At 72.6% G+C, this 57,011-nt stretch carries 46 protein-coding genes; 26 read left to right on the plus strand and 20 right to left on the minus strand.

Translation table 11 applies throughout. The features are described from left to right. Positions 1-567 (plus strand): hypothetical protein (locus ACWEJ6_RS42420; protein WP_452431216.1); only part of this gene is annotated, 567 nt, incomplete at its 5' end. Positions 568-622: 55 nt separating this feature from the next. Here the strand turns inward: ACWEJ6_RS42420 and ACWEJ6_RS42425 are convergent. Both ACWEJ6_RS42425 and rraA read right to left on the minus strand, forming a co-directional pair. After that, positions 623-934 carry an EthD family reductase gene (locus ACWEJ6_RS42425; RefSeq protein ID WP_358302368.1) on the minus strand — a complete coding sequence of 104 codons (312 nt, stop codon included), beginning with the start codon at positions 932-934 and terminating at the stop codon, positions 623-625. Between the two features lie 77 nt (positions 935-1,011). Then, the gene (rraA, locus tag ACWEJ6_RS42430; RefSeq protein WP_358302365.1) at positions 1,012-1,482 is read right to left on the minus strand and encodes a ribonuclease E activity regulator RraA; all 471 of its coding nucleotides are present in this window, start codon (positions 1,480-1,482) and stop codon (positions 1,012-1,014) included. A gap of 190 nt (positions 1,483-1,672) precedes the next feature. On the opposite strand from rraA, the gene ACWEJ6_RS42435 reads away from it, so the two are divergent. The 6 genes from ACWEJ6_RS42435 (at position 1,673) to ACWEJ6_RS42460 (ending at position 19,131) form a co-directional block, all read left to right on the plus strand. Further along, on the plus strand, positions 1,673-6,103 hold the full coding sequence (locus tag ACWEJ6_RS42435; protein WP_452431217.1) for a LamG-like jellyroll fold domain-containing protein: 4,431 nt from the start codon (positions 1,673-1,675) through the stop codon (positions 6,101-6,103). A gap of 77 nt (positions 6,104-6,180) precedes the next feature. Continuing rightward, a complete protein-coding gene (locus tag ACWEJ6_RS42440) occupies positions 6,181-12,972 on the plus strand; it encodes a polymorphic toxin-type HINT domain-containing protein (RefSeq protein WP_452431218.1) in 6,792 nt (2,263 codons plus the stop codon). Between the two features lie 30 nt (positions 12,973-13,002). Further along, the gene (locus ACWEJ6_RS42445) at positions 13,003-13,281 is read left to right on the plus strand and encodes a hypothetical protein (protein WP_452431219.1); all 279 of its coding nucleotides are present in this window, start codon (positions 13,003-13,005) and stop codon (positions 13,279-13,281) included. 458 nt (positions 13,282-13,739) lie between these two features. Continuing rightward, entirely contained in the window at positions 13,740-15,413 is a 1,674-nt protein-coding gene (locus tag ACWEJ6_RS42450; RefSeq protein WP_452431220.1) for a BTAD domain-containing putative transcriptional regulator, read from the plus strand. 77 nt (positions 15,414-15,490) lie between these two features. Further along, the gene (locus tag ACWEJ6_RS42455; RefSeq protein WP_452431221.1) at positions 15,491-17,926 is read left to right on the plus strand and encodes a S8 family peptidase; all 2,436 of its coding nucleotides are present in this window, start codon (positions 15,491-15,493) and stop codon (positions 17,924-17,926) included. 56 nt (positions 17,927-17,982) lie between these two features. Further along, positions 17,983-19,131: a helix-turn-helix domain-containing protein gene (locus ACWEJ6_RS42460; protein WP_452431222.1), complete on the plus strand. Its 1,149-nt coding sequence runs from the start codon at positions 17,983-17,985 to the stop codon at positions 19,129-19,131. Positions 19,132-19,173: 42 nt separating this feature from the next. On the opposite strand, the gene ACWEJ6_RS42465 is transcribed toward ACWEJ6_RS42460, so the two are convergent. After that, a complete protein-coding gene (locus ACWEJ6_RS42465; protein ID WP_452431223.1) occupies positions 19,174-20,142 on the minus strand; it encodes an NAD-dependent epimerase/dehydratase family protein in 969 nt (322 codons plus the stop codon). 200 nt (positions 20,143-20,342) lie between these two features. Between ACWEJ6_RS42465 and ACWEJ6_RS42470 the strand changes: the two genes are divergently transcribed. Beyond that, entirely contained in the window at positions 20,343-22,025 is a 1,683-nt protein-coding gene (locus ACWEJ6_RS42470) for a protein kinase domain-containing protein (protein ID WP_452431224.1), read from the plus strand. 60 nt (positions 22,026-22,085) lie between these two features. Here ACWEJ6_RS42470 and ACWEJ6_RS42475 read toward each other — a convergent pair whose 3' ends face one another. Beyond that, positions 22,086-22,748, minus strand: a complete 663-nt coding sequence (locus tag ACWEJ6_RS42475) for a hypothetical protein (protein WP_452431225.1) — start codon at positions 22,746-22,748, stop codon at positions 22,086-22,088. Between the two features lie 236 nt (positions 22,749-22,984). Between ACWEJ6_RS42475 and ACWEJ6_RS42480 the strand changes: the two genes are divergently transcribed. After that, positions 22,985-24,574 (plus strand): glycoside hydrolase family 27 protein, encoded by a 1,590-nt coding sequence (locus tag ACWEJ6_RS42480; protein ID WP_452431226.1) that lies wholly within the window; start codon positions 22,985-22,987, stop codon positions 24,572-24,574. Between the two features lie 41 nt (positions 24,575-24,615). Here the strand turns inward: ACWEJ6_RS42480 and ACWEJ6_RS42485 are convergent, their stop codons facing one another. Further along, positions 24,616-25,578: an NADP-dependent oxidoreductase gene (locus ACWEJ6_RS42485; protein WP_452431227.1), complete on the minus strand. Its 963-nt coding sequence runs from the start codon at positions 25,576-25,578 to the stop codon at positions 24,616-24,618. 99 nt (positions 25,579-25,677) lie between these two features. Between ACWEJ6_RS42485 and ACWEJ6_RS42490 the strand changes: the two genes are divergently transcribed. Beyond that, positions 25,678-26,289, plus strand: coding sequence for a TetR/AcrR family transcriptional regulator (locus tag ACWEJ6_RS42490; RefSeq protein ID WP_397158803.1), 612 nt, complete (start codon positions 25,678-25,680; stop codon positions 26,287-26,289). Here the strand turns inward: ACWEJ6_RS42490 and ACWEJ6_RS42495 are convergent. The 4 genes from ACWEJ6_RS42495 to ACWEJ6_RS42510 form a co-directional block, all read right to left on the minus strand. Further along, entirely contained in the window at positions 26,252-27,106 is an 855-nt protein-coding gene (locus tag ACWEJ6_RS42495; protein WP_452431228.1) for a dioxygenase family protein, read from the minus strand. The genes ACWEJ6_RS42490 and ACWEJ6_RS42495 overlap by 38 nt on opposite strands. A 66-nt stretch (positions 27,107-27,172) precedes the next feature. Continuing rightward, positions 27,173-28,186 (minus strand): NAD(P)/FAD-dependent oxidoreductase, encoded by a 1,014-nt coding sequence (locus ACWEJ6_RS42500; protein ID WP_358302325.1) that lies wholly within the window; start codon positions 28,184-28,186, stop codon positions 27,173-27,175. A 127-nt stretch (positions 28,187-28,313) separates the two neighbouring features. Then, positions 28,314-28,835: an isoprenylcysteine carboxyl methyltransferase family protein gene (locus tag ACWEJ6_RS42505; RefSeq protein ID WP_452431229.1), complete on the minus strand. Its 522-nt coding sequence runs from the start codon at positions 28,833-28,835 to the stop codon at positions 28,314-28,316. Between the two features lie 34 nt (positions 28,836-28,869). Further along, positions 28,870-29,934, minus strand: a complete 1,065-nt coding sequence (locus ACWEJ6_RS42510; protein WP_452431230.1) for a type III polyketide synthase — start codon at positions 29,932-29,934, stop codon at positions 28,870-28,872. Positions 29,935-30,060: 126 nt separating this feature from the next. Here ACWEJ6_RS42510 and ACWEJ6_RS42515 point away from each other — a divergent pair, with 126 nt between their 5' ends. Continuing rightward, positions 30,061-30,933 carry a UbiA family prenyltransferase gene (locus ACWEJ6_RS42515; RefSeq protein ID WP_452431231.1) on the plus strand — a complete coding sequence of 291 codons (873 nt, stop codon included), beginning with the start codon at positions 30,061-30,063 and terminating at the stop codon, positions 30,931-30,933. 61 nt (positions 30,934-30,994) lie between these two features. On the opposite strand, the gene ACWEJ6_RS42520 is transcribed toward ACWEJ6_RS42515, so the two are convergent. The 3 genes from ACWEJ6_RS42520 to yczE form a co-directional block, all read right to left on the minus strand. Then, positions 30,995-32,176, minus strand: a complete 1,182-nt coding sequence (locus ACWEJ6_RS42520) for an NAD(P)/FAD-dependent oxidoreductase (RefSeq protein WP_452431232.1) — start codon at positions 32,174-32,176, stop codon at positions 30,995-30,997. A gap of 90 nt (positions 32,177-32,266) precedes the next feature. Further along, a complete protein-coding gene (locus tag ACWEJ6_RS42525; protein ID WP_452431233.1) occupies positions 32,267-34,027 on the minus strand; it encodes a glycoside hydrolase family 15 protein in 1,761 nt (586 codons plus the stop codon). Between the two features lie 76 nt (positions 34,028-34,103). Then, positions 34,104-34,706, minus strand: coding sequence for a membrane protein YczE (gene yczE, locus ACWEJ6_RS42530; protein ID WP_358302308.1), 603 nt, complete (start codon positions 34,704-34,706; stop codon positions 34,104-34,106). A 63-nt stretch (positions 34,707-34,769) separates the two neighbouring features. Here yczE and yczR point away from each other — a divergent pair, with 63 nt between their 5' ends. Next, positions 34,770-36,200 carry a MocR-like transcription factor YczR gene (gene yczR, locus ACWEJ6_RS42535; protein ID WP_452431234.1) on the plus strand — a complete coding sequence of 477 codons (1,431 nt, stop codon included), beginning with the start codon at positions 34,770-34,772 and terminating at the stop codon, positions 36,198-36,200. 49 nt (positions 36,201-36,249) lie between these two features. Here the strand turns inward: yczR and ACWEJ6_RS42540 are convergent, their stop codons facing one another. Together ACWEJ6_RS42540 and ACWEJ6_RS42545 are read right to left on the minus strand one after the other, a co-directional pair. Further along, the gene (locus ACWEJ6_RS42540) at positions 36,250-36,864 is read right to left on the minus strand and encodes a trimeric intracellular cation channel family protein (protein WP_352363435.1); all 615 of its coding nucleotides are present in this window, start codon (positions 36,862-36,864) and stop codon (positions 36,250-36,252) included. A gap of 11 nt (positions 36,865-36,875) precedes the next feature. Then, positions 36,876-38,366, minus strand: coding sequence for a peptide MFS transporter (locus ACWEJ6_RS42545; protein WP_452431235.1), 1,491 nt, complete (start codon positions 38,364-38,366; stop codon positions 36,876-36,878). A 148-nt stretch (positions 38,367-38,514) separates the two neighbouring features. Here ACWEJ6_RS42545 and ACWEJ6_RS42550 point away from each other — a divergent pair, with 148 nt between their 5' ends. The 3 genes from ACWEJ6_RS42550 to ACWEJ6_RS42560 all read left to right on the plus strand — a co-directional run bounded on the left by ACWEJ6_RS42550 (position 38,515) and on the right by ACWEJ6_RS42560 (position 42,288). Continuing rightward, positions 38,515-40,359, plus strand: a complete 1,845-nt coding sequence (locus tag ACWEJ6_RS42550; protein WP_452431236.1) for an AMP-dependent synthetase/ligase — start codon at positions 38,515-38,517, stop codon at positions 40,357-40,359. Positions 40,360-40,440: 81 nt separating this feature from the next. Then, on the plus strand, positions 40,441-41,634 hold the full coding sequence (locus ACWEJ6_RS42555) for a hypothetical protein (protein ID WP_452431237.1): 1,194 nt from the start codon (positions 40,441-40,443) through the stop codon (positions 41,632-41,634). 153 nt (positions 41,635-41,787) lie between these two features. Next, positions 41,788-42,288, plus strand: coding sequence for a hypothetical protein (locus ACWEJ6_RS42560; protein WP_387680155.1), 501 nt, complete (start codon positions 41,788-41,790; stop codon positions 42,286-42,288). Between the two features lie 75 nt (positions 42,289-42,363). Here ACWEJ6_RS42560 and ACWEJ6_RS42565 read toward each other — a convergent pair whose 3' ends face one another. After that, positions 42,364-43,017, minus strand: coding sequence for an NAD(P)-dependent oxidoreductase (locus ACWEJ6_RS42565; protein ID WP_452431238.1), 654 nt, complete (start codon positions 43,015-43,017; stop codon positions 42,364-42,366). Between the two features lie 112 nt (positions 43,018-43,129). Between ACWEJ6_RS42565 and ACWEJ6_RS42570 the strand changes: the two genes are divergently transcribed. The 3 genes from ACWEJ6_RS42570 (at position 43,130) to ACWEJ6_RS42580 (ending at position 45,418) form a co-directional block, all read left to right on the plus strand. Beyond that, positions 43,130-43,495: a winged helix-turn-helix transcriptional regulator gene (locus ACWEJ6_RS42570; RefSeq protein WP_452431239.1), complete on the plus strand. Its 366-nt coding sequence runs from the start codon at positions 43,130-43,132 to the stop codon at positions 43,493-43,495. A gap of 139 nt (positions 43,496-43,634) precedes the next feature. Continuing rightward, positions 43,635-44,624: a GTP 3',8-cyclase MoaA gene (moaA, locus tag ACWEJ6_RS42575; protein ID WP_358302285.1), complete on the plus strand. Its 990-nt coding sequence runs from the start codon at positions 43,635-43,637 to the stop codon at positions 44,622-44,624. Between the two features lie 2 nt (positions 44,625-44,626). Beyond that, positions 44,627-45,418, plus strand: a complete 792-nt coding sequence (locus tag ACWEJ6_RS42580) for an NTP transferase domain-containing protein (protein WP_449919068.1) — start codon at positions 44,627-44,629, stop codon at positions 45,416-45,418. A gap of 313 nt (positions 45,419-45,731) precedes the next feature. Here the strand turns inward: ACWEJ6_RS42580 and ACWEJ6_RS42585 are convergent, their stop codons facing one another. Next, positions 45,732-46,046: a DUF3099 domain-containing protein gene (locus ACWEJ6_RS42585; protein WP_357977208.1), complete on the minus strand. Its 315-nt coding sequence runs from the start codon at positions 46,044-46,046 to the stop codon at positions 45,732-45,734. Positions 46,047-46,145: 99 nt separating this feature from the next. Here ACWEJ6_RS42585 and ACWEJ6_RS42590 point away from each other — a divergent pair, with 99 nt between their 5' ends. Then, complete coding sequence (locus ACWEJ6_RS42590) at positions 46,146-46,358, plus strand: dodecin (RefSeq protein ID WP_125642491.1); 213 nt, start codon at positions 46,146-46,148, stop codon at positions 46,356-46,358. 180 nt (positions 46,359-46,538) lie between these two features. Here the strand turns inward: ACWEJ6_RS42590 and ACWEJ6_RS42595 are convergent, their stop codons facing one another. Beyond that, on the minus strand, positions 46,539-47,897 hold the full coding sequence (locus ACWEJ6_RS42595; RefSeq protein WP_452431241.1) for a metallopeptidase TldD-related protein: 1,359 nt from the start codon (positions 47,895-47,897) through the stop codon (positions 46,539-46,541). Positions 47,898-47,911: 14 nt separating this feature from the next. Then, positions 47,912-49,405 (minus strand): TldD/PmbA family protein, encoded by a 1,494-nt coding sequence (locus ACWEJ6_RS42600; RefSeq protein ID WP_352327883.1) that lies wholly within the window; start codon positions 49,403-49,405, stop codon positions 47,912-47,914. A 77-nt stretch (positions 49,406-49,482) separates the two neighbouring features. Here ACWEJ6_RS42600 and ACWEJ6_RS42605 point away from each other — a divergent pair, with 77 nt between their 5' ends. Both ACWEJ6_RS42605 and fabI read left to right on the plus strand, forming a co-directional pair. Next, on the plus strand, positions 49,483-50,178 hold the full coding sequence (locus ACWEJ6_RS42605) for a beta-ketoacyl-ACP reductase (protein ID WP_358008091.1): 696 nt from the start codon (positions 49,483-49,485) through the stop codon (positions 50,176-50,178). Position 50,179: 1 nt separating this feature from the next. Next, positions 50,180-50,944: an enoyl-ACP reductase FabI gene (gene fabI / locus ACWEJ6_RS42610; protein WP_352327881.1), complete on the plus strand. Its 765-nt coding sequence runs from the start codon at positions 50,180-50,182 to the stop codon at positions 50,942-50,944. A gap of 5 nt (positions 50,945-50,949) precedes the next feature. Here fabI and ACWEJ6_RS42615 read toward each other — a convergent pair whose 3' ends face one another. Continuing rightward, positions 50,950-51,825: a hypothetical protein gene (locus ACWEJ6_RS42615; protein WP_452431240.1), complete on the minus strand. Its 876-nt coding sequence runs from the start codon at positions 51,823-51,825 to the stop codon at positions 50,950-50,952. Positions 51,826-51,952: 127 nt separating this feature from the next. Next, entirely contained in the window at positions 51,953-52,900 is a 948-nt protein-coding gene (locus tag ACWEJ6_RS42620) for an aldo/keto reductase (RefSeq protein WP_352363413.1), read from the minus strand. Between the two features lie 146 nt (positions 52,901-53,046). On the opposite strand from ACWEJ6_RS42620, the gene ACWEJ6_RS42625 reads away from it, so the two are divergent. From ACWEJ6_RS42625 to mshC, 5 genes are read left to right on the plus strand one after another with little or no spacing between them, the layout of a single operon-like run. Further along, positions 53,047-53,733 (plus strand): MSMEG_4193 family putative phosphomutase, encoded by a 687-nt coding sequence (locus tag ACWEJ6_RS42625; protein WP_397218058.1) that lies wholly within the window; start codon positions 53,047-53,049, stop codon positions 53,731-53,733. Between the two features lie 9 nt (positions 53,734-53,742). Next, positions 53,743-54,291 carry a DUF3090 domain-containing protein gene (locus tag ACWEJ6_RS42630; RefSeq protein ID WP_352363409.1) on the plus strand — a complete coding sequence of 183 codons (549 nt, stop codon included), beginning with the start codon at positions 53,743-53,745 and terminating at the stop codon, positions 54,289-54,291. Beyond that, positions 54,288-55,052 (plus strand): SCO1664 family protein, encoded by a 765-nt coding sequence (locus ACWEJ6_RS42635; RefSeq protein WP_352327876.1) that lies wholly within the window; start codon positions 54,288-54,290, stop codon positions 55,050-55,052. The genes ACWEJ6_RS42630 and ACWEJ6_RS42635 overlap by 4 nt, the downstream gene beginning before the upstream one ends. 31 nt (positions 55,053-55,083) lie before the next feature. Continuing rightward, positions 55,084-55,740 carry an NRDE family protein gene (locus ACWEJ6_RS42640; protein ID WP_397158768.1) on the plus strand — a complete coding sequence of 219 codons (657 nt, stop codon included), beginning with the start codon at positions 55,084-55,086 and terminating at the stop codon, positions 55,738-55,740. Further along, positions 55,737-56,954 carry a cysteine--1-D-myo-inosityl 2-amino-2-deoxy-alpha-D-glucopyranoside ligase gene (gene mshC, locus ACWEJ6_RS42645; protein WP_387680181.1) on the plus strand — a complete coding sequence of 406 codons (1,218 nt, stop codon included), beginning with the start codon at positions 55,737-55,739 and terminating at the stop codon, positions 56,952-56,954. The genes ACWEJ6_RS42640 and mshC overlap by 4 nt, the downstream gene beginning before the upstream one ends. Positions 56,955-57,011 lie beyond the last annotated feature (57 nt).

Consider the following 57,011-nt stretch of genomic DNA (forward strand, 5'->3'; position numbering starts at 1 on the left):
AGACTGCTGATGACTGCTCGCCTGCGTTCTTTCGCCATGCTTTCCGCCGCTGCTCTGTCGGCGCTGACGATCGGTGCCGCCGCTCATCCCGCGAGCGCTGATGCGGATGTGAACGGCCGGGGTGTGCTGGCCGGTTCGACGACGGCGTCCTACTTCTGGGACGACTCCTCGGGTCGCGCCGGTGACACGGGTCTGCCGGCGGCCGGCAAGCCGATGCAGAAGGGCCTGGCGGCTTCGCCGTCGTGGCCGCTGATGACCGAGGGTTACGTGGTCTACCAGGGTAAGAAGCTGCCGTTCTTCGTGGGTGACCGTGGTCCTGGTGACCCCTCCAGCCGTGGGGTGATGCTGGACCTGGACGCCAAGACGTTCGCCGAGCTGACCGGTGGCCGGTTCAATCCGGACACGCTGGGTGTGGACGGTGTGAAGGGCGAGGGTCACATCAAGATCCAGTACGTGGTCACCAAGTGGGGTGACGGTGTGGGCAGGAAGGCCGCTCCGGTGGCGTTCGACACGGGCGCCTGGCGTCAGCAGGACACCGGCACGGCCCCGCTGTCGGTCAAGAAGTAACACGCGCGTACGACGAGAAGGGCGTTCCCCGCGGGGGGACGCCCTTCTCGCATGTTCAGAGCACCGAACCCGACGGCCCGGTCGTCATCGTGACCCCCGACCCGGCGAACTCGCCCACGTCGGCGACCGCCGCCTGCCCCTCCTCGCTGCTCATCGCCGCGATGAACGCCTGCTCGTCGTCCCAGGTCAGCACCGCGACCAGGTGGTAGGCGGGCCGCTGACCGCCGCCGGCCACCGGCCGCTGGACGGTGTAGCCCCGCAGGCCCGGAAGCTTGGCCGCCAGGGGCGCGTGGATCTCGTCGTAGTGCCGGTCGAAGGCCGCGACGTCCTCGGGGTGGTGGTAGAGAACGATGAGCTGGAATGCCATGGTCCGCCTCCGGATCGTGATGTCCTGTCACGAAACCACACCCCGGCGGCCCCGTGGAAGCCCGCGCGGCGGCGGGGTCAGCCCGGTACGCGGGTGACCAGGATGCCGTCGTCGTCGCTGAACAGCTCGGCCCCCGGTGAGAACGTGACGCCGCCGAACGTCACCGGCACGTCCCGCTCGCCCGTGCCCGTCTTGCCGCTCTTACGCGGGTTGGAACCCAGGGCCTTCACGCCGAGGTCGAGCTCGCGCAGCGCGGTCACGTCCCGGACGGCGCCGTGGATCACCACGCCCGCCCAGCCGGCCGCCACCGCGCCGCCCGCGATCATGTCGCCCATCAGCGCGGCGTGCAGCGAGCCGCCGCCGTCCACCACCAGGACCCGGCCCTCGCCGGGCTCCGACAGGACCGCCTTGAGCAGGGCGTTGTCCTGGTGGCAGCGCACGGTGACGATCGTGCCGTGGAAGGCGCGGCGGCCGCCGTACTGGCGCAGCTGCAGGTCGCAGGAGTCGAGCTCGTCGCCGCGCTCGTCGTACAGGTCCGCGGTGTTCATGGGGGCCCTTCCCGGCGGGGGTGTCAGCGGTCGCGTTCATGCTGCCACGCCGGGCCCGCCGGAGAGGGGGCCGGGCGGGAAGCGTTTCCCACGTTTTCCCAACCGGCGGCCGCGGCCTACCCCGGCGGTCCGAGCCGATCGATGCTGTGGCGGAACGCATGCCACGCGATCGTGTACCAGGGGAGTACGCATGGGGTTACGAAGGTGGACGGCCGTCCTGGCAGCGGCGTCGCTGGCCGTTGGCGGTCTGGCCGGCACGGTGTGGACGCCGCCGCAGGCGGTCGCCGAAGCGGTGGACGCCGCCACCGCGTGGATGGTCAAACCCCTGTTCCGGCTACGGGGCACCACCGGCACCGACAACACGCTGTTCACCACCTGGGAGACGGAGTACGACAGCGCGGTGACGAAATGGGGTTACACCCCTGAGGGTCAGGTGCTGCACGTCTCGCGCGAGGCGGTGACCGGGCTGTCGCCGGTCACCGGCCTGCGCAAGGCGGGCGGCGACCGTATCTTCACCCTCGACCAGAGCGAGCGCGACCAGGCCGTCGCGCAGGGCTACGTGAACGAGGGCGTGCGCTTCCACGCCCAGGCCGCGGCCGGGGACGGGCTGCTCCCGGTCCACCAGCTCGTCAAGGGCCCCTCCCACCGGTACGCGGTCGGCGAGGCGGAGAAGGCGCGCGCGCTGGCCGAAGGCTGGACGTACCAGAAGGTCGCCTTCTACGGACGGGGTTCGTTCAGCAAGAAGCTGCTGCTCAACGGGGAGTTCACCACGGACGCCGCGTCATGGGAGGCCGCCGGGCCGACCACGACGGCGGTGGAGAACGGCGTGCTCAAGGTCACCGTTGCCGACGGCACCACCGAACCGGGGCAGGCACACCTGCGCCAGCTCGGGCGCACGTTGCAGGCCAAGAAGACGTACACGCTCTCCTTCGACGCCCACGCCACCGCCGCGGCGACCGTCAAGGCCGTGCTCTGCGAGGACGCCGAGACCTGCCCGGAGATCTTCGCCACGGACGTGGAGCTGCCCGACCAGCCGCAACACTTCTCCTACACCTTCGACTCCACCGCCGACACCACCACCGGGGCGCTCACCTTCCAGCTCGGCGGCCAGGGCGCGCTGACGGCCTTCCTGGACAACGTCTCGCTGACCGAACAGAAGTGGACCGTCTCCACCGATCCCCGGCAGACCGAGGCCGAGGCGCTGGCCTCCGCCGAGGCCACGGGGCAACTGGTGGAGGTGCTGGCCGAGCGGGGCGAGACGCGCGAGGTGTACGCCACCCCCGAAGGCACGATGTACGTCAACGACCGGCTCGCCCCGATCAGGAAGAAGCAGGGCGACACGTGGGTCCCCCTGTACAACGGCCTGCGGTTCCAGGACGGGACGGTCCGGCCGTACTCCTCGCTGGTGGACCTCAGGCTGTCGGCCGGCGGGACGGGGCCGATGGCCACGCTCACCCGCTCCGGCCACACCATGTCGCTGACCTGGCCGACCACGCTGCCCACGCCGAGCCTGGACGGCGACACCGCCGTGTACGCCGGCGTGCTCGGGCCGGACGTGGACCTGCGCGTGCGGGCCACCGCGGACGGCTTCGCGCACACGCTGGTGGTGAAGACCCCCGCCGCCGCCCAGGACCCCCGGCTGGCCAGCCTGACCCTCGGCCTGTCCGCGCCGACGCTGACGGTGAGCACCGGCGCCGACGGCACGCAGGAGGCGGTCGACCCCGACAACGGCGCGGTGATCTTCGAGGCGCCCAAGCCCGTCATGTGGGACTCGGCGCCCGCGCCCCCCGCCGCGGGCACGGGCACCGTGGGCGAGGACGGCCCCGTCGACCCGCCGACCACGCACGCCACGGACGGCACCCCCGGCGACGCGTCGAAGATCGCCACGATCGGCACCGAACTGGGCCAGGGACAGCTCACGCTGACCCCCGACCCGGCCATGCTGACCGCGGCCGACACGACGTTCCCCGTCTACATCGACCCGATGTACCGCACGCCGATGAGCTCGGCGAACCTCATGGTGGCCAGCAGCGGATTCGAGCTCTACAACTTCACCAAGGACCAGGGCATGGGCCGATGCCCGATCGGCCTGCCCTCCAGCGGCAAGAGCTGCGGCTCCCCGCACAAGAAGCGGCTGTTCTACCGCATCCCCACCGGCTGGCTGGCCGGCAAGCAGGTGCTGTCCGCCGAGTTCCACGTACGGGAGGTGTGGGCCGCCTCCGGCAGCAAGCGGCCGGTCAACATCCACCTGGCCAAGGCGTTCGGCAAGAACTCCACCTGGAACTCCACCTCCGACAACTGGCTGCGCAAGCTGGACAGCCGCAACGTGGCCAAGGGGTGGTCGGGCTGCGCCGCCAAGTCCTGCCCCGCCGGTGACGTGCTGTTCAACGTGACCTCGGGCGTCAAGGAGGCGGCGCAGAAGGGCTGGCGGGACACCACGTTCGGCCTGCGCGCCGCCGACGAGGGCGACCAGCTCGGCTGGAAGCGGTTCGAGTCGCGCGCCTACCTGCGGGTGCACTACAACCGGCCGCCGTTGCAGCCGAGAATGAGCCAGCTGGAGATGGAGCCGGGCGGCCCCTGCAAGGGGCCGGGCAACCCGTCGGTGTTCAACTGGTCCACGCCGAAGCTGATCGCCAAGAACCTCCGCGACCCCGACACCTACAACCGCACGGCCGACAAGGTCCAGGCGGAGTTCCTGGTGTCGTGGAAGAACGCCGCCGGGCAGAACAAGGAATGGCGGTACCTCACGCCGGCCAAGAGCGCCAAGTCCGGCAAGGCGGGCAACAGCTTCATGGCGCAGGTGCCGCGCGGGCTGCTGCCGGAGAACACCGTCGTCAACTGGCAGGTGCGCGCCCAGGACAGCCGCAAGGGCAAGGGGCCGTGGAGCTCGGCCGGGGCGGCGACCGCCTGCTACTTCGTCTTCGACACCAAGGCGCCGCCGCTGCCGGTGATCACCTCGTCCGGCGCCGACGGGTACGCCGCGGAGGACCCCCTCGACCCGGCGCAGACGCCGCAGGACGGCATGGGCCGCTACGGCCGGTTCGTCATCACCTTCGACCCGTCGGTGACCGAGTGGGCGTACGCGGTCAACGACGACCCCACCCAGTTCCACAAGAGGACCGCGGGCAGCGCCACCGAGACGGTGCAGATCCTGCCCAAGGTCGTCGGCAGCAACAGCCTCTACGTCCGCGTCAAGGACCAGGCGGGCAACTACTCCAAGGGGTCGGCCGTCTACCGGTTCCGGGTCGCGCCCGGCCGCGGGCCGAAGGCCCACTGGAAGCTCAACGACCCGGCCGGCGCCACCACCCTGGCGGAGACCGGCGGCCGCTACCCGGCCCGTACCGCGGGCACGCCGCAGCTCGGCGTGGCCGGTTCCCGCGGCACGGCGATGGCCGGCAACGGAACCACCGCCTACGCCCGCACCGACGCCGCGGTGCTCGACACCACCAAGAGCTTCACGGTCACGGCGTGGGCGAAGCTGCCGGACGTCCTGCCCTCGTCCTACGCCACCGTGCTGGCCCAGGACGGCGCCAACGTGTCCGGCTTCTGCCTGCGCTACGACGCGCCGAACCGCAAATGGGTGTTCTGGCGCATGAACGCCGACTCGACCTCGGCGGCCTCGGCCAGCGCGTGGTCGGCGAAACAGGCCAGACCCGGCGAGTGGACGCACCTGATGGGCGTCTTCGACTCGGTGGCCAGGAAGGTGCGCATCTACGTCAACGGCGAGCCCGGCACCGAGATGGACTACACCGCCGCCTGGGCGGCCAACGGCCCGCTCACCATCGGCCGCGTCCTGTGGGGCGCCCAGCCGCTCGACCACTTCCCCGGCAAGATCGACGACGTCCGCGTCTACGACCGGATCGTCGGCGTCGAGGAGGCGGCGGCGCTGTCCAAGGAGATGCTGACGGTGACGCACAAGTGGCACCTCAACAACGTCCCCGACGACAGCGGCGAGGCGCCCAGAACCCCCGTCAAGCTGTACGGCGCGGCCCGCTTCGTGGCCAAGACCCCCATGAGCAACAGCGTCGTGCCCGGCTCCCTGCGCCTGCCGGGCGCGACCGGCGACTACGCGGCCGTCGAGTCGGCCGTGCTGGATCCGCGGGAGAGCTTCACCCTCTCGGCCTGGGTGGAGACCAGCGGCCAGGCGCGCAGGGCGATGACCCTGCTGAACCTGCCCATGGCCACCGGCAGCGCGCTGACGGTGAAGTTCGACCCCGCCCGCGGCGACCCGGACATGGGCGAGACCGGCCGGTACGTCGTGGAGATCCCCGGCGGCACCGTCGTGGAACATCCCGCCTTCCACACCGGGTTCGGCGACTGGGACCACCTGGCGATCGTCTACCGGGCACGGGAGAAGACGCTGGAGTTCTGGGTGAACGGCACCCTCGAAGCGGCTCCGGAGGCCGAGGTCAAGTCCTACCGCAACGACGTCACCCTGTCGGGCCCCATCACCTCGGCCCAGCTCGGCCGCGGCGGGACGGGCCTGAACTGGTCGGGCCACGTCGACGACGTGTGGGTGCTGCGCGGCCCCGCGGACGGCAGCCTGATCGACCTGTTGTCCCTGTGGTCGGAGATGACGACCGTCTCCGAAGACGCGCTCAACGACAACACCCCCGACTGACCCCGGTGCGGGGGCGCCGCGCCGGCGCCCCCGCCGTCCCTCCTGCCGCTTCCGCTCTCTTCCCTGGGAGGTACGGCATGCGCGTCCATGCCGCACGCCGACGTCGCTCTTCCTGGTCCCGGCTGCTCCGCGCGGCCCTCACGTTGCTGCTCACTGTCGGCCTGATGGTCGTGCCGACGACGGTCCCCTCCGCGAGCGCCGCCGCCGAGCGGGATCGGCCCAAGCCCGTCGACCGGGAACGGGTCGTGCCCGGCCGGCCCGCCGCGGTGAAGCCACGGATCACCGAACCGAAGGCCCCCGACCCCGTGGCCGCCTGGCCCGCGCCCGGCACGGTCGAGGTGGACCTGGCGGCCGCCCCGGCGTCCGCCGCCGCCCGCAAGGCGGGCACGCTGTCCGCGACGGCGGCCGACGCCGCCTCCGCCGCCGGGCGGGTGCGGATCCAGACCCACGACCGCGCGGCCTCGCAGCGCGCGGGCGTCGGCGGCCCGGTCTTCACCGCGGCCCGCACGTCGGGACCGCCGGGCAAGGTCACGATGAAGGTGGACTACGCCCCCTTCGCCGAAGCCTACGGAGGCGGCTTCGGTTCCCGGGTGCGCCTGGCGGCCCTGCCCGCATGTGCCCTGACCAGCCCGGACAAGGCCGAGTGCCGCCAGGCCGTGCCGCTGAAGGGCCGCAACGACACCGAGACCAGGACGCTCAGCGCCGACGTCGACCTGGCCGCCGAGCCGATGGTGCTGGCCGTGACCTCCGGGACGTCGGGTGACAAGGGCGACTTCGGCGTCACCTCGCTGTCGCCGTCGGCGACCTGGCAGGTCAGCCCGCAGACGGGCGACTTCACCTGGTCCTACCCGCTGCGGGTGCCGCCGGTGCCGGGCGGGCTGGTGCCGAACCTGGTAGTCAACTACTCCGCCGCCTCCATCGACGGGCGCACCGCCACCACCAACAACCAGGCATCCTGGCTCGGCGACGGCTTCGAGCTGTCGCCCGGGTACATCGAGCGCAAGTACAAGTCCTGCAAGGACGACGGCGTCCCCAAGGACCCGACCTACCAGGTCGAGCCGATGGACCAGTGCTGGGCCTACGACAACGCCACGCTCGCGCTCGGCGGATCGGGCGGCGAGCTCGTCCCGACCGGCCCCGACACCTGGGTCCTGGCCAGGGACGACGGCACCCGGGTCCAGCGCCTCACCGGCACCGCCGCCGACACCGCCAACGGCGACGAGGACAACGAGTACTGGCGCGTGACCACCGCCGACGGCACCCAGTACTACTTCGGCAAGAACCGCCTGCCGGGCTGGACCGCCGGCAAACCCCAGACCAACTCCGCCTGGGACGTCCCGGTGTTCGGCGACGACGCCGGCGAGCCCTGCCACAAGGACGCCTTCAAGGACTCCTGGTGCCGTCAGACCTGGCGGTGGAACCTCGACTACATCGAGGACACCCACGGCAACGCGGTGACCTTCTACTACGCCAAGGAGCAGAACCGCTACGGCCGCAACCTGCGCGCCGCCGACGACACCGCCTACGACCGCGGCGGCTACCTGACCTCCATCCAGTACGGCCTGCGCACCGGCGACCTGTTCCCGGCCACGCCGCCCGCGCGGGTGGACTTCACCAACGCCGAGCGCTGCCTGCTGACCGCGGCGGAGTGCGCCGACATCTCCGCCCATCCGGTCCGCTGGCCGGACGTGCCCTGGGACATGAACTGCGACGAGGGCACCGAGTGCAAGGACGGCAAGGGGACGGCCTCGCCGAGCTTCTGGACCCGCAAGCGCCTGACGAAGGTCACCACCAAGGTCGTCAACGCGGCCGGCACCGGCCACCGCGACGTGGACTCCTGGGAGTTCAAGCACCTGTGGGGCATCGCCGACGTGGACCGGCAGCTCAAGCTCACCGACATCGTCCACACCGGGCACGCCGGTGCGGCGCCGGTCACCATGCCGCCGGTGAGCTTCGTCTACCAGCAGCTCGCCAACCGGGTGGACAAACTCGGCGACGACGTCGGCCCGTTCGTCAAGGAGCGGGTGGCCTCGATCCAGAACGAGACCGGCGGCAAGCTCGACGTCACCTACTCGGGGATGGACTGCAGCCCCTCCGACCTGCCGCAACCGGCGAGCAACCGGCGGCTGTGCTTCCCGACGTTCTGGCAGAACTCCAACGGCGGCGCCGACCCGAGCCTGGACTGGTTCCACAAGTACGTCGTCCGGGAGCTGATCCAGACCGACCTGACCGGCGGCGGCCCGGACATGGTCACCCGCTACGACTACAGCATCGGCAAGCCCGCCTGGCACTACGCCGACGACGACGGCATCACGCCGGAGAAGTTCAAGACGTGGTCGAACTGGCGCGGCTTCGACAAGGTCCGGGTGATCGGCGGGGCCACCAGCGCGGCCGGCGGCGGCACCCCGTCCCAGACCGACTACTGGTACTTCCAGGGCATGAACGGCGACCGCGCGGCGGTCTCCGGCGGAACCAAGGCCGTCACCGTGGACGACGGCGAGGGCGGCACGTACACCGACCACGAGTCCCTGCACGGCACGACCCTGCGCACCGTGACCTACGACAAGGCCGGCGGCGTGCCGGTGAGCAAGTCGATCAGCACGCCGTGGTACCACCAGACGGCCTCCAGGTCCCGCCCGTGGGGCACGATCACCGCCAACCTGACCGGCACCAGGTCCACCCGCACCTTCGGCCTGGTCGGCCTGTCCTGGCAGCAGACCCGCTCGACCGTGACCGAGTTCGACCTGACCACCGGCGCCGCGCTGACCACCGACGACGAGGGCGAGGTGGGCGTCGCCGGCGACGAGGAATGCACCAGGACCGAGCTGACCGCCGACGGGGCGCGGGTGCTGCGCCTGCCGGCCCGGGTGACCACGGTGGCCCGCCGCTGCGCCGACACGCCGAACCTGCTCACCGACCTGATCGCCGACGCGCGCACCTACTACGACGACAAGGCGTTCAAGGCCGCGCCCGTGCACGGGGACGTGACCAGGACCGAACGCGGGAACGCCGCCTCGGCGACCGCGGTCACCGGCTACCAGGTGATGGCCCGGTCGACCTACGACGACCTGGGACGCCCCAAGACCGTCGCCGACGCCGCCGGGCTGACCACCTCCACCGACTACACCGAGACGCACGGCGTCACCACGCAGGTGGTCACCACCACCCCGCGGGCCCGCGCCGACGACCCCGACTCGGCCATGGTCACGACCCGGGTGCTCGACCCGGCGTGGGGCCTGGCGACGCGCGAGACCGGCGCGGCCGGCAAGGTGACCATCGCGCAACGGGACGCGCTGGGCCGCACCGCGAAGGTCTGGGGGCCGGGCCGCACGACGAGCATGACGCCCGACAACGAGTACCAGTACCTGGTCAACGCCGGCGCGATCGTGGCCGTGGGCGCGAAGACGCTGACCAGCGAAGGCGGCCAGCAGACGTCGTACACGCTGTTCGACGGGTGGCTGCGGCCCAGGCAGTCGCAGGCCCCCGGCAAGAACGGCGACACCAGGGGCCGGATCGTCTCCGACAGCGTCTACAACGGGGCCGGCCAGGTGCACTACACCTTCGCGCCCTACTACGCCGACGGCGACCCCGAGCCCAAGCGGTTCGGGGTGGCCACCGTGGGCGCGGTGGAGTCGCAGCTGTGGAACACCTACGACGGCCGCGGCCGGCTGCTGTCCGAACGGCTGCTGTCCGGCAACAGCGACGGCGACGTCAACGAGCTGTGGAACACCCGCTACGAGTACGGCGGCGACTGGACCAAGGTCGTCCCCCCGTCCGGCGGCACCCCGGTCACCACCTACACCGACGTGCACGGGCGTACCTGTGAGATCCAGCAGCAGACGGCCGCCGGGCCGGTCGTCACCAAGTTCGCCTACAACCACCGCGGCCAGCAGGAGTCGGTGACCGGCCCCGGCAACCAGGTCTGGTCCTACAGCTACGACCTGCTCGGCCGCCGGGTGCAGTCGAACGACCCCGACCGCGGCGTCGAGAAGACCGCCTACGACGACCTCGACCGGCCGGTCCTGATGACCGACGCCCGCAACCAGAAGATCGGCATCGAGTACGACGGGCTCGACCGCATGGTCGCCAAGTACGACGCCACCACGTCGTCGCCCGGCACCAAGGTCGCCGAGTGGGTGTACGACACCGTACGCAAGGGCCAGCTCACCAGCTCCACCCGCATCGTCGGCAACGACCGGTACACCACGCAGGTGGAGGCGTACGACAACCTGGACCGCCCGCAGCGCAGCAGGGTGGTCCTGCCCGCCGTCGAGGGCGGCCTGGCGCCCGCCCAGGGGTACGTCTTCGACACCAGCTACAACCTCGACGGCAGCGTCGCCGCGAGCAGCAGCCCCGCCGTCGGCGGGCTGCCCGCCGAGAACATCGCCTACACCTACGACGACCTCGGCCGCCTGGTCTCCACCAAGTCCCAGCTGTCGACGTACCTCGTCGGCACCGACTACACCAAGACCGGCCGGGTCATCGGCCTGCGCATGCAGTCCGGCGGCGACGGCAAGCAGATCGACCAGACCTTCGACTACGAGTTCGGCACCGGCCGCCTGGCCAAGGCCACCACCTGGCACTTCGGCATGGCCGGCACCGACCGCAGCACCCAGTACGCCTACCAGCCCGCCGGGAACATCACCCAGATCAAGGACACCTCCCGCGACGGCGTCGACAACCAGTGCTTCCGCTACGACGAGCTGTCCCGCCTGTCGGAGGCCTGGACCCAGGACGGCGACGCGGCCTGCGCCGCCACCGGCGCGACCGCCACCGTCGGCGGCCCGGCCCCCTACCGCGCCGCCTACACCTACGACGACACGGGCAACCGCCGCAGCGAGTCCCTCTACGGCGCCGGCCCGGCGGGCGGCGTCCAGCAGTCGGACCGCGCCTACGTCTACGACCCGGCCAAGGCCCACCGCCTCACCACGGTCCCCGGCGCCGCCTCCTTCGCCTACGACGCCTCCGGCAACACCGTCGAGCGCCGCACCCAGGCGAGCAACCAGACGCTGACCTGGGACGCCGAAGGCGAGCTCGTCAAGGTCAACGACGACAAGAAGGGCGAGACCCGCTTCCTCTACACCGCCGACGGCGAGCGGCTCATCCGGCGCGACAAGGACGGCACCACCCTGTACCTGCCCGGTCTGGAGGTGCACCTGGTCAAGGGGGCCACCAGCCCCACGGCCAGCCGCTACGTCGGCAACGCCATGCGGACCACCACCGGGGTCACCTACGTCCTCGGTGACCACCACGGCACCGCCGAACTGGCCATCAACGCCGAGACCGGCGCCCTCAGCCAGCGCCGCTACACCCCCTTCGGCGCCCTGCGCGGCAGCCAGGGCGCCTGGCCCCAGGACCACCAGCGCGGATTCGTCGGCGGCATCAACGACGCCGGCACCGACCTGACCACGCTCGGCGCCCGCAGCTACGACCCGCTCACCGGCCGCTTCATCTCCGTCGACCCGCTCATCCAGATGGGCGACTCCCAGCAGATGAACGGCTACAACTACGCCAACAACAATCCCCCCACCCTGGCCGACCCCACGGGCAAGAAGCCCTGCTGCACCGGCGTCGGCTGCTTCCACTCCATCGCACCTCCCTGCGCGCCGGGCGAGGACCACGACAACCCGGACTGCGAAGGCCCCTGCGATCGGGACGGCGCCAGAAAACGCCTCAACAACGCCCGCGACTCGCAACAGAACGAGCGGCAGCAACAGCAGCAGATCGCCAAGCGGAACGCGGTGCTCGAAGCCTTGAAGGCCGCAGGCATCGGATTCATCAAAGATTTCCTGAAAATAGATGACATAAAAGGCTGTTTAGGCGGCAGCGTCGGCAGTTGCGTCAGCCTGATCCTGGAATTCGTGCCGGCCAAGAAGATCGGCGGCCTGATCTGGAAACTGGCCACCAGGGTCCGGATGGGCATCAAGATCTACAAAAAGGTCCAGGGCGCCATCAAGGCGGCCCGCCGCGCCATCGAGGCCATCGACGCCAAGATCGACGACATCAACAAGAAGATCGCCGCCCTGGACGGCCTGATAGCCCGCGCGGGCAAACGCAGCAAGAACCCGTCCGGAGGCGGCTCCTGCTCCTTGTCCAACAGTTTCGTCCCAGGAACGAGAGTTCTGCTCGCCGGCGGCGCCAGCAGACCCATCGACCAGCTGAAACCTGGCGACAGGGTCATGGCCACCGACCCGGAGACCGGCCGCACCGAGGCCAAGGACGTCACCGCCACCATCGTCGGTGAAGGCTCCAAGAACCTGGTCACCGTCACCGTGGACAACGGCGGCGGCAGCACCCGCGACATCGTCGCCACCGACGGCCACCCCTTCTGGGTGGCGGACGCGGGGAACTGGCGCGAGGCCAAGGACTTACATCCCGGCCAGCTCCTCCGTACGGCCGCCGGCACCTACGTCCAGATCAAGGTGGTCAGGTCCTGGACGGCCCAGGCCCGCGTCCACAACCTCACCGTCGCCGACCTCCACACGTACTACGTGTTGGCGGGTGACCAGGCCGTACTCGTCCACAACTCCGGACCTTGTGATATTCCTTGGTCCAGCGGGGCCGTTTCCAAGGCCGCCAAGGCCATTGACGAGGGCGCGACCAGCATCCATGTTCAGTCGCGTAGTCAGGCGGAGGAGCTGTTCCTTGGGAAGTTTCAAGGGCATGGCTATCGGAACGCTCAGGGCTTTGACGGGCCGGGTACAAGGCAGTACTTCGGCCGGAAGTCCGGCACCTATCATTGGGACGATGAGCTCGGTTCCGACGGACGTGTTCTCGGTCATGGAGCGGATAACGCTGATGGAGACTTCCCGCACCTGCAGATCCATACCTTCGACGGCCCCATCATCCGGATCTTCTGGAGAGAGTAAATGAGGACCCAAGCTGAGAATCGCCTGGTCATGACCAAGGCGGAGATCTCGGCCCGTCGACCGAGTAGCGATCCTGACCGCTACTCGTGGGTCTGGGTCGTCCCCATGCAGGATGGCCGATTCCGTATCGCTGCGATCGAGGTACCCAAGCGTCTCGTGGACGAGAACATCTGTTTCTATGACGGGGACTTCGACACGCCCTACGTTAAAATCGTCGATGAGATCTCGGAAATCGACAGTGCAGTCAGGGAGGCAGGTGCTGACCCGGAGGAGTTGGATGCCCCGTGGCATAACGACTTTCCGCTCTGAGTGTTTTCCGAGCGAATGCTATTCGCTAAGTGTATTCACTCGGATCCAACTGTCCGGACGCGGGCATTGAGTTTGAGTGACACGAACGGGGCCTCGCTGTTGAATGTTTCGGCGGGGCTCCGTCATGTGTTGACGGCTACGGGCGTTGTGATCGTTCTCTCGCGGCTATGGTTCGGGTGGTCGTCGAGGGAGTCCTGCGTGCGTTCGACGGCGTTGCATTAGAGGCGATGGCCGGTCTAGGGGGTCGGTGAAACGTCTTCCGGATCGGTCCGTGTCGTGCTGTTCAGGCTTGAGCAAGCGTTACGGAACGTGACTTGCCTCCTCTTGACGGTTGGTTCGTCTCAGTCGGATATCGCCCACGTATCGGAGCCGCCAAGGTTTCTTCGGACAAATGCGGGATTTGTCTCGGTTGAATATCGGTTGACGGTGGGCTTCGACAGTCGGTCAATCATGGGGAGGTGATCAATTCACCGAACGACGGCGTCCGGGTGCTGGGGGCGGTCGACTTCCGGTGGGCGGGGGCGCCGGTGGTGTTGCGCAGGCGGCAGCAGCGGCTGTTGCTCGGCGTGCTGGCTCTGTCGGCCGGCCGGGTCGTCCCGCTCCAGCGCCTGGCCGAGGTGCTCTGGCCCGAGGGGGCGCCGCAGGGCGCGCGCAGGCAGGTCCAGGTGCTCGTCTCCCGGCTGCGCGGCCTGCTCGCGGACGCCGCCGGGAGCGACGTGGAGGTGTTCGCCACCGGCTCCGGCTACGGGTTGCGCATCGACCCCATGGCCGTGGACGCCCACCGGTTCGCCGTGCTGAGGGAGCGGGCCGGGGGGAGCGACGACGACGAGGAGAAGGCCGGGCTGCTGCGGCAGGCGCTGGAGTTGTGGCGTGGCCCGGTGCTCGACGAAGCGGCCGTCGGCGCCGCCCGCGACACGCTCTGCGTCCGGCTGGAGGAGGCTCGGCGCGAGGCGATCGAGGAGCACGCCGAGGCGTCGTTGCGGCTCGGCCGCCACCGGCAGGTCCTCGGCGCGCTGGCCGAGGAGGTGGCGACCGCCCCCACCCGTGAACGGCTGGTGGGCCTGCTGATGCTCGCGCTCTACCGCTCCGGCCGCATCGCCGAGGCCCTGGACGCCTTCGAACGGTCACGCGCCCACCTGAACGACGAGCTGGGACTCGATCCCGGCCCCGCCCTGGTACGGCTGCGCCTGGACATCCTGCGCGGCGACCCCCGCCTCGGCGGCCGGTCAGGGCAGGGCGGCGCCGGCGGCCCCGAGGCCGTCAGGCGGTCCGGCGACCTGGAGGGGGAGGGGCTGGTGATGCTCGGCCTGGGCCGGATCCGCTTCGCCCAGGACCGCTTCGCCGAGTCCGTCGCCGCCTACGAGGAGGCCCGGCGGGCCTTCCAGCGGCTCGGCGACCGGCGGCACCTGGCGGCCGCCCTGTCCGGGCTGGGCACGGTACGGGCCGAGGGCGGCTGGTTCGCCGAGGGGGAGACCGACCTGCTGGAGGCGGCCTCGCTCTGCTCCGCCCTCGGCGACCAGGCCGGGCACGCGCACGCCATCTACATGCTGGGCTTCGTGGAACGCGAACGCGGCGACGACGAGCTGGCGCTGTGGCTGCTCGGCCGGGCGCTGCAGACGTACCAGAAGATCGGTGACCTGCGCTGCCAGGCCCTGCTCCAGCGCAGCATCGGGCTGGTGCACCGGGCGAGGGGCGAGTACGGGCACGCCGCGACCAGGACGCGCGAGTCCCGCCGCCTGTTCGCCGCCCTGTCCGACCCGCACGGGACGGCCTACGCCGACCAGTCCCTGGCCAAGATCCGGATCCGCGTGGGCGACCTGCCGCAGGCCGAGCGGGCGCTCCAGGCGAGCCTGCGCGTCTTCACCCGCCAGGACGACCGCTTCGGCCGCGCGCTCGGCCTGCGGACGCTCGGCGAGCTGCGCCTGGAGCAGGACGCGGTGGCCGAGTCCAGGGCCGCGCTGTCCGCCTCCCTCGACCTGTGGGACACGCTGGAGCTGCCGCTGTGGCGCGCCCGCACGCTCTCCGTCCTGGCCCGCCTGGCGTCGCGCAACGGCGAGGCCGCGCACGCCGGCGCCGCCCGCCAGGAGTCGACCGCCATCTTCAGCCGGATCGGCAGCCGCGAAGGGCGCTGACGTCGCTGGCAAACGGGTGGCAACAGGGGGCGCTTACATTGCGCGGGCATCTTCGTCCCGCGCCGAAGGAGAGCCTCATGAGGCGATCAGCCACCGTCACGGCGACCATCCACCGCGTGCTCGTCCTGACGGCGATCCTGCTCTCCTCGCTCGCCGTCGCGACCGGCTCGTCGGCCGCCGCGGCGGGGCAGCGCGCGGAGGCGGGGCAGCGGGCGGACGCGGTGCCGTGGGTGGATCCCGGACTGGCCCGCAAGCTCGACGCCGGAGGCAGGCTCCGGGTCAACGTCGTGACCAGGGATCGCGACGAGCTGGCCGCCGTCTCCGGCTCCGGCGCAGGCCAGGTGCTCCAGACGCTGTCCCGCCTGCCCATGGTCACCCTGCGGACCGACCGGGCGGGCCTCCAGCGGCTCGCCGCCAGGCCGGGCGTGCTCAGCGTGTCCGAGGATCGGCCGGTGCCGCCGGCCCTCGGGCAGAGCGTCCCGCTGATCGGCGGCGACCGCACCAGGGCGGCCGGCCTGACCGGCGCGGGCACCGCCGTGGCCGTGCTGGACACCGGCGTCGCCACCGGCCACCCCTTCCTCGGCGGCCGCGTCGTGGCCGAGGCGTGCTTCTCACCCGCCGACCCCGACTACTCCGCCACCAGCCTGTGCCCCGACGGCACCCCCGAGCAGGACGGCCCCGGCTCGGCCGACGCCGAGCGCGGCGGCTGCTCCGACGAGTTGCTGGACTGCTCCCACGGGACGCACGTGGCCGGGATCATCGCCGGTGACGGCGAAGGGATCGACGGCGACGGCGGGAGCGGGGTCGCGCCGGGCGCCGACCTCGTGGCCATCCAGGTCTTCAGCCGCTTCGACTCCGACGTCCATTGCCGTTCCCTCGGCACGCCGTGCCTGCTCAGCTTCGTCAGCGCCCAGGTGGCCGCGCTGGAGAAGGTCCAGGCGCTGAAGGCGACACTGCCCATCGTGGCGGTCAACATGAGCCTGGGCGGCGGCGAGTACACCGCGCCCTGCGAAATCGACGAGCGCAAGGCTCTCATCGACGCCCTGCTGGCGGCCGGGGTCGCCACCGTCGTGGCGGCCGGCAACGACGCCTCCCCGAACGGGGTGGCCGCCCCCGCCTGCGTCTCGTCGGCCGTCGCCGTGGGCAGCACCACCGACGCCGACGTCCTGTCCTCCTTCAGCAACCGCGGCCCGCTGCTGGATCTGCTGGCACCCGGCAGCGACATCGTCTCCTCCGTGCCCGGCGACCGCTGGGCGTCCATGAGCGGCACGTCGATGGCCGCGCCGCACGTCGCCGGGGCGCTCGCGGTGCTGAGCCAGGCGTTCCCCGGGGTCGGGCCCGCGGCTCTGGAGGCCAAGCTCAAGGAGACCGGGCGCGCGATCGCCTACACCGGCGCCACCACGCCCCGCATCCAGCTCGACGCCGCCGCCCAGGGCGCGACGCCCCGGCCGGGGCCCGACCAGTACTTCCACTCGCGGGGCAGGATCCTGGACAACGTCCGGATCAGCGCCAACTCCACCATGGCCGTGCAGGTGGCGGGGGTGGCCGGGCTGCCCGCGCAGGGCGTGCGGTCCGTCGCGCTCAACGTCAGCGCCAAGGGCGACTTCTTCAACACCGGGACGATCACCGTGCACGCCTCCGACGAGCAGGAACCGGACGGCAAGGTGCTCGCCTACGACACCTCCCGCTACGCCTCCACCATGATCATCGCCAGGGTCGGCGCCGACGGCAAGGTCAAGGTGGTCAACCGCGGGACGGGCCCCGTCAAGGTGACGCTCGACGCGCACGGCCACACCCTCGACAAGGCGGCCGCCGCCGTGGGCGGCACCTACTTCCCCGTCACGCCCGCCCGGGTGGCCGACCACACGGTCATCCCCGCGCTGGGCAATTACGAGCTGTCCGTCGCGGGCGTGAAGGGCCTGCCCGCCACCGGGGTCGCCCAGGTCGCCCTCACGGTCGTGCTGAAGAGCCCGTCGACCGGCACCGTACGGATGTACGCCGCCGGGGACGCCTACCCCGTCGACGCCAACATCGACTACCCGGCGAACCTCACCACGCAGTTCCACACGATCGTCAAACCGGGCCAGGACGGCAAGATCAACGTGCACAACCTCGGCTACGACAACGCCGAGATCTCCGTGGACGTCACCGGCTACTTCTCCGCCGAGCGGCGCGGCGCGCTGGTCAAGGCCGTCCGTCCCACGTCGGCGGGACGGGCCCTGGCGATCCCGGCGGGCGGCACCAAGACCGTGCGCTTCACCGGCCTGCCCGCCTCCGGCGTCACCGCGGTCGCGCTGACCGTGGCCGCGCGGGGCTCGGCCGCCGGGACCGTCTCGGTGCTGCCGCAGAGCGGGCCCTCGACCGCCCGCGTCGTCGCCTACCCGGCGGGCAAGGACGCCGTCGGGTCCACCATCGCCGCCGTCCGCGCCGACGGGTCGGTGGTGCTGAAGAACGAGGGCGCCGGGCAGGTGAGCGTCGACGTCGACCTGTACGCCTACTTCGCGAACGCCTGACCCCCGGTCATCCGCGCCTGGAACGTCCTGTGAACCCCGGAAAAGGAGGCGGGCGAATGAGCCCCGCAGTGGTGAACGGCATCCACGCCCGCATGCTCGCGGCCGAACTGAGCCTGCTCAAGGCCGCCTCCGGTCTCGGGCTGGTGCAGCTGGCCGGGCACACGCACTGCAGCAAGTCCTCGCTCCAGCGCTACCTCAGCGGCAAGCTGCTGCCGCCCCGCCAGGCCGTCGAGGCCATCAGCAAGGCGTGCTGCGGCGACACCGCGCGCCTGGTGGCGCTGTGGGAGCTGGCCGTGGCCGGTCCTCCCGAGCGGCCGCGTCCGGCGCAGCTCCCGCACGACGTGCCGGGCTTCACCGGCCGCTGCGCCGAGCTCGCCCGCCTGGCGGAACTGATGCCGGACTCCGGCAACGCCATCGCGATCGCGGTGATCGACGGCGTCGCCGGCGTCGGCAAGAGCGCGCTCGCCGTGCACTTCGCGCACCGCGTGGCCGGCCGGTTCCCGGACGGCCAGCTCCACCTCGACCTGCGCGGCTCCGACGTGGAACGGGGGCCGCTGCCGCCCGCCGAGGCGCTGGCCCAGCTCGTCCGGGCCCTCGCCCCGGACCTGCGGCGCCTGCCCGGCGACGTGGGGGAGCGGGCGGCCCTGTTCCGCAGCCTGATCGGCGGCCGGCGCATGCTCGTCCTGCTGGACGACGCCGTCTCCACGGACCAGGTCCGCGCGCTGCTGCCCGGCAACCCCGGCTGCCTGGTGCTGGTGACCAGCCGCCACCGGCTGGGCGGTCTGGTCGCCCGGGACGGCGCCCACCACCTCGCCCTGGGCACCCTGACCGCCGCCGAGTCCGCCGACCTGCTGGCCGCCGCCGCCGGCGCGGAACGCATCGCCGCCGAGCCGCGGGCCGTCGCCGGCATGACGCGGTTGTGCGGATATCTTCCGCTGGCGCTGCGCATCGTGGCCGAGCACCTGGTGGTGAACCCGTCGCTCACCATGGCCGACCTCGCCGGTGACCTCGCCGGTGACCTCGATGGCGACCTCGCCGGTGACCTCGACGGCGACCTCGACGGCGACCTCGCCGCCGAGCAGCGAGCCCCGGACCGGCCCGCCGCCGTACGGGCGGTGTTCCCCAGGTCCTACCGCGCACTGCCGCCGCCGGCCGCGCGGGCGTTCCGGCTGCTCGGCAGGCAGGGGTGCCTGGACCGCCGCTGACCAGCCGCCGGGTACCGTCGGGGGCCACGGTGCCGCGCCCGGTCAGCGGGCGTTTCCCGCGCGCAGCCAGGAGACGTAGTCGGCGATCCCGGAGGCGGTGTCGTAGGCGGGCTCGAAGCCGGTGTCCTCGCGCAGCCGGGTGACGTCGAGGCACAGGTCGCGGCCGGGGCCGGCGGGGTCGCGGCCCTCCCGCAGCTCGACGTCCGCGCCGGGCACGGCCCGCCGGATCGCCGCGGCGACCTCGCCGTTGGTGGTCATCCGGCCGGTGGCGACGTTGTACGTGCGGTGGCGCAGCCGCTCGGCCGTCTGCAGCAGGGCGATGGCCCGGCCGCAGTCCTTGACGTAGCACAGGTCGCCGCCGTCCCCGGCGTACGCGCCCCACGCGGGGCTCGTCAGGTCCGGCGCGGCGCCCTGCACGGCGGCGTGCACGAGCTGCGGCAGGAGGAAGAACGGCGAACGCGCGTGGCCGAGCGGCCCCCAGATCGCGCCGATGCGGAGGTTGACCACGTCCAGCCCGGCGGTCTCGGCCAGATGGCCGGCCATCAGCTCGCCGATCTTCTTGAACGTCGGGATCGGGTGGCCGGCCGACATCGCCAGCGGCAGGTCCTCGGCCAGCGGGCTCGGGGCCTCGACGCCGCCGTAGACGCCGATGGTGCTGGCCAGGCCGAGCCGGGACACCTGCCACTCGGTGGCGGCGTGGAAGACGTTGAGCAGGCTCGCGACGGACTTCTCGACCGCCTCGACCGGCTCGTGCGCGCCGACCGGCCAGGGCATCGAGCCCGCCAGGTGCACGATTCCGGTGATCTTGTGCCGGTCGCCCAGGGCGAGCAGCGCCGCCCGGTCGGTGAGGTCGGCCCGCTCGACGACGAGCCGCCCCTCCGCCTCCCCGGCCAGCGGCGCGGGCACCTCGGGGGCCCTGCGCTGGACGAGCACGACGGATTCGCCGAGGTCGAGCAGCGCTCGCGCGGTGTGCGTGCCGATGAAACCGAGCCCACCCGTGATGAGGATCATTGCCCCAACTCCTTGTCATCAGCACTACTGATCGTCAGTAGTGCTGATGATTACCGTAGTGTGAGGAGCCGGCTGCTGTCCAATGGGCGCAGGACGGGTCCCGCGCCGAACGGTGAGGTGAACCCGCGGGCGGCGGATCCTGATTCATCCCGCTAAAGTTCATGATTCGGTACCGCTGCTGTCCCAGGAGTCACCGCCTCATGCCGAACGCCGAGCCCTTACGTCCTGGAGATCCCACGTCCTTGGGGGCCCACCGGATCACCGGATGGCTGGCCTCCGGCGGGCAGGGGGTCGTCTACCTCGGCCAGGGGCCGGACGGGCGGCCCGTGGCCGTCAAGGTCCTGCACGGGGTCGTGGCCGGTGAGCGGTTCGCCGCCCTGACGGAGACGGCCCGCCGGGTGGACTCGCCGGGCGTCGCGCGGGTGCTCGACGCGGCCTGGGGGCGGCTGTCGTACATCGTGAGCGAGTACGTGGAGGGGCCGTCGCTGGCCGAGGTGGGCTGGCTCGGCGGCGGGAACCTGCGGCACCTGGCGGTCGGCACGGCCACGGGGCTGGCCGCGCTGCACCGGGCGGGGCTCACGCACGGCGACCTCAAGCCGTCCAGCGTGCTGCTCGGCCGGGACGGCGCACGCCTGGTCGGCTTCGGCGCCGCGGGAACCGGCCCGGGCTCCGGCCGCGCCGGCGCGGGCACCGGGCCAGGGCACGGCTCCGACGGCGGCGCGGTGGCGTACATGGCGCCGGAGCAACTGGACGGGCACACGGCGAGCGCAACGTCAGGGGCGACGGCGGGCCCGACGGCGGGCGCAACGTCGAGGGCGACGGCGGGTGCAGCGGCGAGGGCGACGGCGGGTGCAGCGGCGGGAGCGGCGGCGGACGTCTTCGCCTGGGCGTCGGTGATGGTGTTCGCGGCCACGGGCCGGCCGCCGTTCGGCGACGACGCCCCGGCCGCGGTCGCCGGACGCATCCTGCGCGGCGAGCCCCAGCTCGGCGACCTGCCGGACCCGCTGCGTGACATCGTCCGCGCCTGCCTGGCCAAGGATCCGCAGGCCCGCCCGCCCATGACGGCCGTCCTGCCGCTCGTCCTGGGCGAGCCCCGCCCCGCCACCCCGGCGCCTCCCGAGGACTCTCGGGACGCTCCCGCGGGAACGGCCGCGGAGCCTCCTGACGATCATGGGCACGCTCCCGAGGGAACGGCCGCGGAGCCTCCTGACGGTCATCGGCACGCTCCCGCGGGGACGGCCGACGGTCCGGTCGCCTCGCCGGCGGGCCGGTCCAGGCGGGCGGTGGGACGGCGGTCGCCGGTGCTGGCGCTGGCGGCCGGGGCGGTGGCCGTGTCGGTGGCGGCCGGCGTCGTGGTGTGGAACTCCGGCAAGCGTCAGGCGGACGCCGAGGTGCGGTCCGCCCGCGAGCCCGTGCGCACGTCCGCCTCGGCGGGGCCGTCCCGGCACGGCACGGCGGCGTCGAGGCCCACGAGGACGCCGCAGCGGCGCGCGACCCGCCCCACCCCCTCCGCCACGGGCCCGTCGGAACGCTCCACGACACCGCCCGCCACCACCCGCAGGGCCTCCTTCGCCCTGGCGTACGTGCGCGTCCAGGGCTCCTCGACGATCAACTCGGCCGGAGTCGCCTGCTACACCGGCGCGGTGAACTTCGCCGCCGGGGTGAACGCCAGCCGCCCCGGCGCCGCCTACTCCTACCAGTGGCTCTATGACGGCAGGGTCATCGAGCGCGGCTCGTCCCGCTTCCCCGCCAACAGCCGCAGCGGCTACGTCAGCTCCAGGAGGCTCATCACCCCCGCGAAGGGCAGGCACACCGTCACCTACCGGATCCTGACCCCCTCGCCCAGGACGAAGTCGGTCAGGTTCACCATGTGCGCGCCGTAGGCGGGCACGAGAAGGGCGGGCCCGCGTGGTGCGGACCCGCCCTGATGGCAGCCACGGGCATCACAGCCCGTAGCTGACCACCCAGTATCCGTTGTACCGTCCGCCGTAGCAGGACAGCCTGGTCGGGCTGTGCCAGCTGCGCACGACGACGCCGCCGCCCAGGCTGCAGCGCAGCGAGGTCACGTACCGGTAGTTGTAGCCCCAGTCGCGGTCGCCGTCGCGGTAGCGGTCGTCGTCGTCGCGCTCCTCGTCCCGGTAACGGTCGTCGTCCCGGTAGCGGTCGTCGTCGCGGTACCGGTCGTCGTCCTTGTACCGGTCGTCGTCCTTGTCGCGGTCGTCGTCCTGGTACCAGGCGTGCTCCTTGCCGTGGGCGTCGTCCTTGCAGCGGTCGTCGTCGTCCTTGTACCGGTCGTCGTCCTGGTACCAGGCGTATTCCTTGCCGTGGTCGTCGTCCTTGCAGCGGTCGTCGTCCTTGTGCCGGTCGTCCTTGTCGCGGTCGCCGTCCCAGGAACGGTCGCCGTCCCAGTGGTGGTCGCCGTGGTGCCTGTGGTGGTGGTGCCACCACGGGTCGTCGGCGAGGATGTACGGACCCCTGACGTCGTAGTCCGGGGCCACGTACTCGATCGGCTCCGGACGCGGGTCGGCGGCAGCCGGACCGGCGGTGACGAGCGGAAGAGCGCCGGCGGTGGCGCAAGAGACAAGTGTTGCGATGAGTCGTCGCATCACACCGATCCAATCACTGTCGATGATCTAACCGCTACAGATAGTAACCGCAGGTCAGCGACTTGAAACGCGGCCCGGAGGGCTCCGGGTCACCCCTTCGGAAGCCCTTTGCGCGCCGAACGGCAGGCAACAGAATCCCTCAAGACCCCTTGACTGCACACGCAAACCGACGGACGATCCTGTTTGATTTAGTCGGATCATGTTGGGTCCTCACCCCTCGGTGTTGAAGGAGTCCCATGCGTGCGATCCTTCGGTCAACCCTCGCCCTGGCCCTCACCGCGACCTGCCTGACGGCCGTCGCCGGCCTCGCGCCCCCGGCCGCCGCCCTGGACAACGGCCTGGCCAGAACGCCCCAGATGGGGTGGAACGACTGGAACAGCTTCGGCTGCTCGGTCAGCGACGCCCTCGTCAGGCAGACGGCCGACGCCATGGTCGCCTCCGGCATGGCCGCGGCCGGCTACACCTACGTCAACATCGACGACTGCTGGTCCACCAGGACCCGCGACGCGGCCGGCGACCTCGTCCCCGACCCGCAGAAGTTCCCCGGCGGCGTCAAGGCCGTCGCCGACTACGTGCACGCCAAGGGGCTCAAGCTCGGCATCTACTCCTCGGCCGGCACCACGACCTGCGCCGGCTATCCGGCCAGCCTCGGCAACGAGCGCAGGGACGCGGCCCTGTGGGCGTCCTGGGGCGTGGACTACCTCAAGTACGACAACTGCGGCGACCACCTCGGGCAGAGCGCGCAGCAGCGCTACACCGCCATGCGCGACGCGCTGGCCGCCACCGGCCGGCCCATCCTCTACAGCCTGTGCAACTGGGGCCAGGACGCCGTCTGGACCTGGGGCATGCCGGTCGGCAACTCCTGGCGCACCACGGGCGACATCCAGGCGAACTGGGGCTCGGTCATGAGCATCCTGGACAGCCAGGCGGGGCTCTCGGCGTATTCGGGGCCGGGCGGCTGGAACGACCCGGACATGCTGGAGGTCGGCAACGCCGGGCTCACGGCCACCGAGTCGCGGGCCCACTTCAGCCTCTGGGCGCTGCTCAACGCGCCGCTCGTCGCGGGCAACGACCTGCGCTCGATGAGCGCCGAGACCCGGACGATCCTCACCAACGGCGAGGTCATCGCCGTCGACCAGGACTGGGGCGGCAGGCAGGGGCAGAAGATCGCCGACAGCGGCGACCTGGAGGTCTGGCGCAAGCCGATGGCCGCGACCGGCACGGGCACGGGCTCGGCCGCCGTCGTGCTGCTCAACCGGGGCGGCGCCGCGGCCACCGTCTCCACCACCGCCTCCGCGCTCGGCCTCGGCGCCGCCGCCACCTACTCCGTACGCGACCTGTGGGCCCACACGACCGGCTCCTCGACGGGCACGATCAGCGCCTCCGTCCCGGCCCACGGAGCCGCCATGTACGTCGTCACCGGCGGCGGCACGCCCCCCGCGGCCACCGCGCTCAAGGGCGCCGGCTCCGGCAGGTGCCTGGACGTGCCCGGCGCGTCCCAGACCAGCGGCACCCAGGTCCAGATCTGGGACTGCAACGGCGGTGCCAACCAGCAGTGGACCCCCACCACCGCGGGCGAGCTGCGCGTCTACGGCGGCAAGTGCCTCGACGTGTACGACCGAGGCACCGCCGACGGCACCCGCGTGATCATCTGGGACTGCAACGGCCAGACCAACCAGCAGTGGCGGCTCGGCGCCGACGGCACGCTCACGGCCGTCGGCGCGAACAAGTGCCTCGACGTGCCGGGCAACGCCACCGCCAACGGGACCAGGCTCGTCATCTGGACCTGCAACGGCGGCGCCAACCAGCGGTGGACCCGGGCCTGACCCCGCCCGCGACCCCATCCGCCCGCTGGAGCGGGCCGCGCTCAGGCCACGCGCAGGACGATCTTCCCCTGGATGTGGCCCCGCTCGGCGCGTTCGTGCGCCTTCGGGGCCTCCTCCAGCGGGAAGACGCTGTCGACGCCGACACGCAGCCGCCCGGCGTCGATCAGCTCGGCCAGCGCGGCCATCTGGGCCCCGTCGGAGTGCACCTGGCCGCCGCGGCGCACGATGCCGCGGCGGGCGAGCTCCTCGTCGTGGTAGTCGCCGAAGAAGACCGGGCTGAGGGTGCCGCCGTCCTTGAGCATGGGCAGCAGCGTGTGGCCGTCGGGGCCGCCCACGGTGTCGATCAGGCAGTCCACGTCGCGCACCGCGTCCTGCGGCCGGACCCGGGTGTAGTCGACGAACTCGGCCACGCCCAGGTCCTTCAGGAACGCCTCGTGCCGGCCGGAGGCGACGCCGATGACGTACGCGCCGAGGTCCGCGGCGAGCTGGACGACGAAGTGGCCGACGCCGCCGGCCGCGCCGTTGACCAGGACCCGGCTGCCGGGCCGCAGCCCGATGACGTCGTGGACGTACTGGTAGGCGGTGAGCCCGGCCATCGGCACGGCGGCGGCGGTGACGTGGTCCACCGAGGCGGGCTTGCGGGCCAGGTGGCCGGCCGGGGCGGTGGTGTACTCGGCGTACCCCCTGCCGCCCTCGTCGCCGACGCGCGGGAAGCGGACGAGGCCGTACACCTCGTCGCCCGCCCGCCACTCGGTGACGCCGGGGCCGACGGCCGTCACGACGCCCGACACGTCCGAGCCGGGGGTGAAGGGCAGCGAGATCTCCGGCCGCATCGACGGCGGAATGTTGGCGAACCCGCGGCGGGCGTACCAGTCGGGCGGGTTGAGCGCGGCGGCGCGCACCCGCACCAGGACCTCGCCCGGCCCCGGCGCGGGCCGGGGCACCTCCTCCAGACGCAGGACCTCGGGGCCGCCGGTCTCGTGCACGCGGATGGCCTTCATCATCGATTCTCCTCGGGGAGACGGGCGCCGCTATGATGCGGAGCAGTGTTCCGGATCATAACTGGAGCACTGCTCCGCTTGTCAATCGCCGGAAGGTATCGGATGACCTCAACACCCCGGAACCAGCGCGCGGACGCCCAGCGCAACCGGGAGCGCATCCTGGCCGTGGCCGCCGCCGTCATCGAGGAGCAGGGCACGGAGGCGTCCCTGCGCGACGTCGCGCGCCGCGCCGAGGTCGGCCTGGGCACCCTCTACCGGCACTTCCCGACCAGGGAGGCGCTGCTGGAGGCGCTGCTGCGGCAGCGCTTCGACCTGCTCGCCGAGCGCGCCAGGACGCTGGCCGGCGCTGCCGCGCCGCACGAGGCGCTGGTGGAGTGGCTGCGCTCGTTCGTCGCGGGCGCGGGCGCCTACCGGGGGCTGGCCGCCTCGATGATGGCCACGATCAACGACGAGGGCTCGCCGCTGCACGCCTCCTGCCACGCCATGCGCCAGGCGGGCGGACGGCTGCTGGAACGCGCCCAGGCCGCCGGCGAGGTGCGCGCCGACGTGACCGGGCTCGACCTGTTCGCGCTGGCCAGCGCGGTGAGCTGGATCGCCGACCAGGCCCCCTCGCTGGCCGCCCGCGGCGACCACCTCTTCGGCCTGATCATGGACGGCCTGCGCCCCCCGGAGCGGCTCACCGGCCCGGCGTCCACCCCAGCGGCACCAGCCTGAGGTCGAACTCGACCTCCTCGTACGGCCCGTCCATCTCCCAGCCGCCGGTACGCGGGACCGGCCGCCGCACCAGCTCCTCCTTGACCGCGAACGCGGCGTCCGAGCCCAGGTAGGGGTCGCCGGCCAGGAACACGTGCGTGGTCAGCGGCCGGTGGCCGGGCGCGGTGACCTGGTAGTGCAGGTGGGCGGGGCGCATCGGGTGCCGTCCGATCGCGCGCAGCAGCCGGCCGGCGGTGCCGTCGGCAGGCACCGGGTAGCTGCTCGGGCGGATCGTGCGGAACCAGTAGCGGCCCTCCTCGTCGGCGGTGAACAGGCCGCGCAGGTTGCCGGGCCGCTGGGCGTCGTCCTGGCTGTCGTAGAGGCCGTCGTCGGCCGCCTGCCACAGGTCCACGGTCGCGCCGGGCAGCGGCGTGCCGTCGCAGGACAGCACCCGTCCGTGCACGACCATCGGCGTCCCGCGACCGCGTTCGGGCCCCTCGCTGATCCACGCGCCGGGCTCGCGCCCGGGGGCGGGGGAGTGGAACGGGCCCTCGACCGAGGAGGGCGTCATGTTGTCCGGGCCGGCGTGGTTGACGTCGTCCACGGCGGAGGTGAGGCCGAGCATGTCCGACAGCAGCACGAACTCGTCGCGGTCGGGCGTGCACCACCTGCCGGTCTCGGCGAGGAAGGCCAGCCCGGCCCGCCACTCGGCCTCGGTGGGACGCACCTCGTCCACGAACGCGTGCAGGTGGGCGATCAGCGCGGAGACGATCTCGCCGACCCGCGGGTCGGGGGCGTCCACCTGGTCGAGCACCTGCCGCACGAGCTTGTCTGTCATGGCGACCGTCCTTGACGGGGACCGTGGGGGTTCATTATCGGCGTCCGGCCGCGGGCCGGGGAAGGCTCAGGCCAGCACGCGGACCACGCCGGCGAACAGGCGGGGCAGCCGGCGCGCCGCCGGGACCACCAGGCGGGCCGTGCCGGGACGGCGGGCCGCCTGCACCAGCGCCGCCGTCAGCAGCCGGTGCGTGCGCGACAGGCGCAGCCACGCGCCGTCGTAGTCCTGCGGACGGTCCGCCGCCAGGCACCCGACCAGCAGCTCCGCCGAGCGCACGGCCAGCGAGACGCCCTCGCCGGTGAGCGCGTCCACGTAACCGGCGGCGTCGCCGACCAGCAGCACGCGACCGGCCCGGCGGGAGCGCACCGCCTGGCGCAGCGGGCCCGCGCCGCGCACCGGGGTGACGGCCGGGCCGCTCAGGCGGCGGGCCAGCCCGGGGAAGCCGCGCAGGTGCTCCTCGAAGCCGCGCCGCGCCGAGCTGAGCACCGCGACGCCCACCAGGTCGTCGCCGACCGGCGTGACGTACGCCTCGCCCGTCCCCGACCAGTGGACCTCGACGAAGTCGCTCCACGGCTCGATCCGGTAGTGCCTGCGCAGGCCGTACCGGCGGGGGCCGCGTACCGGCAGGTCGAGGCCGAGCGAGCGGCGCAGCGGCGAGTGCAGGCCGTCGGCGGCCACCAGCCAGCGGGCCCGCAGCCCGATCGCGCTCACCCCGTCGCGGTCCTGGTCGGCGCGGGTGATCCGGCCGGTGACCGTCTTGACGCCCAGCTCGGCGGCCCGCTGCCAGAGCGCGGCGTGCAGGCTCGTGCGCCGGACGCCGAGCCCCGGCCCGGCGGCGAACGCGGCCCGCGCCTCCCGCCGCCCGTCGAGGTAGTGGATGCCGCGGAAGCCCCGCCCCTCGACCGGTGCGCCCATCGCCGCCAGCGCGGCCACCCCGCCCGGCATGACGCCCTCGCCGCACGCCTTGTCCACCGGCGCGGCCCGCGGCTCGACGACCACCGCCTCCATCCCGGCCAGCGCCGCGTGGATCGCCGTGGCCAGCCCCGCCGGCCCCCCACCCGCCACCAGCACGTCGATCACCGGCCCACCTCCCGGCCATCCGCCACCAGCACGTCGATCACCGGCCCGCCTCCCGGCCATCCGCCACCAGCACGTCGATCACCGGCCCGCCTCCCGATCGCCCGCCACGAGCACGTCGATCACCGGCTCACCCCCTGGTCGCGAGGGCGAGCGCGGCGTTCTCGCAGCGGATGCGCACCACCATCAGCGCGGCGTTGAGCAGCGTGAAGGCCAGCGCCGTCAGCCACGCCGTGTGCACCAGCGGCAGCGCCAGCCCCTCGGCCGCCACCGCCACGTAGTTGGGGTGCCGCAACCACGCCAGCCGGTACGGCCCCCGCCGCACCAACGGCAGCCCGGGCACCACGATCACCTGCGTGTTCCACCGCGGCCCGAGCGCGGTGATGCACCACCACCGCAGCGCCTGGGCCGCCACGACCACCGCGAGCATCGGCCAGCCGAGCGCGGGCACGAACGGCCGCCCGGCCAGGGCCACCTCCAGCGGCGCGCACACCAGCAGCCCGGTGTGCAGGGCCACCATCCACGGATAGTGCCCCCGCCCGGTCACCACGCCGCCGCGCGCCATGCTCCACGCGGCGTTCCGCCTGGCGACGACCAGCTCGGCCAGACGTTCCAGGCCGACGAGCACGATGAGCACCAGATACCAGGTCACAGGCCAACCACCAGCCGATCGCAGGGACGGGGGACTACCAGCGCAGCAGCACGAGCTCGGAGCAGAAACCGGGACCCATCGCGATGACCAGCCCCCAGCTCCCCGGCGCGGGCGGCTCCCCGGCCAGGGTGTCGCCGAGCACGTGCAGGACCGAGGACGACGACAGGTTGCCGTTGGCCGCCAGCGAGCGCCACGTCACGTCGAGCGCGCCCACGGGCAGCTCCAGCACCTCCGACACCGCCTCCAGCACCTTCGGCCCGCCCGGATGGCACACCCACGCCGTCACCTCCCCGGGCGTGATCCCGTGCTCGGCCAGGAACCCGTGCACGTCGTCGGCCAGGTAGCGGCGCACCACGGCGGGGACGCTGGCGTCCAGCATGACCCGGAACCCGGTGTCGCCCACCTGCCAGCCCATGACGTGCTCCGAGCCGGGATACAGGTGGCTGCGGGTGGCGACGACCGCAGGCCCGGCGGCGGGCCCGGCCGCGCCCCGCCCGCCGCCGCTGGCGACCACGGCCGCCGCGCCGTCGCCGAACAGCGCGCTGGCGACCAGGTTCGCGGGCGAGGAGTCGCCGCGCTGCAGGGTCAGCGAGCACAGCTCCACCGACAGCAGCACGGCCACGTGGTCCGGCCAGCCGCGCAGGTAGTCGTGCAGCCTGGCGATGCCCGCCGCGCCCGCCACGCAGCCCAGGCCGAAGACCGGCACCCGCTTGACGTCGGGACGCAGCCCGAGCGCGGCGGCCAGCCGGGCGTCCACGGACGGCGCGGCGATGCCGGTCACCGACGTGAACATGATCAGGTCGACGTCGGTCGGCTCCAGCTCGGCGGCGTCCAGGGCGGCCTTCACGCTCTCCAGCCCCAGCTCGACCGCGACGGAGACGAAGGCGTCGTTGGCCGCGCCGAAGCCGTTCAGCTTCTCGTAGCGGTCGATGGGCAGGGCGAGGTTGCGGTGCTCCACGCGGGCGCTGCGGTGCAGCCGGTCCAGCAGGCGGCGGTCGGCGCCGTCGGGCAGGCACAGGCGGGCGGCCATGTCGGTGAGCTCGGACTGCGGGTAGCGGTGGGGAGGGAACGCACAACGGACTGCGGAGATTCGGGTCATGCAGTGCTCCCTCGACAGGTCGCCCACAACATCCACTCCCCGCACGCTTCCCGCAAGGATGGTCATTTAAGCCATACGCGGCGCGTGGGAATTCTCGGTCCGGATCTTCCGGTCTACGATCACCGTGTGACCGACCCGGATCCCGCGGCCGCCGCCGTCGTGCGCGGCGGGCCGGTCCGTACGGCCGTCGCGCTGGCGCTGGCCTGCCATCCCGGCCCGACCGTGGCCGTGACCGCCCTGGTCACCGCGCTGGCCGTGGCGGCGGGCCGGGACCCGGCCGGGTGCGTCCTGGTGGCCGCCGCCGTGCTGGCCGGGCAGTTGTCGATCGGCTGGTGCAACGACGCGCTCGACGCCGGACGCGACGCCGCCGCGGGGCGCACGGGCAAACCGGCCGCCGACGGCACGGTGAGCGTGACCGCCGTGCGGGTGGCCGCGCTGGCGGCCCTCGCCCTGTGCGTGCCGCTCTCGCTGGCCTCGGGCCGGACGGCGGGGCTGGCGCACCTGGCGGGCGTGCTGGGGGCCTGGGGGTACGACTTCGGCCTGAAGGCCACCGTCCTGTCGTGGGCGCCGTACGCCGTCGGGTTCGGGGTGCTGCCGGCGTTCGTGACGCTGGGGCTGCCCGGGGAGCCGTGGCCGGCGTGGTGGGCGGTCGCGGCGGCGGCGCTGCTGGGCGTGGGCGCGCACCTGGCCAACGTGCTGCCCGACATCGAGGGCGACCTGGCGACGGGCGTGCGCGGGTGGCCGCAGCGGCTGGGGGCGGCGCGCGTACGGCTGCTGGTGCCGGTGCCCTTGGTGGCCGCCACCTGCCTGCTCGTCCTCGGGCCCGCGGGCGGCCCCGGGGTGGCGGGATGGGCGGCCATGGCGGCCGCGGTGCTGCTCGCGGCCGGGGGAGCGCTGCTGGCCGGACGGTCCGCGCGGGCGCCGTTCGTCACCGCCGTCGCCGTGGCGGCCGTGGACGTGCTCCTGCTGCTCGCCAACGGCGCCGCCCTGACGGCCTGAGCCGACGGTGCCGTCCTGACGGTCTGGGCCGATGGTGCCGTCCTGCCGGTCTGAGCCTCGGTCAACCGCGGTGGTGCAGGCGTGCCGCGCCGCGCAGCCAGCGCAGGCCCACCGCCAGGGCCAGCGGCGCGGGCACCGTCCCGGCCCCGAGCCCGACCTCCACCAGCAGGTCGAACACCTCCTTGCGGCGCGCGGCGGTCGCGATGGCCGCGTCGATGAACCCCGGCGACTGCGCCAGCCGGGCCAGCACGTCGGTCGTGCGCAGGTGCCGCCCCAGCGCGCCGCGCAGCTTGGCCCGGTACCGCGCCAAGGGGTCGCCCGCCGCCGCACCTGCCGCTTCGCCCACCGCCTCGACCACCGCCTCGGCCGCCAGCCGTCCCGACAGCAGCGCGTAGTAGATGCCCTCGCCGGTCAGCGGGTTGATCAGCCCCGCCGCGTCCCCGGCGAGCAGCACCCGCCCGGCGCCCGGCGCGGGCCGCCCGGTCGACAGCGGCAGGTGATGGGCGCGCAGGTCGCGCGCGGGCCGGTCGGGCAGCAGCTCGGCCAGCCTGCCGTGCAGCACCTGGCGGCCCGGCGCCCCCGCCGCCCGCAGCCGGGGCAGCAGCATGCCGAACCCGACGTTCGCGGTGCCGTCGCCGATCGGGAACGACCACGCGTAGGCCGGCCAGCCTGCCCGCTGCATCGCGATGAGCTGCACGTCGTCGGCCTCGGGCACGTCGGCGTAGCCGCGCACGGCCAGGGCGGTGTGCCGCTCGCCCGCCGCGGGCAGCCCGATCAGCCGGCGCACCGCCGAGTAGGCCCCGTCGGCCGCCACCACCGCGCGGGCCCGCAGCCGCCCGTCCAGGACGACCCAGGACCCGTCGTGGGCCAGCTCCCTGACGCGGTGGCGGCGCACCTCGACGCCCCTGGCCCCGGCCGCCGCCACCAGCCGCGCGTCGAACACCCGGCGCGGCACCACGTGGTTGGGCCGGGCCGCCTCGGCCGAGACGCGCAGCCCGCCCGGCGAGACCACGGTCAGCCGGGGCGTGGGCCGGTAGTCGTCGATGAGGTCCGGCAGGCCCAGCCGGGCCAGCTCGTCGCGGCCGTGCGCGGCGATGCCGTCGCCGCACGGCTTGTCGCGGGGGAAACCGGCCCGGTCCAGCAGGACCACGCGCAGGTCCGGCCGCAGCTGGACGGCCCGCAGCGCCGCCGCCGAGCCCGCCGGTCCCGCGCCCACGACCGCCAGGTCCCATTCCTCACCCATGCGAGGTCTTGTCCCACTCCGCGAGGTGGAGGAAACCCGTTCCCGCCGGTGTCCCACCCGGCGCGGTGCGGGAAGCCCGTTCCCGCCGGGTCAGGCCCGCGACAGCGCGCGGGCGGCGTGGATCAGGGGCACGTGGCTGAACGCCTGCGGGAAGTTGCCCACCAGCCGCCCGTAGCGCGGGTCGTACTCCTCGGCCAGCAGCCCGACGTCGTTGCGCAGCTCCAGCAGGCGTTCGAACAGCTCCCGGGCCTCCTCCTGGCGGCCCTGCATCGCCATCACCTCCACCAGCCAGAAGCTGCACGCCAGGAAAGCGCCCTCACCGCCGGGCAGGCCGTCGACGTCGTTGTCGGCGGCCAGCGGATAACGCAGGACGAACCCGTCGGACATGAGCTCCTTCTCGATCGCCGCCACCGTGCCGGTCACGCGGGGGTCGTCGGGCGGCAGGAAGCCCACGACCGGGATCATCAGCAGCGCCGCGTCCAGCTCCGACGACCCGTACGACTGGGTGAAGGTGTTGCGGTGGGGGTCGAAGCCCTTGTCGCAGATCTCGGCGTGGATCGTGTCGCGCAGCACGCGCCACCTGTCGACCGGGCCGGTGCGGCCGAAGCTCTCGACGTACTTGACGGCCCGGTCGAGGGCGACCCAGCACATCACCTTCGAGTGCACGAAGTGCCGGCGCGGGCCGCGCACCTCCCACAGGCCCTCGTCGGGCTCGTCCCAGTGCTCCTCCACGTAGTCGAGGAGCTGGCGCTGGATCGACCAGGCGCGCTCGTCGGCGGCCAGGCCGCGGGTGCGGGAGACGTACAGGCAGTTCATCACCTCGCCGTAGACGTCGAGCTGGAGCTGCTGGACCGCCTCGTTGCCGATGCGGACCGGGCGGGAGCCCTCGTAGCCGTCCAGCCAGTCGAGGCGCAGCTCGGGCAGGCGGCGCTCGCCGGCGACGCCGTACATGATCTGCAGGTCCTGGGGCCGCCCGGCGATGGTGCGCAGCAGCCAGGACCGCCAGTCGGCGGCCTCGTCGAGGTAGCCCGAGCTGATCAGCGCGTCGAGCGTCATCGTGGCGTCGCGCAGCCAGCAGAACCGGTAGTCCCAGTTGCGCACGCCGCCGATGTCCTCGGGCAGGGACGTGGTGGGCGCGGCCACGATGCCGCCGGTCGGCGCGTACGTCAGCCCCTTCAGCGTGATCAGCGACCGGGTCACCGCCTCCCGGTAGGGGCCCTGGTAGGCGCACTTGCCGACCCACTCGGTCCACATCGTCTCGGTCTCGGCGAGCTGCTCCTCGGCGTCGATGCGCGGCGGCATCGGCTCGTGGGAGGGGTGCCAGGTGAACACGAACGGCAGCCGGTCGCCCGCGTTGACGGTGAACGTGGCCCGGTGGGCGTAGTCGCCGCCCTTGAGCGGGACGGGGGAGTGCAGCCACGCCGAGTCGGGGCCGCCGACGGCCTGGAGGTGGCCGTTCGTCCGGCGCACCCACGGCACGATGCGCCCGTAGTCGAAGCGCACCCGCAGCTGGGTGGAGACCTCGACGCTGCCCGAGACCCCCTCGACGATGCGCACGACGTCGGGGTTCCGGTCGCGCGGGGGCATGAAGTCGATCACCCGGACCGTGCCGGTCGGGGTGTCCCACTCGCTCTCCAGGATGAGCGTGTCGGGCCGGTACCGGCGCCGGGTGGCCGGCCGCCGGGCCGCCGGCCCCAGCCACCAGTGGCCGTTGCGCTCGCTGCCGAGCAGGGCCGCGAAGCACGAGGGGGAGTCGAACCTGGGCAGGCAGAGCCAGTCGATGGAACCGTCCCTCGCCACCAGTGCGGCCGACTGCATGTCTCCGATCAGCGCGTAGTCCTCAATCCGCATGCCGAAGACGCTACTCGCGCGCGGGCGATCCCGCGCCGGGCCGGGCCTGTCGCGTCAGGACGGGCCCGGCGCGGGATCACGACAAGGGGAACCAGCGGGTGAACAGCTGGGTCAGCGGGCCGATGGCGAGGGCGAAGACCAGCGTCCCGACGCCGACGCTGCCGCCGAGCAGCCAGCCCACGGCCAGCACGGTGAGCTCGATGAGGAAGCGGGCCAGCCGGACGGACAGGCCGAGCCGCATCAGGCCGGTCATGACGCCGTCGCGCGGCCCCGGGCCCATGCCCGCCCCGATGTAGAGCACGGTGGCCAGCGCGATCGCGACCACGCCGAGCGCCACGTACAGCGCCTGGACGGCCAGGTGGGACGGCGTGGGCAGCAGCAGGATCGCCGCGTCGGCGAACAGGCCGAGGAACACCACGTTGCTGATCGTGCCGAGGCCGGGCCGCTGGCGCAGCGGGATCCACAGCAGCATCACCAGGGCGCCGACGCCGATGATGACGGTGCCGATGGACACGTCCAGGCGCAGGGCCAGGCCCTGGTGGAAGACGTCCCAGGGGTCGTTGCCGAGGCCCGACTCCACCTGCAGCCCGATGCCGGCGCCGTACAGGGCCAGGCCGCCGTAGAGGCGCAGGAGGCGGGAGGGGAGGGAACTCAGGCGGGGGACGGTTGCTTCGCTCATGATGGCCCTATGGTGGCAGGCCAACTGGTTGCCGAAACAGGGCCAATCGTGGAAAGTGGCCTTATGAGGCATTTGTCGGCTACGCAGGTGGCGCGGCTGGTCGACGTCGATCCGGCCGCGCGGCCGTACTACCGCGCCCTGGCCGACGGCGTGCGCGCGCTCATCATGGACGGCCAGATCCCCGTACGCGTGCGCATGCCCGCGGAGCGCCACCTGGCCGAGACCCTGGGCGTCAGCCGCACCACCGTCACCTCGGCCTACGACCTGCTGCGCGAGCGCGGCTACCTGGACAGCAGGCAGGGCTCGGGAAGCTGGACCACCCTGCCCGACCCGGCCACCACCCGCGAGAACCCCTGGCTGTCCACCGGCGACGACGGCCTGATCCAGCTCCACTGCGCCGCCCCGCCCGCGCCGTCCGCGCTGCGCGAGGCCATGGCCGAGGCCCTGGACGACCTGCCCAGGTACGGCATGGGCAACGGCTACGACCCCATGGGCCTGCCGGTCCTGCGCGAGCGCGTCGCCGCCCGCTACACCGAGCGCGGCCTGGCCACCCGGCCGGACCAGATCGTCGTCACCACCGGCTCCCAGCACGCCATCCAGCTCGTGGCCGGGCTGCTGATCGGCCCCGGCGACCCCGTCATGGTCGAGTCGCCGACCTACCCGCACGCCATCGACGTGGCCCGCCAGCACGGCGCCCGGATCGTGCCCTTCGGCATCTCGCACGAGGGCTGGCAGCCCGACCTGATGGCCGCCACGATGCGGCAGTCGGCCGCCCGCCTGGCCTACCTCATGCCCGACTTCCACAACCCCACCGGCGCCCTCATGGACGACGCCACCCGCGCCGCCGTCGTCGGCGCGGCCCGTCGCAACGACGTCATCCTGCTGGTCGACGAGACCTGGAGCGAGCTGGCCCTGGACGACGTGCCGCGCACCGCGCCGATGGCCGCCTTCGACACCGACAGCCGGGTGATCAGCATCGGGTCGGCGTCCAAGCTGTGGTGGGGCGGCCTGCGCATCGGCTGGATCCGCACCACGGCCGCCCTGGCCCGCCGGCTGGCCCGGCACCGCGCGGTCGTCGACATCTCCAGCCCGGTCATGGAGCAGCTGGTCACCGCCCGCCTGTTCGAGCGGATGGCGCAGACCCGCGCCGAACGCCTGCGCGGCCTGCGCGCCTCGCGGGACGCGCTGACCGCCGCGCTGGCCCGGCACCTGCCGGAGTGGACGTACACGCTGCCGCGCGGCGGCGGCACGCTGTGGGTGCGGCTCAACGGCGACACCTCCACCACGCTCGCCGACGCCGCCGTCTCCCACGGCGTGCGCCTGGCCCCCGGGCCCTGGTTCGGCCTGGAAGGCACGCTGGAGGGCTACCTGCGGCTGCCGTTCACCCTGCCGCCCGAGACGGTGGCCGACGCCGTCGCCCGCATCGCCCGCGCCCGCGTTCAGGGCCCCACCGGCGCCCGCCGCCACCCCGACTCGCTCGTGCCGATGGTGTGAGCGGCTCGCCCGTGCGTCGTGCGGGGGCTGCTCGCGCGTGGTGTGGGGGCTAGGAGTGCTCCTCGGCGCCCTTGGCCAGGGGCGCCCGCCAGTTGCGGCGCATCGCGGTGATGCGCAGGCCGAAGGCCAGCAGCGCGGCGGCCAGCGTGGCCGGCCAGCCGTGCAGCCCGGCCGTGGACAGGCCCGCCATCACGGCCGAGCCCAGCAGGGCGGGCACCGCGTAGAGCTGGCGGTCGTACAGCAGCGTGGGGATCTCGCCGGCCAGCACGTCGCGGATCACGCCGCCGCCGACGGCCGTCGTGACGCCGAGGATGGTGGCGTGCAGCGGGCTGAGGCCGTACTCCAGGGCCTTCTCGGTGCCGACGGCCGCGAACAGGCCGAGGCCGGCCGCGTCGAGCACGAGGATGACCGGCATCACGCGGGCCACGTGCGGATGCCAGAAGAAGACGATCACCGTGGCGGCCACCGGCACCAGCACGTAACCCAGGCTCTGGAAGGCGGCCGGCCGCACGTTGAGAATGAGATCGCGGACCAGGCCGCCGCCGAGCGCGGTCATCTCGGCCAGGACGCCCATCCCGACCACGTCGAGCCGCTTGCGCACACCCATGAGCGCACCGGTCAGTGCGAAGACAAAAATACCGACAAGGTCGAGAATTTCAGACACGTTGGATGTTTTTACCGGATCGGCGGCATGGCCGCCGCATGGTAGTGCTCGGCCATGAGCACCCGCAGTTTCCGCGTGAACAGGAACATCGCCACCCCGGCCGCGATCGCCATGATCGCCAGGACCAGGTAGTACATCGGGTCGGACAGGTACCGGGTGAGCCGCCCCGTCTGGCCGCCCACCGCGTCGCCCACCGACACCGCGATGAACCAGATCCCCAGCATCTGCCCCTTGAACGCCTCCGGCGCCAGCTTCGTCGTGACCGACAGCCCGACCGGGCTCAGCGACAGCTCGCCGAACACCTGGATCAGGTAGACCAGCACCAGCCACCACACCGACACCCGCCCGCCGGTCGCCAGCCCGGCGGCGATCGCCATCACCACGAAGCTCAGCCCCACCATGACCAGCGCGAACCCGAACTTCTGCGGCGTGCTCACCCGCACCCCGAGCTTGACCCACAACGCCGCGAACACCGGCACGAAGATCATGATGAACAGCGGGTTGAACGACTGCGTCGTCGCCGCCTGGATCGGCACCCCGAACAGCTCCAGCCGGGTGTGGTCGGCGGCGAAGAACAGCAGCTTGCTCGGCGCCAGGTCGTAGATCATCCAGAAGATCGCCGCCGCGACGAACAGCCAGATGTAGGCCTTCATCCGGCTGCGCTCCTCGTCGGTGAGGCTGTGGCTGCCCAGCAGGATGTAGGCGAAGTACACCACCGGCACGATCAGGATGACGATCGTGATCGCCAGCGCCAGGCGGTCGATGGTGAGCGTGCCCGTGGCCGCCCACGCGCCGAGCGCGAGCGCGGTCACCGCCACGCCCGCCCCGGCCACCCGGCCGAACCGGCGGCGCTCGGGCGGCGTCAGCCGGACGCCGGGACGCTCCCCGACGCCGCGCAGGTTCCGGCCGCCCCAGACGTACTGCAGCAGGCCGAGCGCCATGCCGACGGCGGCGGCGCTGAAGCCCAGGTGCCAGCGGTCGCCGTCGGCCAGCCAGCCGACGACGAGGGGCGCGAAGAAGGCGCCCAGGTTGATGCCCAGGTAGAACAGGGAGAAGCCGGCGTCGCGGCGGCCGTCCTCGTCCTCGCCGTACAGGCGGCCGACCATGACCGAGATGTTCGGCTTGAGCAGGCCCGTGCCGCTGATGATGAGCAGCAGCCCCAGCCAGACGAAGAACGACGTCGTCACCGGGATCGCCATGCTGATGTGGCCCAGCATGATGACGAACCCGCCCCAGAACACCGACCTGCGCGCCCCCAGCACGCGGTCGGCCATCCAGCCGCCGGGCAGCGCCACCAGGTAGATCAGCGCCCCGTAGACGCCGACCACCGCCTGCGCGGTCTCCTGCGACATGCCGAGGCCCTTGTGGGCCGGCGAGGCCGCCATGAACGTGGCCAGGATCGCCCGCAGGCCGTACCAGCTGAAGCGTTCCCACATCTCCGTGGAGAACAGGGTCGCCAGCCCCCACGGATGCCCGAAGAAGGTCCTTCCGCCCTTGCTCATGCCCACCCCCCCGAGACACGTACGGCACCTGGACGATCACTCTACGTGACCGCCCCGACTGTTTCCCGCCTGGGTCTTGCCGCTGTCCAGAGGGTGTGGTGCGATGCATGCCACCTGTGCAAGTGATTACTGACTGGAGGCGGGTGCCATGGCCGAAGTCCTCGACGTACGGGCCGACATCGAGCGGGAGATCGCCGGTCGCACGGTCTGCGAACAGCTCAGGCAGGTGGCCGCCCGGCACCCCGACGCACCCGCGTACTCCGACCCCGAAGGCTCCGGCGGCTGGACGACGTTGACCTACGGGCAGGCGCGGCGGCGCATCCTGGAGATCGCGGCCGCCTTCGCCGCCCTCGGCCTGCGGCGCGGCGAATCAGTCGCGATCATGATGGTCAACCGCAGCGAGCACGTGCTGGCCGACCTCGGCGCCGTGCACGCCGGCGGCGTGGGCTGCACGGTCTACTCCACCTTCGCGCCCGACCAGATCGCGTTCGTGGCCGGCGACGTGGGCGCCCGCTTCGCCGTGCTGGGCGGCCCCGCCGAGCTGGCCCGCTGGCAGCCGGTGCTCGACCGGCTCGACGGCCTGCGCCGGATCATCATGCTCGACGGCGCCCCCGACGACGAGCGCTTCCTGTCCTGGGCCGACTTCCTCGACCTGGGCCGCGCCCGCCTGGCCGAGGACGAGGCCGCCGTCGAGGCCCGCGCCCGGGAGGTGGCCGCCGGCGACGTCGTCACCGTGCTCTACACCTCGGGCACCACCGGCATGCCCAAGGGCGTGCCGCTCACCCACACCAACGTCTTCTACGAGGCCGCCGCCACCGACCGCATCACCTCGCTGCCGACGCACGGCACCCAGATCTCCTACCTCACCTACGCCCACATCGCCGAGCGCATCCTCAGCCTCTACCTCCCGCTGGTCAAGATGTCGCACGTGCACTTCTGCACCGACCTGGCCAACCTCGGCGCCACGCTCGGCCAGGTCAGGCCGATGATGTTCTTCGGCGTGCCGCGCGTGTGGGAGAAGATGATGGCCCGGTTGCTGGCCGTGCTCGCCACGCAGCCGCCCGAGCAGCAGGCCGCCGTACGCGAGGCCATGGCGGCCGGCGCCGCCTACGTCGAGGCCGGCCAGTACGGCGGCACGATCACCCCCGAGATCCAGGCCGCCTACGACAAGGCCGACGCGGCCCTGCTGTCGGTCGTCCGCGGCATGATCGGCTTCGACCGCGCCGAGTGGACCGCGACCGGCGCCGCCCCCCTGCCCGCCGAGGTCCAGCACTTCTACGCCGGCCTCGGCCTCAAGGTCATCGACGTCTACGGCATGACCGAGACCACCGGCGCCTTCACCGGCAACAGCCCCTCCTGCTACCGCCTGGGCACCGTCGGCAGGGCCGAGCCCGGCGTCGAGGTGCGCATCGCCGAGGACGGCGAGATCCTCACCCGCAGCCCGCTCAACACCGGCGGCTACCTCAACCGCCCCGAGGCCACCGCCGAGCTGCTCGACGCCGACGGCTGGCTGCACACCGGCGACATCGGCACGGTCGACGCCGACGGCTTCTACCGCGTCGTCGACCGCAAGAAGGAGCTCATCATCACCGCCGGCGGCGAGAACGTCTCGCCCGCCGAGATCGAGAACCACCTCAAGGAGCACCTGCTCATCGGCCAGGCCCTCGCCTACGGCGACAACCGCCCGCACCCGGTGGCCGTCCTGACCCTCGACGGCGAGACCGCGCCGGGCTGGGCGCGGGCCCGCGGCATCGGCTTCACCTCCCTGGCCGAGCTGGCCGAGCACCCCGACGTCCTCAAGGAGGTCGCGGCCGCCGTCGAGGCCGCCAACGCCAGGCTGGCCAGGGTGCAGCAGGTCAAACGGTGGGCGCTGCTCGGCACCGAGTGGACCGCCGAGACCGAGGAGCTCACCCCGAGCCTGAAGCTGAAGCGGCGCGTCATCCACGCCAAGTACGCCGACGTCATCGAGTCCCTCTACGGCGAGGCGCGCTGATCTGCGGCCCCCGTCGGCTTTGCCATAAGGGGTGCGTGTCGCGGTCCTGGTCATGACCGGGCGGTTCCTAGCGTCTCGCTCATGACCAGAAGCCTCCTTCTCGTCTCGCTCGCGGCGGGGTCGCTCACGGCGCCCGTGCCTGCGTATCCCGCCGCGACCGAGCTCGCCATCCGCGCCATCACCGTACGGCCCGCGAACCCGGTCGTGGGTGCCCACGACTCGGTGAGCCTGGTGATCGACGTGATCGCGCGGGGCGCGCGCGGCAAGAACGGCGTCACCGTCAAGGTGGAGCCCGGCGCCCCGCCCGGCCCGCTGCTGTCGGCCAAGCCCCCGGTCGAGGACGCCGCCGACCTCCCGCCCGCCTCCGACCTCCCGCCCGCCTCCGACCTCCCGCCCGCCGCCGAACCCGGCCTCCAGCCTCCGGCCCTTTCCGGGCCGCCGTCGTCCTCCTCGTCCTGGACGCCCGGGACGTCGTCGGCGCCCGCCGAGTCCGCTGGGCCCGCCGAGTCCGCTGGGCCCGCCGAGTCCACCGGGTCCGCCGGATCCGCCGAGTCCGCGGGGCCCTCCGGGTCTTCGGCGTCGCCGGTCGGCCCGGCCGGCGCCGCGCCGGGGAGCGCGTACGCGCATCCGGCTTCCGGCGGCCCGGTCGAGGGGCTGCGGGCCCTGATGCCGCTGCCCCTGACGGTCGTCGCCGAGCCAGGTGCCGCCGAGCCAGGCGCCGCCGAGCCGAGGGTCGACCTGCAGAAGGCCCCGTCCACCGGCACGCTGCCGCCCCGGCTGGTGTGGCGGCAGGGGGCGACCCCGCCGGCCCGGATGGCGGCCGACTGGCAGACCTGGCGTTTCCTGCCCGACAAGAAGCTGAACCGCTTCTACCCGACCGGCACCTGGACGATCAGCGCCACCGCCAGGGACGCCGACGGCGCCACGGTCACCGAATACGCCTCCTTCGAGCTCAGGAGGGCGACCAGGTTGTCGTCCGTCCGGGTGGAGAGGTCGCCGAAGTCCGCCGGAGGCGTGCGCCTGCGCGGCTCGCTGACCAGGATCGACCCGCGCGGCTTCACCGACTTCGGGCCGTACGCCAAGCAGCGGCTGCGGCTCCAGTGGCGCGGGGAGGGCTCGCCGGCCTGGGAGGACGTGGCCGAGACGACGACCGACGCGGCCGGGGCCTTCGTGCAGACGGTGCCGCCCAGGAGAGGCGGCCTGTGGCGCGTGCACTTCCCAGGAAACCCCCACTACGCGCCATACACCACTAAACCCCGACAAATCACCAGTTAACGTAATAAAGCACGCACAAAAATCCGCCGGGGTATTTGTCGTTATCCAATCGTGATCTGTCGTATCGCAACTTTTCTTTACCCTTACGCGTCATTAGGCGTTGACGTGTCCCGTCCCTGGGGCGCGTCCGAGACGGGGAAGGATTTGTTTTTGATGATGCGACGTCTAGCCGCCGGACTGGCCGCGGCCGCTCTGGGCGCCACGATGGTGGCCACCGCCGCCGCCGCGCCCGCCCTGGCGGACACGGACCCCGATCCCGACTTCGCGGGCGGGAGCACGAGCCTCCAGCTCGACGTCAACCCCGAGCCGGCGCGGCGCGGCAGGGCCCTCGACATCCAGGGCAAGCTGTCGGTGTCCTGCGACGAGGACTACATCAGCGGGTTCGTCGCGGTGCACCACGCCGACTACTGCAAGGACAGCGAGCGCTGGCACCGTCTGGCGTGGAAGCGGGTCGTGATCCTCTTCCAGGCCGACGGCAGCGACAAGTGGGACTACGTCGAGTCCGTGCGCACGAACCGGGACGGCTCCTTCAGCACCAGCGAGCGGGCCTACACCTCGGGCACCTGGCGCGCCGTCTTCGAGGGCTCCAGGTACCTGGCCCCCTCCGAGGGCAAGGACTGGGTGAAGGTCTACGGCGGCGGCCACCGCCACTAGCGACACCGGCGGAAGCCCGGCCTCACGGCCGGGCTTCCGGCATGTCCGGCCCCGTTGCCGGGCCGGTCGTCGCCGTCAGTAGCCCACGGCGACCTGCACCCGGTGGTGCCGCGGGTCCTCGATCTCGGCCACCACCGCCGCCGCCAGATCGGCGTAGGAGAACACCGGCCCGCCCTCCTCGGCGGCCATGACCTGCTCCCCGCCGAACCGGTGCCGCCCGCTGCGCTCCGCCCGGTCGTCGAGCACCACCGGCGGCGGCGCGATCACCACCCAGTCCAGCGCCCCGCCCTCCTCGCGGAGGACCTCCAGCTCGGCGGCGTGCCCGAGGGAGAACGTCCGGGCGTCCTCGGGGAAGCCTGGGGTGTCCACCAGCCGCGTCCCCGGCGCGACCTCCAGCAAAGTGCCGATGCCCAGCGCCACCAGCCGGGGCACGCCCGCCGCCGCCAGCCCGCCGGTCAGCGCCCGCGCCGCCGCCGTGTAGAACTCCGCGGACGGCACGTCCAGCCGGACGCTCGCCTGCACCGCCACGTCGTGCCCCGCCGCGACCGCCGCCACGCTCTCCCGGTCGGTCACGTCACCGGCGACCACGCGCACGCCGTCACCGGACGGCCCCGCGTACCGGGCCGGGTCGCGCACCACGGCCGTCACCTCGTGCCCCCGCTCCACGGCCTGCCCGACCACCCGCGCGCCGGCCCGTCCGCCGCCGCCGAAAATCACGATCCTGCTCATCGTCGACACTCCGTCCAGCGGCCGGCACACCCGGCCGCGCCCGGCAGACGGTAGACGCCCGATGGTCACTTCCCGCAACGATAGTGAGCTCCCGCCGCCTAGCATGGACGTCATGGCCGAACCCCTTGACCCCGACATGTTCGCCGCCTGTGTCCACGTCGCCCCCGTCCGCGTCGGCGACAAGTGGACCGCCAAGATCATCCGCTGTCTGGAGCAGGGCCCGAGGCGCTTCACCGAGCTGCAGGTCCCGCTGCGCGGCATCACCCCGAAGGTCCTCACCGAGTCCCTGCGCGCCATGGAACGCGACGGCCTGCTCACCCGCACGGCCTACGCAGAGATCCCGCCCCGCGTCGAGTACGAGCTGACCCCCCTCGGCCGCAGCCTGCTCGCGCCCATGGCGGCCGGCTGCGAGTGGTCCAGGCAGCACCTGTCGGAGCTCATCGACGCCCGAGAGTCCTGGCACGCCGCCCACCCCTGACGATCCCGTCCCGGCGGCCCCACGGAATCGATCACCGGCGCGGCGCGTTGCCTGCCAGGGACAGGCAGGCGGTTTTGAGCGCCGCGCGACACCCGTCGTAGTCTGGCTCTCTGGCGAAACGGACAGGAGGTGACGCCCCATGTTGCGAGACTCGTTCGGACGGGTGGCGACGGATCTGCGGGTGTCCCTCACGGACAAGTGCAATCTGCGCTGCACGTACTGCATGCCGCCCGAAGGGCTCGACTGGCTGCCCAAGGCCCAGTTGCTGACGGCCGACGAGATCGTCCGGCTGGTGCGCATAGGCGTCGAGCGGCTGGGCGTCACCGAGGTGCGCTACACCGGCGGCGAGCCGCTGCTGCGGCGCGAGCTGGTCGACATCGTCGCCCGCACCACCGCCCTCGACCCGCGTCCCCAGGTGCTGCTGACCACCAACGGCATCGGCCTGGCCCGGCTGGCCGAGCCGCTGGCGCGGGCCGGCCTCGACCGGGTCAACGTCTCACTCGACACGCTCGACCCGGCCACGTTCAAGCAGCTCGCCCACCGCGACCGGCACGCCGACGTCATCGCGGGGCTGGCCGCCGCCGACGCGGCGGGTCTGCGCCCGGTCAAGGTCAACGCGGTGCTCATGCGCGGCGTCAACGACCACGAGGCCGTGCCGCTGCTGCGCTTCTGCCTGGAGCGCGGCTACGAGCTGCGCTTCATCGAGCAGATGCCGCTCGACGCCCAGCACGGCTGGACCCGCGAAGGCATGATCACCGCCGACGAGATCCTCGAACGCCTCTCGGCCGCCTTCGACCTGACCCCCGACGACCTGGAGCAGCGCGGCAGCGCCCCGGCCGAGCGGTTCCTGGTCGGCGGCGGCCCGGCCCGGGTCGGCGTGATCGGCTCGGTGACGCGCCCGTTCTGCGGCGCCTGCGACCGGGTCCGGCTCACCGCCGACGGCCAGGTGCGCAACTGCCTGTTCGCCACCGAGGAGTCCGACCTCAAGACCGCCATGCGCGCGGGCGCCTCCGACGACGACCTGGCCGCCCGCTGGGTCGCCGCGGTCGCCCGCAAGCGCGCCGGGCACGGCATCGACGACCCGTCCTTCCTCCAGCCGTCCAGGCCGATGTCGGCCATCGGCGGCTGACGATGCTCTTCGACGCGGTCGTCCTGGCCGGGGGAGCGGCCCGCCGCCTGGGCGGCGCCGACAAGCCCGGCCTGGCCGTCGGCGGCCGTCCGCTGGTCGAGCGGGTGGTCGCGGCGGCGTCCGGCGCGCGCCGCACGGTCGTCGTCGGGCCGCGCCGGGAGCTGCCCGGGGTCGTGTTCACGCGGGAGGACCCGCCGGGCGGCGGGCCCGTCCCCGCGCTGGCCGCCGGGTTGCGCGAGGTCGAGGCGCCGTGGCTGGTGCTGCTCGCCGGTGACCTGCCGTTCCTGACGGCCGCGCACGTGCGGGAGCTGCTGGCGGCGGCCCGTCCCGGAGCGGGGGCGGTCATGGTCGACGACGACGGCCGCGAGCAGTGGCTCGTCGGCGCCTGGCCGGTGCCGCAGCTGCGGGCGGCGCTCGCCGCCTACCCCGGGCGTTCCCTCAAGGGCCTGCTCGGCCCCCTGACCGGAACGCGGCTGGCCTCGCCGGGCCGGCCGTGGTTCGACTGCGACACGATGGACGACCTGAAGGAGGCTCGCATGAACGTACTCGCCGAGTGGACGGCGCTGGTGTGCAAGGAGCTGGGCGTCGACCCCGCCCGGGTGGACCGCGACCTGGTCCTCGACCTGACCAAGGAGGTCGCCCACGGGGTGGCCAGGCCCGCCGCGCCGCTCACCGCCTACCTGCTCGGGCTGGCCCAGGGCGCGGGCAGCGCCCCTGAGGACGCCGTGGCCAGACTGGTCACATTGGCGAAGAACTGGGAGCAGGCGACCACCGAGACCCTGACTGATGGCTGACACTCGAACGAACTCTTGAAGTCAAGCTGACCGCTTCCTCCAGATTTCCTGGGAATTGCGAGGAGGAGGCCGGTGTAAACGATTTCGGGAAAGCGGTCCTATCGGACTCCGGCCGGCACGGGGACTGATCGTCCAATGCAAAGGGCTGGCCAGGAAAAGGGCGACGCCGGGTGGTTACGGGGGCAAACCACCCGGCGTCGCTTCATCGGCGTTCCGACGGGGGCCCGGAACGCCGGCACCAGCACTCCGACGGGGGACCGGAGCGCTTGCCTAAAGCGTACACCTACAACCCATGGGATGCGTCAAGACTTAGTCACGACCCGATCTCGCGTCGATGCAGCGGTATCTCGGTTTGGTTAGCCTCGGGGGACTGAAAGTGGGGCGGCGGCGCGCCCTCGCTGCGCTCATTGGCCCCGATTACGGCAATGTATGGCAAAAACACTGCCCCGGCGATGAACAGCAGCCGGTAGGGCCACGGCACCGGCACCACGACCGCCAGGATCAGGCAGATCGTCCGGATGCCCATCTTGATCAGGTAGGCGACCTCACGCTTGCGGATGTCCGCCGTGAGCGAGGGTCTGGCGTCGGTGACCTGATGGACGTCCGGCTTCTTGCGCCACCCCTTCATACCTTCCACGGTAGACCTCGTACGGGCAGGGCGCGACGGCGCGGCCGGGCGCTGAGGAGGGTCATGCGATCATGGCCTTCGAGTAAGGAGGATGGGGAGATGACGGATCGAACGTATCGGGTCACTGAGATAGTCGGCACGTCGGGGGAGAGCCTTGACCAGGCCATCCGCAACGGCCTCCAGCGGGCCTCGCAGACCCTGCGCCACCTGGACTGGTTCGAGGTCACCGAGATCCGCGGCCACCTCGACGGAGGCGAGATCGCGCACTACCAGGTGGGCATGAAGGTGGGCTTCCGCCTGGAGGACTCCTGACCGTCCCCGCACGGCCCGGGGCCGGCGCCCCGGCACACCGACGCCCGTCCCGGCCCCGGCCCGCCCTGCGGCCCGCTGAAGGCCCGGACGGCGGCCGGCACGACGACGCCCGCCGCCCCGCTCGATCGCGGGACGGCGGGCGCTCACGGCCGTGACGTACGGCCCCGACGTACGGCGGGGTCAGCTCGCCTGGCTGACCGTCGACATGTTGAAGTCCGGCACCCGCAGCGGCGGCATCACCGTGCGCTGGAAGTAGTCGTTCCACTCGCGGGGCAGCGTGCGCTCGGCCGCCCCCACCTCCGTGACGCGCCCGAGCAGGTCGACCGGGCTCTCGTTGAACCGGAAGTTGTTCACCTCGCCGACGACCTCGCCGTGCTCCACCAGGTAGACGCCGTCGCGGGTGAGGCCCGTGACCAGCAGCGTCTGGGGATCGACCGCGCGGATGTACCACAGGCAGGTGACGAGCAGCCCGCGCCGCGTGGAGGCGATCATCTCCTCCAGCGACCGGGCGCCCTCCGCCGGGCCGGACATGACCAGGTTGTCGATGCCGGGCGTCACCGGCAGCCCGCTCAGCTCGGCCGAGTAGCGCGTCTGGAGCAGCGACTCCAGCCGGCCGTCCCTGATCCAGTCGGTGGGGCCCAGCGGCAGGCCGTTGTCGAACACCGAGCCGTCGCGGCTGGAGGCGTGCGCGGTGACGAACGGCGCGCACGAGATGCCCGCGGCCCGGGGATCGCTGGACAGCGTGATCGGCAGCGTGGCGAGCTGCTCGCCCACCCGCGTGCCGCCGCCCGGCCCGGAGAACACCGAGCGGCCGTCGAGCGCGTCCCTGGCGCCCGAGGACCAGTACAGGTAGATCATCAGGTCGGCCACCGCGCTCGGCGGCAGCAGCGTCTCGTAGCGGCCCGCGGGCAGGTCGACCCGGTTCTTGGCCCACTCCAGGCGCTGGGCCAGCGAGGCGTCGAGCGCGGCCACGTCGACGTCGGCGAAGTCCTCGGTGAACACGCCGGTCCAGGCCGACCGCTTCAGGTCGCCGGACTTGGCGTTGAGCTCCAGGCGGCCGGTCGGCTGGTCGTGCCGCAGCCGCACGCCGGTGGAGGTGCCGAGGAAGGTCGAGGTGAGGGAGTGCTCGGCGAAGCCGTAGAGCTTCCTGTCGCCGGACTCGGCGGCCGAGAACGCCTCGCCGAGCGCGGGCGCGAACCGCTCGAACACCCCGATGTCGGTCGGCCGCACCTCGTCGTCCCAGCCGGGGGCGGCCGGGCCGCCCTCGACCAGCGGGCGGGCGTCCTCGGCCGGCCGGGCCTCGCGGGCCGCCCGGTCGGCCGCCGCGACCACGTCGGGGAGCTGGTCGGCGCGCACGGCCGAGCGCGAGACCACGCCCACGCCCTGCCCGGCCACCGAGATCACGGTCAGCCGGGACGAGCGGGCCACGCCGTTGGTGGTCAGCGTGTTGCCCGCGAAACGCAGGTTGGCCGTGGAGCCCTCGTCCACCAGCACCACGCAGCCGTCGTTCGCGGAGAGCTCCAGAGCCCTCTCCACCATCTCCTGCGGAGTAGTCACTTGCCGCCCTCCTGCACCGTGTTGAGCACGCGCACGCCCCTGAACAGCGCCGACGGGCATCCGTGGCTGACCGGCGCGACCTGCCCCGGCTGGCCCTTGCCGCAGTTGAAGGCGCCGCCCAGCACGTACGTGCCCGGCCCGCCGACGCCGTCCATCGACTGCCAGAAATCGGTCGTGGTGGCCTGGTAGGCGAAGTCTCTGACCTGCCCGGCCAGCTTCCCGTGCGAGATCCGGTACGCCCGCTGCCCGGTGAACTGGAAGTTGTAGCGCTGCATGTCGATCGACCAGCTCTTGTCGCCCACGATGTACAGGCCGCGCTCCACCCCCGCGATCAGCTCCTCGGTGGAGGGCCCGCCGGGCGCGGCGGCCAGCGACACGTTCGCCATGCGCTGGATCGGCATGTGGCCGGGGGAGTCGGCGAACGCGCACCCGTTGGAGCGCCCGAACCCCTTCATCAGCGCCATCCGCCGGTCGAGCTGGTAGCCCACCAGCACGCCGTCCTTGACGATGTCGAAGCTCTGCCCCCGCACGCCCTCGTCGTCGTAGCCGACCGTGGCCAGGCCGTGGGTGACCGTGCGGTCGCCGGTGACGTTCATCAGCGGCGAGCCGTAGACCAGCTCGCCGAGCTGGTCGAAGGTGGCGAAGCTGGTGCCGGCGTAGGCGGCCTCGTAGCCCAGCGCGCGGTCGAGCTCGGTGGCGTGGCCGATCGACTCGTGGATCGTCAGCCACAGGTTGGACGGGTCGATCACCAGGTCGTAGTCGCCCGCCTCGACCGAGGGCGCGGCCAGCTTCTCGGCCAGCAGCTCGGGCAGCCGGCCCAGCTCGGCCGGCCAGTCCCAGCCCGTGCCGGTCAGGTACTCGTAGCCGCGGCCGACCGGCGGCGCGATCGTGGACATGTCGTCGAAGCCGCCCTCGTGCGCCTTCATCGCGTTGAGCGACGGATGCACCCGCACGCGCTGCTGCGTGGTCACCGTGCCCGCGGTGTCGGCGTAGAACTTCTGCTCCTTGACCTGCAGCAGCCGCGCCGAGACGTGGTCGGCGCCCTTGAGCAGCCCGGCCGACCAGTCGGCCAGCAGCCCCACCTTGTCGGCGGAGGGCACCTCGAACGGGTCGACGTCGTAGTCGGAGACCCACACCGCGTCGGCGTGCACCGGCTCGGGCGCCAGCTCGATGGGCTCCCGGTTGACCGGCGCGCTCACCTCGGCCACCCGCACCGCCTGCTCGGCCACCGCCGCGGCGGCCTGCGGGGTCAGGTGGATGCCGGCCGCGAACCCCCATGTGCCACCCTTGACGACACGGACCGCGTAGCCGAGGTCGTCGGCGTCGAGCGCGCCTTCGAGGCGGGCGTCGTACAGGCGCAGCGTCTCGGCCCTGACGCGTTCGAGCCGGAAGTCGGCGTGCTCGGCGCCGAGGTCGCGGGCGCGTTGCAGGGCCGCGTCCGCGAGCTGCCGCAGCGGCAGTTCCAGGAAATCGGGATCGATCTGGCGCATGTCCACGATCCTAACCCTGTGATCTTGTGCCACCCGGACAAGCGGATACCCGCAAGTAAGAGATAGCGTCAGATGCCATGGCACGCTCTGTACTCGTCACCGGAGGCAATCGCGGCATCGGCCTCGCGATCGCCCGTGAACTCGCCGCGGCCGGCGACGCCGTCGCGGTCACCTACCGATCGGGGGAGCCGCCGGAGGGTCTGTTCGGCGTCCGCTGCGACGTCACCAGCACGGCCGAGGTCGAGGCCGCCTTCGACAAGGTCGAGGCCGAGCAGGGGCCGGTCGAGGTCCTCGTCTCCAACGCGGGCATCACCAAGGACACCCTGCTGGCGATGATGAAGGAGGAGACCTTCACCGACGTCATCGACGCCAACCTGACCGGGGCCTACCGCGTGGCCAAGCGCGCCATCAGGCCCATGATGAAGATCAAGCGCGGCCGCATCATCCTCATCTCCTCCGTGGTCGGCCTGTCCGGCCAGGCGGGCCAGGCCAACTACGCCGCCTCCAAGGCCGGCCTGGTCGGCTTCGCCCGCTCCCTGGCCCGCGAGTACGGCTCGCGCAACATCACCGTCAACGTGGTGGCGCCCGGCTTCGTGGCCACCGACATGACGTCCGGTCTCGACCAGGAGGCCATCGTCAAGAACATCCCGCTCGGGCGGCAGGCCGCCCCCGCGGAGATCGCGCGCGTCGTCCGCTTCCTGGCCGGCGACGACGCCTCGTACATCACCGGGGCCGTGATCCCGGTCGACGGCGGACTCGGAATGGGGCACTGACGTGGGAATTCTCGAAGGCAAGCGGATCCTCGTGACCGGCGTGCTCACCGACGCCTCCATCGCCTTCTCGGTGGCCAAGCTGGCCCAGGAGGAGGGCGCCACGGTCGTGCTCACCGGGTTCGGCCGGCTGAGCCTGGTCGAGCGCATCGCCAAGCGGCTGCCCCAGACCCCGCCGGTGCTGGAGCTCGACGTCCAGGACACCGACCAGCTCGACACGCTGGCCGCCCGCGTGGGCGAGCACGTCGACGGGCTCGACGGCGTCGTGCACTCCATCGGCTTCGCGCCGCAGAGCGCCCTCGGCGGCAACTTCCTCAACACGCCGTGGGAGGACGTCGCCACCGCCCTGCAGGTCTCCACGTACTCGTTCAAGTCGCTGGCCGTGGCCTGCCTGCCGCTGATGAAGGAGGGCGGCGCGGTCGTCGGCCTCGACTTCGACGCCTCCAAGGCCTGGCCGGTCTACGACTGGATGGGCGTGGCCAAGGCCGGCCTCGAGTCGTGCAGCCGCTACCTCGCCCGCGACCTGGGCAAGCACAACATCCGGGTCAACCTGGTCTCGGCCGGGCCGCTGCGCACGATGGCCGCCAAGTCGATCCCGGGCTTCAAGGAGTTCGAGGAGAGCTGGCCCGAGCGCTCGCCGCTGGGCTGGGACCTCACCGACACCGTCCCGGCCGCCAAGGCCTGCGTGGCGCTCATGTCCGACTGGTTCCCCGCCACCACCGGCGAGATCGTGCACGTCGACGGCGGCGCGCACGCGATCGGCGGCTGAGCGCCTCACGCCAGGCGGTGCCTGCCGCTGCTGCCCGCCGGGGCCGGCTCGAACGGGATCGACTCGCTCGGCTCGGCCCGGTGCCGCCGCTGCTGCACGATCCGGGTGGCCAGCACGGCCGACCCCAGCAGCACGATCGTCAGCACGGTGCCCAGCACGTCCTGAGCCGGCGGGCTGGGCCGCACCACCCGCTGGTCGCGCAGCGGCACGGCCAGCTCGCGCCCGAACGGGTTGGGCCACAGCAGCTCCACCCGCGAGTCGTCGGGATCGGCGGTCGGCTCCTCGGCGGTGACCGGCCGCTCGTCGTCCAGCGTGTACGGCTGGTGCTGCGGCGGCGTGGGCGGCTGCGTCGGCAGCGGCGCGGTGGCCTCGTCGGTCTCGCGCTCGCGCGGCCGGTCGCTCCGGCGGCGCCCGGTCTCGGTCTCGGGCCCGGTCTCGGTTCCGGGCGAGGCCGTCGGGGTGGGGTAGGCCGTCAGCGACGGGAGCACGCCCTGGTCGTCGCAGGCCAGCACCGGCAGGCACACGTCCTTCAGCGTCTCGGGCACCAGGTCGCTGTGGCTGGGGCTGGGGGAGGGGCGGTCCGAGTGGGACGGTTTGGCGGGCCTGCCGGTCGGCACGGCGTCGCCGACGGTGCCGAGCACCTCGTCGGTGGCCTTGTCGACGCCCTTGGTCACCGGGTCGGCCTTGCCGCCGGTCACGTCGTCGACCGTGCCCGTGAGCGCGCCGACGACGTCGCACAGCGTGTCGGTGACGCCCGAGAGCAGCCCACCCTCGCCCGGGCAGCCCTGGACGGCGGCGGCGGAAGCGGCCGGCGCCCCCGCCGGGATCGCCGCCAGCGCCACCGCGAGCACCCCGGCCGAGATCGCGGTCCTGCTCCCCATCCGTCCCCTCCTGTGTCGCTTCAGGAGGAAATCCTTATGGACAAGGCCCGTCAGACGCAGGCTTTTTCCCGGTAAAGTTGCGATTCGGTATCGACTAGTGATACGCGAGTTGGACTCTCGTTCGTCGTCAGTCGAGCGAGGACACGTCATCGAGCGCCTCCCGGATCTCGATCGGGAGCACGACGTCCTCGGCCGACAGAATCCCTTTGAGCTGCGTGTGGGTGCGGGCGCCGACGATCGCCGAGGCCACCCCGGGCTGGTCGCGCACCCACGACAAGGCCACCGCCAGCGGCGAGACGCCGAGCCCGTCGGCGGCGGTGGTGACCGACTCGACCACGCTGCGGCCGCGCTCGTCGAGATAGGGGCGGACGAAGTCGGCGAAGTGCGGCGTCGCGGCGCGGGAGTCGGCCGGGATGCCGGTGCGGTACTTGCCGGTCAGCACGCCCCGGCCCAGCGGCGACCAGGCCAGCACGCCGACGTCGAGGTGGGCGGCGGCGGGCAGCAGCTCGCGCTCGGGCTCGCGGGCCAGCAGCGAGTACTCGACCTGGGCCGAGGTGATCGGGATGCGGCCGGGGACCGACTTCTGGGTGACCGCGGCGGCGGCGAGCTGCCAGCCCGCGTAGTCGCACACGCCGGCGTAGACGGCCCGGCCGGAGGAGACGATCGCGTCGAGGGCGGCCAGGGTCTCCTCCAGCGGCACCTCGGCGTCGTAGGTGTGGAGCTGCCACAGGTCGACGTAGTCGAGGCCGAGCCGGTTGAGCGACTCGTCGACGGCGGCGATCAGGTGGCGCCTGGAGGCGTCGCGCGGCCGGCGGCCGGTCGGGGTGACCACGGCCTTGGTGGAGATCACCAGCTCCGAGCGCGGCACGGAGTCGCGCAGCATGCGGCCGAGCAGCCGCTCGGAGTCGCCCCCGGTGTAGACGTCGGCGGTGTCGACGAGGGTGCCGCCCGCGTCGACGAACGAACGGAGCTGGGCGGCGGCCTCCTCCGGGTCGGTGTCACGGCCCCAGGTCATCGTGCCGAGCCCCAGCCGGGACACCGACAGGCCGCTGCGGCCGACATAGCGCTGCTCCATGATCCCGCCAGGTTACCAAGAACGGGCTCGCCCGCCAGTCCGCCGCTCCAATGTCCTGCCTGGTGAGGAGCGTGGCGGCGGGTGGATGCGAAGTTTTCTCGCAGGTGCGTGAAACATGGTGATCCGCGCCTGCGACACTTGCTGGTGTGACCACCCTTCTGCTGGCCCGCCACGGGCTGACCGACCTCACCGGGCCGGTGCTGGCCGGGCGCACCCCGGGGGTGCACCTGAGCGAGGCCGGGCGGGCGCAGGCCGAGGCGCTGGCCGGCCGCATCGCCGGGGTCCGGCTCGACGCCGTCGTCTCCAGCCCGCTCGAACGCTGCCGCGAGACCGCCGAGGCCGTCGCCAAGGGCCGCGGGGCGGACGTGGTCCTCGACGAGCGGCTGATCGAGTGCGGCTACGGCGCCTGGACGGGCCGCCCGCTCAAGGAGCTCGCGCGGGAGCCGCTCTGGCAGACCGTACAGGCGCATCCGAGTGCGGTGACATTTCCGGAAGGGGAGTCGCTGGCCGATATGCAACATCGGGCGGTCGCCGCGGTCCGGGAGTGGAATCGACGCCTCGGGTTGAAGGGTGTCTACCTGGCGTGCACCCACGGAGACGTCATCAAGGCGATCGTGGCGGACGCTCTGGGGCTGCACCTCGATCATTTTCAGCGGATAACAGCCGATCCTGCGGCCCTCACCGTGATTCGCTATGCCCCCTTGCGTCCCTTTGTTCTCAGGATTAACGATATGGGGGAATTGCGGTTGCCTGAGGATTCGGAGGAGAAAGACGGGGGAGAAAACATCACCGGGAGCGATGCCGCCGTCGGCGGTGGACCCGGGACCACGTAAGGTCAGGCTATGCCGGTCTTCGACTACGACCCACCGGAGAGGTTCGTCGCCGGCGCCCTGGGGCAGCCGGGCGCGCGGGTCTTTTTTCTGCAGGCCAGGGCCGAGGGCAGACTGACCACCGTGGCGCTGGAGAAGCTGCAGGTGGCTGCGCTCGCGGGCAGGCTCGACGAGCTGCTCGACGAGGTTCTGCGGCTCAGCGGGGGCACCGCGCACGTGCCCGCGCTGGCTCCGGCCGACCTGGCCGACGACGCCCCCCTCGACGTGCCGGTCGCGGAGGACTTCCGGGTCGGCACCATGGCGCTCGCCTGGGACGACGACAAGTCCCAGGTGGTGATCGAGGCGCAGGAGGTCATCGACGAGGAGGACCTCGACGGCCCCGACCCCGCCGTGCTGCGGGTGCGGATCAGCGCCGGGGCAGCCCGTGCCTTCACCCGCAGGGCGCTCCAGATCGTGGCGGCGGGCCGGCCTCCCTGCCCCCTGTGCGGGCAGCCGCTCGACGCCGAAGGCCATGTCTGCGTCCGACTCAACGGCTACCGCGGGGGTGAGGCGGCTTCATGACCGCTCCTGAGAGCGAACCGGCCGTCAAGCCGCCACAAGGGCCGATCATGCAGGAGGAGGAGGCGCTCACGCTGCTGCGCGACGGGCGCCTGGAGGTGGCCGGCCGCCTGGTCGAGGCCACCAACATGACCCTCTACTGCTCGATCAAGCTGGGCGGCCGCAGCGCCGCCTGCGTCTACAAGCCCGTCCGCGGCGAGCGCCCCCTGTGGGACTTCCCCGACGGCACCCTCGCCGCCCGCGAGGTGGCCGCCTACGAGGTCTCCCAGGCGACCGGCTGGCGCATCGTGCCGCCGACCGTCTACCGCGAGGGCCCGTTCGGGCCCGGCATGTGTCAGCTGTGGATCGACACCGAGCGCGAGATCGACCTGATGCGGCTGGTCAAGAGCCGCAACCCGGTGGTGCGCCGGATGGCGGTGTTCGACGCGGTGGTCAACAACGCCGACCGCAAGGGCGGTCACCTGCTGCCGCTGCCGACCGGGCACGTCTACGGCGTCGACCACGGCGTCTGCTTCTCGGTCGAGGACAAACTGCGTACCGTGCTGTGGCAGTGGCGGGGCAAGCCGCTGGCGCGCGAGGCGGTGGCGGTGCTGGCCAAGCTGGAGCGCGACCTGGAGTCGGGCTCGCTGGGGCGGCGGCTGCGCGAGCTGCTCACGCTGGCCGAGGTGGAGGCCACCTGGCGGCGGGTCAGGCGGCTGCTGGACACCGGGGTGCATCCGTACCCGTCGGAAGGGTGGCCGGCCGTTCCCTGGCCCCCCATCTGAGGACTGGCGGGGGTTTTATACCCTTTGCCGCATGTGCACGCTGATCGTGAGAACCGGGGAGCCGCTGACCCTCATGGGCGTGCGGGACGAGCTCACCGACCGCCCCTGGGAGGCGCCCGGGGAGCACTGGCCCGAGCATCCCGGGGTGATCGGCGGCCGTGACCTCAAGGGCGGCGGCACCTGGATGGCCGTCTCCCCGTCCGCCTGCCGCGCCGCCGCCCTCCTCAACGGCCACGGCACGATGGCCCCCGAGACCACCAGGGTCTCCCGCGGCGACCTGGCCCTGATCGCGGTGTCCACGGGCGACGTCCCGGACGTCGACCTGACCCGCTACGACCCCTTCCACCTCGTGCTCGCCGACCTGTCCGGCGTGCGGCTGTTCAGCTGGGACGGCGACCGCCTCACCGCCTCCGCCCTGCCCGACGGCACCAGCATGGTCGTCAACACCGGCCTCGACCCGGACGCCGGCCGCGTACGGGCCCACCTGCCGCGCTTCGCGAGCGCGCCCGACTGGGCGGAGCTGATCACCGGCGCGCACTCCGACCGGCCGGACGCCCTCCTGGTGCGCAACACCCTGCCCGACGGCCGCGTCTACGCCTCGCTGTCGGTGATGCGGGTCACCCTGGGCCAGGACGACACCGCCTACGAGTTCACGGACCTTACGGCACGGATAGGCTCAAAGGCATGAGATCGTGGTCTGCCCAGAACATCCCCAAGCTCCCAGGTGAGAGCATTCCGCTGCGTCTCTACGACACGACGACGAGGCAGGTGCGGCAGACCGATCCCGGCCCCACCGCCCGGATGTACGTCTGCGGCATCACCCCCTACGACGCCACCCACCTCGGCCACGCCAACACCTACCACGCCTTCGACCTGGTGGGCCGGATGTGGCGGGACGCCGGGCACGAGGTCCACTACACCCAGAACGCCACCGACGTGGACGACCCGCTGCTGGAGCGGGCCGCCCAGACCGGCATCGACTGGCAGGAACTGGCCGAGCGCGAGATCGAGCTGTTCCGCACCGACATGGAGGCCCTGCGCATCCTGCCGCCGCGCGAGTACGTCGGCGTCACCGAGGTCGTGGGCCACGTCGCCGACCTGATCACCGAGCTCGCCGCCAAGGGCTGCACCTACGACCTCGACGGCGACGTCTACTTCAAGGTGGCCGACGCCCCCAAGTTCGGCCAGGTGTCCGGCTACGACGAGGCCGAGATGCTGGCCCTGTCCGCCGAGCGCGGCGGAGACCCCGACCGGCCGGGCAAGCGGCACCCGCTCGACTGGCTGCTGTGGCGGGCCGAGCGGCCCGGCGAACCGGCCTGGGAGACGAGCCTGGGCCGGGGGCGTCCCGGCTGGCACATCGAGTGCACCGCGATCGCGCTGCGCAACCTGGGCCCCGGCTACGACGTGGCGGGCGGCGGCTCCGACCTGATCTTCCCGCACCACGAGTGCGGCGCCTCCGAAGGGCACGCGGCGACGGGGGAGTGGCCGTTCGCCAAGTTCTACACGCACGCGGGCATGGTGGCGCTCGACGGCGAGAAGATGTCGAAGTCCAAGGGCAACCTGGTGTTCGTCAGCCGGCTGCGGCAGCGGCACGACCCGATGGCCGTGCGGCTCGTCCTGCTGGCCCACCACTACCGGGAGGACTGGGAGTACACGCCCGGCCAGCTCGCCGCCGCCGAGCGCCGGCTCGCGCTGTGGCGCTCGGCCGTCGCCCTGCCGGGCGCGCCGCGCGCGGAGGAGCTGCTGGCCGCGGTCCGCGAGCGGATGGCCGACGATCTCGACTCGCCGGGCGCGCTGGCCGCGATCGACGCCTGGGCCGAGCGGGCGCTGGCCGAGGGCGGCCCGCAGCAGCCCGGCCTGGTCAAGGACCTGACCGACGCCCTGCTCGGCATCGCCCTCTGACAAACCGACCGACAGCCTGCGGGTGACATGGTCGTGGGCCGGGCTTTCACGCCCGGC

The sequence above is a fragment of the Nonomuraea sp. NPDC004702 genome (assembly GCF_053601695.1).

Excerpts from the sequence above, each read along its gene's own strand:
- ACWEJ6_RS42620 (WP_352363413.1), bottom strand. The coding sequence starts at position 52,900 with ATGGAGCAGCGCTATGTCGGCCGCAGCGGCCTGTCGGTGTCCCGGCTG.
- ACWEJ6_RS42520 (WP_452431232.1), bottom strand. The coding sequence starts at position 32,176 with ATGGGTGAGGAATGGGACCTGGCGGTCGTGGGCGCGGGACCGGCGGGC.
- ACWEJ6_RS42635 (WP_352327876.1), top strand. The coding sequence starts at position 54,288 with ATGACCGCTCCTGAGAGCGAACCGGCCGTCAAGCCGCCACAAGGGCCG.
- ACWEJ6_RS42525 (WP_452431233.1), bottom strand. The coding sequence starts at position 34,027 with ATGCGGATTGAGGACTACGCGCTGATCGGAGACATGCAGTCGGCCGCA.
- ACWEJ6_RS42615 (WP_452431240.1), bottom strand. The coding sequence starts at position 51,825 with ATGGGGAGCAGGACCGCGATCTCGGCCGGGGTGCTCGCGGTGGCGCTG.
- ACWEJ6_RS42475 (WP_452431225.1), bottom strand. The coding sequence starts at position 22,748 with ATGCGACGACTCATCGCAACACTTGTCTCTTGCGCCACCGCCGGCGCT.
- ACWEJ6_RS42455 (WP_452431221.1), top strand. The coding sequence starts at position 15,491 with ATGAGGCGATCAGCCACCGTCACGGCGACCATCCACCGCGTGCTCGTC.
- yczR (WP_452431234.1), top strand. The coding sequence starts at position 34,770 with ATGAGGCATTTGTCGGCTACGCAGGTGGCGCGGCTGGTCGACGTCGAT.
- ACWEJ6_RS42560 (WP_387680155.1), top strand. The coding sequence starts at position 41,788 with ATGATGCGACGTCTAGCCGCCGGACTGGCCGCGGCCGCTCTGGGCGCC.
- ACWEJ6_RS42435 (WP_452431217.1), top strand. The coding sequence starts at position 1,673 with ATGGGGTTACGAAGGTGGACGGCCGTCCTGGCAGCGGCGTCGCTGGCC.
- ACWEJ6_RS42545 (WP_452431235.1), bottom strand. The coding sequence starts at position 38,366 with ATGAGCAAGGGCGGAAGGACCTTCTTCGGGCATCCGTGGGGGCTGGCG.
- ACWEJ6_RS42510 (WP_452431230.1), bottom strand. The coding sequence starts at position 29,934 with ATGACCCGAATCTCCGCAGTCCGTTGTGCGTTCCCTCCCCACCGCTAC.
- ACWEJ6_RS42580 (WP_449919068.1), top strand. The coding sequence starts at position 44,627 with ATGCTCTTCGACGCGGTCGTCCTGGCCGGGGGAGCGGCCCGCCGCCTG.
- ACWEJ6_RS42640 (WP_397158768.1), top strand. The coding sequence starts at position 55,084 with ATGTGCACGCTGATCGTGAGAACCGGGGAGCCGCTGACCCTCATGGGC.
- ACWEJ6_RS42570 (WP_452431239.1), top strand. The coding sequence starts at position 43,130 with ATGGCCGAACCCCTTGACCCCGACATGTTCGCCGCCTGTGTCCACGTC.
- mshC (WP_387680181.1), top strand. The coding sequence starts at position 55,737 with ATGAGATCGTGGTCTGCCCAGAACATCCCCAAGCTCCCAGGTGAGAGC.
- ACWEJ6_RS42480 (WP_452431226.1), top strand. The coding sequence starts at position 22,985 with ATGCGTGCGATCCTTCGGTCAACCCTCGCCCTGGCCCTCACCGCGACC.
- rraA (WP_358302365.1), bottom strand. The coding sequence starts at position 1,482 with ATGAACACCGCGGACCTGTACGACGAGCGCGGCGACGAGCTCGACTCC.
- ACWEJ6_RS42470 (WP_452431224.1), top strand. The coding sequence starts at position 20,343 with ATGCCGAACGCCGAGCCCTTACGTCCTGGAGATCCCACGTCCTTGGGG.
- ACWEJ6_RS42550 (WP_452431236.1), top strand. The coding sequence starts at position 38,515 with ATGGCCGAAGTCCTCGACGTACGGGCCGACATCGAGCGGGAGATCGCC.
- ACWEJ6_RS42495 (WP_452431228.1), bottom strand. The coding sequence starts at position 27,106 with ATGACAGACAAGCTCGTGCGGCAGGTGCTCGACCAGGTGGACGCCCCC.
- ACWEJ6_RS42445 (WP_452431219.1), top strand. The coding sequence starts at position 13,003 with ATGACCAAGGCGGAGATCTCGGCCCGTCGACCGAGTAGCGATCCTGAC.
- ACWEJ6_RS42585 (WP_357977208.1), bottom strand. The coding sequence starts at position 46,046 with ATGAAGGGGTGGCGCAAGAAGCCGGACGTCCATCAGGTCACCGACGCC.
- ACWEJ6_RS42605 (WP_358008091.1), top strand. The coding sequence starts at position 49,483 with ATGGCACGCTCTGTACTCGTCACCGGAGGCAATCGCGGCATCGGCCTC.
- ACWEJ6_RS42440 (WP_452431218.1), top strand. The coding sequence starts at position 6,181 with ATGCGCGTCCATGCCGCACGCCGACGTCGCTCTTCCTGGTCCCGGCTG.
- ACWEJ6_RS42465 (WP_452431223.1), bottom strand. The coding sequence starts at position 20,142 with ATGATCCTCATCACGGGTGGGCTCGGTTTCATCGGCACGCACACCGCG.
- ACWEJ6_RS42590 (WP_125642491.1), top strand. The coding sequence starts at position 46,146 with ATGACGGATCGAACGTATCGGGTCACTGAGATAGTCGGCACGTCGGGG.
- ACWEJ6_RS42565 (WP_452431238.1), bottom strand. The coding sequence starts at position 43,017 with ATGAGCAGGATCGTGATTTTCGGCGGCGGCGGACGGGCCGGCGCGCGG.
- ACWEJ6_RS42555 (WP_452431237.1), top strand. The coding sequence starts at position 40,441 with ATGACCAGAAGCCTCCTTCTCGTCTCGCTCGCGGCGGGGTCGCTCACG.
- ACWEJ6_RS42630 (WP_352363409.1), top strand. The coding sequence starts at position 53,743 with ATGCCGGTCTTCGACTACGACCCACCGGAGAGGTTCGTCGCCGGCGCC.
- yczE (WP_358302308.1), bottom strand. The coding sequence starts at position 34,706 with ATGAGCGAAGCAACCGTCCCCCGCCTGAGTTCCCTCCCCTCCCGCCTC.
- ACWEJ6_RS42595 (WP_452431241.1), bottom strand. The coding sequence starts at position 47,897 with ATGGTGGAGAGGGCTCTGGAGCTCTCCGCGAACGACGGCTGCGTGGTG.
- ACWEJ6_RS42425 (WP_358302368.1), bottom strand. The coding sequence starts at position 934 with ATGGCATTCCAGCTCATCGTTCTCTACCACCACCCCGAGGACGTCGCG.
- moaA (WP_358302285.1), top strand. The coding sequence starts at position 43,635 with ATGTTGCGAGACTCGTTCGGACGGGTGGCGACGGATCTGCGGGTGTCC.
- ACWEJ6_RS42600 (WP_352327883.1), bottom strand. The coding sequence starts at position 49,405 with ATGCGCCAGATCGATCCCGATTTCCTGGAACTGCCGCTGCGGCAGCTC.
- ACWEJ6_RS42485 (WP_452431227.1), bottom strand. The coding sequence starts at position 25,578 with ATGATGAAGGCCATCCGCGTGCACGAGACCGGCGGCCCCGAGGTCCTG.
- ACWEJ6_RS42490 (WP_397158803.1), top strand. The coding sequence starts at position 25,678 with ATGACCTCAACACCCCGGAACCAGCGCGCGGACGCCCAGCGCAACCGG.
- ACWEJ6_RS42460 (WP_452431222.1), top strand. The coding sequence starts at position 17,983 with ATGAGCCCCGCAGTGGTGAACGGCATCCACGCCCGCATGCTCGCGGCC.